A 47,592-nucleotide genomic window follows, 5' to 3' on the forward strand; every position below is an offset into this window, starting at 1 on the left:
ACATTCTAATCGCTCTTGTTTAATAGATTTACAACGATGAATTTGAAACCAAGATTTCCATATTTTAAATAACAGCTGTCGGGTAAAAGACTGGCGCGGTATCAATTGTGACCCGTTTCCAGCCTCTCCCCATAAGAACTGCTCGTGAGGTTTTCCCTCAAGCAGCTCACCCCATAAACTTCATCAAAAGGGTTATGAGACCTATCAAATGGCAGACACTTTCATCGGAAACTCTCTGCACTTTTCAGGGGAAGGACTTTCCAGTCCCAGTAAAGCCCCAGTACACCATAGAGATATTCGTTACTCCATCTCTGCCATCCGATGCTACGCTTTCGTCTTCGTTTCCTTCTCGTTAACAGTGTGCGAATTTTCATCTCCGTATAATCACGTACTTCACTGAAAGCTTGACTAGAGTTCCCAACCCGGAAGTAGTTCACCCATCCAGTCAGTACGGCATTGATTTGTTTTATTAAGTCTTGTGCTGACTTCGCTCCTGCGTTTTGAATGAGTTCGCGAATTTTTTGCTTTCACTGTCGTGCGAGCTTTCTTCTTCGGGTTCATGAAAACGAAGAATCCATTCTTATTTCGGTTCGGTATTCGTCTCAGGTCAAACCCTAAAAATCCGAAGGATTCTCCTTTTAGGACATTGACCATCTGAGTCTTCTCCAGATCCAGTTCAACTCCCAAAGGCTTTAACTGTTCCCACAGTCGTCGTAATGCCAGTTCAGCCCATCCACTTTTACTGGAGTGTCCGCTTACAGCGATAACTATATCGTCGGCAAAACGGTGATAGTTTACAGCTTCGTAATTGCCCTCAGCTGTTTTGCGTCGAATGGCATCAAATGTCCAATCCACTTCATTGAGGTAAATGTTCGCGGCTAGTGGAGAAAATGGTCCCCCTTGCGGGACACCGATCTTACCTGTTGCCTTAATTACCTGTTTTACAAGATGCATAACCTGTGGGTCTTGGACACGTTTCGCGATTTTCTCCAATAATATGTTGTGTCGAATTGTATCAAAGTAGCGTGACAAATCAACATCAATTATTATGGTCATACGGCGCAATATACTGCGTCGTACTTCCGCCAATGCCTGATGTGGAGAGCGTTTCGGCCGAAATCCATACGAGTTTGGACAGAAATCAGCTTCAAAAATTGCTTCTAATATGAGTTTTAGCGCTCCTTGTACTACACGATCTCGTATACATGGAATTTGCAGAGTTGGCGTTTTGCCGTTTGCCTTTGGGATTTCTACTTTTCGATTGGCTTGTGGTCGGTATATTCCAGCTTGCAATTCTTCTTGAATACCCGTTAAGAATGGGATAACTCCTTCTAGTTCTATATCAGCAAAACTTTTTCCATCAATGCCTGGAGCACCGTTGTTTTTCCTTGCTTGCTGATATGCTTCGTGAAGGGTTGTCATTTTAGTAATGTGGGTAAATAGCCCCCAAAACCGGTGCGTAGGTTCAGACTTCGCCTTTCGATAGATTCGTTGCCTTAGTTCCTGCAAAGTGATGGGTGTTTTTGTCATGGCACCCTTGCCTCCTTTAGTCATACGAAATGTTTACAGGTTCGGACCCTTTCCTCCCCGCGCGTTTTGCTGCACGCAGATTTCTGGTACTACGATCCGTTCCGCCACCCTGACACCTACCGTTCTCACTTCCCGGTCGCGGTTATAGAGACGGTCTCCTCGATGAGGTTTCTTCATCGGGTGTCTAGGGCTTCTCCAGTTTCCACATTATCTTTCTCTCCATGTCGCCGCTGATACCCCGCCGGTGAGAACTGCCGTTCCAGACTCATTTCGGTCAGTTCTTGTTGCTTTCGCACGTTATCGACCGTCTCAGCCACCGGAATTGCGTGTAACGAGGCTACATCTACGTTCACTGTACGTTACAACCTGGAGATTTGCCCACATGCCTTTTGCATGTGATGTCAGAGGGCTTCGCCATGTCGCTTTCACTTCATGGCGCCTCTCAGGCTAAGGGAGTGGAGTCTATTCTCCCGATTGGACTTTCACCAACTAGATAATGTGTCCTTATCTGGACAAGCCAATTTGCCAACGTAATGAATATAGGTCATAGATTTTCTCTTTTGGTACCCATTCCGTAGGAATGTTTGTCATATATACCGTGATACCTTGTAAAAGCTTCGTGCGCTCTGTATATGTAATCCCTTTTTTCTTTTCACGAATAGCTCGGTCACGTAAGCGTTTCTGTTTTTGCTCCTCGGTACATCTATAAACTACAATACGAGTAGGCAGTTTGTCTTTACTCCCTACATATACATCGTGTAATTCATAAACTTGGCCAGGTTTTAATTGTTTCATAATGTCTTCCAAATGAATTTGTATATATACTGGTTTCAATTGAGGAGGTTTTGTTTTAAATACGACTGTTTCGAACTCTTTTCTATATATTTTAGTCGGTAACTTAAGACGGGATAAATAATACCCCTGCTTGTCTTGAATAGACTTAAAGTCTTGTAGACGAAAATATCCTAAGTCACGGATATACAGCTCATTCTTTTGTATCATGTCTGTTCGAGTCGCACCATACGCCTGATCACTTCGTTTTCCTGGTTCAATTTTCACATCAGAAAACTCTCCACTCAACAAGTCATACTCTAGTTGAATTTTCACACCAGCTTTATGACTACATCCTCCGGCACCAGGATACATAGCTGCGAATCGATCTGGAACTTGAAAGGTTGTAGAATCAAGGATGCGAATGCGCTCAAAGTAGGAAGAAAGAGAATGAGAAATCTTAGATACGCCTCCAATCTTAGCCTGTAGAAGCGTAGTAAATACAGTACGAAAAAAGGCTACAGAAGCCGAGTTAAATCGCCGATTAAGTCCTTCCGGACTTAATAAAACTCCTGTTGAAGTTTCTAATTGACTACATAGTTGGGTAAGAGAGGTAGTAGCGACTTGTTGATTTAGCCATACACACAAAGATAAAAAATGATGCCCGTGGCACTTCCGTTTTCGTTTCATCCCGCCTGCTTCTATAGCTAATTGATTAAGTGTAGCGGGAGACATATATCGATATAACTCTTCGGCAAATAAAGACAACTCTTGCTTTTGATGCATATTCATAAAAAGCACATCACCCTTTCTCATTAATATAAGAAAATAGTAACGCGCTTTTAATTTCAAAAATAGCCCGAATCCTTAAATTGATGGATGTGGGGTGGTACCCTATTCCAGGCGATTCAATTGATGTTAAAAATAAATCACACTGGAATGAAGTAACTTTTAAACAATTTGGTAAAAGTTTAGGGAGAATGCATGCAATATCAAAAATTCACAAATTTGAAAGCATACACCGTCCTGCTTGGCGTAATGATAACCCTGATGTCTTTAATATTAGAGAAAACCTAATTCCGTGGATTGGAGAAAAATATGATAAGTTACTTAACAATCTCACATCCGATAACATAACGCCTGACAATTTCGGCCTTATCCATAATGACTATCATCAGGGAAACTTAATTATGGACAAGAAAGGATTTATAACCATTATTGATTTTGATGATTGTTCTTACAATTGGTTTGCACAGGATCTTGCAGTAGCTTTCTATCATGCTTATTGGCAGCACGACTCCTTCAAGGGATATAAAACAGAAAATAGCCTACATAAGGATACAATTAAACAAATCCCAACCTTCTTGAAATTAAGAGAGATTTATTTGTATCAAATATTTAATCAATCATGGGATACGAATCATTTAGAAGCATGGCAAGAGTACACCCTGCAAAATCTAGAAACAAAAATTAAAAATGAAACTCCCTATGCTGGTATTCATGATTTTTCTATTTATTTATAATGCCTTAACCATATTTCATTTTATCAAAACAAAACATGAAAACGAGTGATAAATCAAATAGATTTTACATTCGTTTTTTATTGATGTATCAGAGTTTATCATGCTTTTATTAAAAAAAGAAGCACGAATGCCTCTTGGTAGATCGTCAACTATTCTCTCTTCACCGTGAGATTATTCTGGTTGTGTATGAAGTAAGTTGGGTGGTTTCTGCGTGATTTGATTGAACTTCCTAGCGCTCCGGTGTCATAAAGTCACATTCCTTGCAAAGAGTAAATATGCTACCGGTATCATCCGTATGAGAGACCAAATTAACGAAACATCCAGCAATGAAAATTGCATACATTTCAGTATTAGGATTATCAGATGTTAAAATTGAAATAGAACAATGGGCAGCTAAGTCATAATATAAATACACACTTCATTCCATTTGGAGAGCAGTTAGCTTTTACTAGCTACTTTTATTTATAGGTTGGCTTTAATTATCTTTTTCCTTGTGTTCCTCATTAACCTGGATATATTCCCCAACAATTTAAAGGTGCATCCCCAATCAAATTTAATGATTGAGTATGCACCTTTAATATTTGCCTATCTATTATATGAATACATTTTTGTACGTATGCGTTTTAAATAGTGGTGTCTAATAATAAAGAAGTAAATCATTTGAATGCAAATAAAGCTTACTAATACTACAATTGAGCTTTGTAAAACAGACATTTCTCTGCTTACTGTTTGTCCTAATTGATGAAACGTTAGAAATGCAAAACTACTGTGAAGCATCGCCACTACTATCGGCAGGAAAAATAGTAACATCATTTGTCTTGTCACAATTTGCTTTAACTCTCTTTGACTTAAACCTAATTTTGAGATCATTTCATATTGCACTTGATCACGTTCTAAATCAGTAAATAGACGAAAATATAAAAAACTTAGCGTAAATACGAAAAATACAATGCCCACCATTACACTTGAAATAGAAAGTAATCCATTTTGTTGTTTCATTTCAATCCATCTTAAATACAGTGATGAAAACTTATAATAATCTTCTTGATTCGTACCAATGAACTTCTTAAGACTTGTGGAAATCGCACTTGTTTCAGACCAATCTTTAACGATAAAACCGTAAATAGTGTAATCTCGGAGTACGCCTTCTTCTTGAACCTGTATGACCTTATTATAAACAGCATCAGAAACAATAACAGGGTTATCAATCATGGCTAACTCTGGAATATACACTGTTTTTTGTACAGAAAGTGGAATCTCGAGTTCACCATGATTTATTTCAAAAAATTTCAGATGCTCTGTACTTTTCTCTTTCTTATTAAGTCGTATAGCAATGCTATCATTTTCATTTGTTAGTTTCTCTATTTCATATCCTAATTTTTTAGCGTATTCATTATACGCAGAAAGATTAATCAAAGCCAATCCGTCTAATGTCCTTTTAAATTCTGTTGCTACAAGGTTATATGAAAATCCAGATTCCTCTAATTGTTTCTTTATTTCTTCAATATGAGCTTTTTCTTCTATATTCCCCTTATCTGAACGATAGGTAAATGCATATGGAGTCTCATGCTTAGCCAATTCAGGATTTGCAATAGCCGTACAAACTCCAATTGCTGTAAAAGATACTGCAGATATAACTGATACAATAAAAAAGGTTCTCGCATTATCTTTCATGCGATACATTAATTCTGAAATAACAAGGAGATTGGTTGTTTTAAAGAATGTAGTTTCTCTATTTTTTAAAGCGGATAACACATATACACACAATTGAGTAAAGAAGAAATAGGTCCCACATACAATGAATACGACTCCTACTCCTACGAGTAAGAATAGTTGTTTTAAAGTCATGTAATCCACCGCAGCGATACTGTGGTGAACACAGGAGTAACCCGCTCCCAATAAAATAAGTACCAACAAGGATATACAAACAGACACTATTGGCTCAGTTTTTGGTTTTTCATCTGATTTTATGAGTTCTACAAGTTCATTCATTTTCACCATTTTTGATGTAAACAAAGAAATAAGTAGAAATAAAACCAAAAAGGACATTGCTGTTACTACCATTGCCTTGATTGGAAAGTAAAATGCTAACGTTTGCTCTATCCCTAATAAAGACCCACTAATTAATAAAAACAATTTAGAAAAAACCATTCCTAGTCCAATGCCTACTACGATTGAAGGGATTCCAATCAACATATTTTCGAAGAAAATTAATCGATGAAGCTGCTTATTAGACATTCCGTGTAACATTAATAATCCAAACTCTTTTTTTCTATTTTTTAAAAATGCACTAACAGAATAGAAAATAAATAAGAAAGAAAAAACAAAGATTAAGTAATAGGATAAATGAAATCCTATTTTTCCAAATACACTCATGATGGTACTTAGATGAGTCAGCTTACCTTGTAGGTTCGGATGAAAGACAAGTAGCCCATAAGTGAAAAAAATCAATACCGCAAATGTACTACTAAAAAAATGACCAAGATATATTCTTTTATTTCGTAAAACATTATTAAATGCGAGTTGTCGAAAAGTCATGTTTATTCCCCCCTAACATAGAAAGACTATCCATAATTTTTTTATAAAATAATGGACGATTATCTTTGCAAGTAACTTCATTGTACAACTGGCCATCTTTAATAAAAATTATGCGGTCACAGTAACTTGCAGCAACTGGATCGTGCGTTACTAACATCATTGTTGCCTTTTCTTCTTTGTTTAAGAGTGTTAATAGTTCCATCACATCTTGAGAGGCTTTAGAATCTAAGTTTCCTGTCGGCTCATCGGCAAGAACCAATTTAGGAGAGTGAATGAGTGCACGGGCAATCGCTGTTCGCTGTGCTTGCCCTCCTGATATTTCATATGTTCGCTTATTTAAAATTTCGTTGATTCCTAATTTTTCCGAAATAGATTCTACTCGTTTATTTATTCTTTTCACATTGATGCCATCTAATACGAGCGGAAGAACTATATTCTCTTTTACTGTTAAAGTATGCAGCAGATTAAAGGATTGAAAAACGAATCCTAATTGTTGTCTGCGAAATAAGGCCAAATCATCGGCGGAGAGTTGATACGGATTTTGATTATGAATACATACACTGCCTGATGTTGGCGAGTCAATAGTAGAAATCATATTCAATAATGTTGTTTTCCCACTTCCCGAAGGTCCCATTATCCCAACAAATTCCCCCACCGTAATTGTTAAGTCTATATTTGAAAGTGCTGTATGTGGAACCTTTCCTGTATATTCTTTACTAAGATCATTTACTTTTACTATTTTCATATGAGAAATTCCCTCCAAATGTACACACTACGAATGAGATTTGATACAAGATATCTGCCCAAATTATGATTTTTTTAATACGAGTCATGTACAATTCACAACTGATCTGTTTCGGCTTCTCCTATTGAAACTGGGATAATTGGTCAAAATTATTAAGTACCAAATTAAATTTCATATCGTAACACATGATTTTTATTCATGTTTCTGTTTTTCATTGTAGTAGTAAGGTTGTTTTTCTCATATTGAATTACCTTTCATTTGTCTTACACGCTTGCAATGTTTCTGAAAATACAGTTTATAAATTCAGTGAGCGTATTTTAGGAGGAGGTAGCAATAAGAATGCTACACGATTACTTTCCTTTACCGAACTAGGTTTCTATATAGTAATTCATAATATATTTTTACCATAATCAAGTTCTTCTTCATCTAAAAGTGGAACAAATACATTACTTAGAATGTCTATTACGTATATTCCTGAAAATAGATGTCCAAATCGGATACAACCTATCTCGTTAGACACCTATTTATACAGTTAATAAAAAAATGAAAGGACTCATTATTTTGCAAAAGAGAAGAATGTAAAAAAGGTGTGTATTGAAATACTACGTTTACATGTTACCAGTTTCATACTTTTACGGGATACTCCTTGCAAGTGAATAGGTAATAAAAACGCTTCGCTTGAACAGTGGGTTATTCATTTCGTAAACGTTTTTAACCTGAAATATTTTAGCTGCAAAGTATCGTTATCGTATGCTCTCTACAATTGCATCAGTATGAAAAACTAGACTAAATCCATATATTCTTGAAAGAGGTTGAAAATTATGTTCGTTTTAAACAAGTTCTTTACCAACTCACATTACAAAAAGATTGTACCTGTCGTATTACTTTCATGCGTGACACTGATAGGCTGTTCTAATAGTAATACGCAATCAGAATCACCTAAACAAACAAATCAAATCAATCAAGTTAAGCAAGTAAATACAGGTAATCATGCTTTTGCTAAACTTGAAAAAGAATATAACGCTAAGCTTGGTATTTACGCACTGGACACAAGTACGAATCAGACTGTTGCTTACCATGCAGATGATCGTTTTGCATTTGCCTCTACATCTAAATCATTAGCAGTGGGAGCTCTTTTACGTCAAAATTCAATAGAAGCTCTTGATGAAAGAATTACGTATACACGTGAAGACCTATCTAATTATAATCCAATTACTGAAAAGCATGTGGATACAGGAATGACGTTAAAAGAACTTGCAGATGCTTCTGTTCGATATAGTGACAGTACAGCACATAATTTAATTCTTAAAAAGTTAGGTGGTCCATCCGCATTTGAAAAAATCTTGAGGGAAATTGGTGATACTGTTACTAATTCCGAGCGATTTGAACCTGAATTAAATGAAGTAAATCCAGGAAAAACACATGATACAAGTACACCAGAAGCAATCGCTAAGACGCTTCAATCTTTTACATTAGGAACTGTACTACCATCTGAAAAACGTGAACTGTTAGTAGATTGGATGAAGAGAAATACGACTGGGGATAAATTAATTCGTGCGGGCGTACCAAAAGGATGGGAAGTAGCTGATAAAACAGGTGCAGGTTCTTATGGAACAAGAAATGATATCGCAATAATTTGGCCACCAAATAAAAAGCCAATTGTTCTTGCCATCCTTTCTAATCATGATAAAGAAGATGCAGAATACGATGATAAACTTATTGCAGATGCTACTAAAGTCGTGTTAGATACTCTAAAAGTTACGAATAAATAAAAATAGGTTATTAGTAATCCATTTTAGTCACGTGTATTCTCTGTTAACAGATTCATGCATGCTACTCAATTAAAAACAAAAACGCAGCTCCACTTGGAATTGCGTTTTTTCTATTTTACTAATTGATTTGGGATAACCGCCTGTGTCATCCAGTGCTGCTTGCTTTGCACCACATGCCCATCAACTTAAGTAAACAAATCCAAATTAGGAACTTTGATTTGTCTTGCAATCCCATCCAATGATACCTAACCTTTTATGAAAGTCATGTTCCTCAAAACGTAGATATCTCATTGTCTATCTCCACAATTCTGGACTTAATTCCTAGAGAATATATGTATGTTAGTTGTGCTCAAGAAAAAACATAGTATGTCGTCCCTACTTTATAAATCATTTAACATTCCCTTCATTTTCTTCCATGTTCTTCATCAACTCAAAGTCTTCCGCACTTTGAATATCCTCACCAATGACCATAATTATGAGGAGTCTAAACTTTGAAGAAAACAACAAAAATAGTGTAATTAAAAGCTACATACTATTTTTGTTGTTTTCTTTTTTAATCAGTAAAAATTTGTTAATTATTACAAGCATTTAATGTATTACACTTTTTTCGTCCTTTAATTTCCGCGGGCTGGGCACCAAGCCAATACGTTGGAAAAGCAGTCCCTTCAGTAACACCCCCATCACGATGCATGTAATAACGCTCATCATGGTTAGATTTAAAGTTTCCTTCAAGTGCAAGTTCCACCCACTCTGCACCAAAACGAAAAATTTCTGCAGCTACTCCACCAAGTGGGTGAAATTCATTCTCATAGACGCGTATCTCCTTTGGTGCCTCTACAAACTCATAAAGACTTAATGCTTCTTCCAAACGGGTAAGTTCATCAAATTCTCCTATTCCCATGAAGACTGGACAAGTAATCTTTGGCGCTAATTTCCACAAATTCATCTGGCTACTCAATTCGTTTTCAAAAGCAACTTCATCAGTGTAACCAGACATGTACATAAAATTTGCTTTGAAACTCGGCTGCGCTCTGTTAAAGATGGTATCAAATTCACCATATACACCTTCAAAAGTCGCTATAGCGTTTATACGATTATCACTCGCAGCAGCTCGCATCCCCCAATATCCGCTCATACTGATACCAAAAAATCCAATCCGCTTTGAATCCACCTCAGGCCGTTTTGATAGGAAATCGATATAACAACTAACGGCGCGTTCGTAATTAGTCAAATCAACTTTTAGACCTTCAGATACAGATTCACCTTGCCCCGGCCCTTCAATTGATAGAGCTACGATACCACGAGACGTATAATAACGTTGTGCAATCTGTATATAGTCTTCCTTAATCATATCCATACCTGGACCTAATATTACTGCTGGTGCATTCTGAACTTCACCTGAGGGCAAATGAAGTAGTGCATATATCTGTTTGCCTTCAAATTCTAGTACTATGCGTTGTACTGTTCCTCCTCCAAGTGATGAAATAGCTGCCACACATTCGTTACAACGTTCTCGAAATGCCAATTTTCGTGGATCGTCATTAAAATATGAGTATTGTGCACGTCCCCACATAACAGCCGCTCGCTGATATAGATCACGAGCAGTAACAGTGAATCCCTTTTGTTCATAATGTTTTGCACGTTCTTGAGCCTGAGAAGCAACTGTGGCCCATGCTTTTGGTATCATTGCTCCACTTTTTACTTGAGAAAAAACTTTATCAAAATCAGTGTGGTCGTGCCCTAACTGTTCCATAGTTGCCTTTGCTTCAGGATGCAAAGCATCAAACCCACCAAGTGCGAGGGCTATATCTAAAGCCCATCCTTGAGATTGTGAGCGTTGAGTCATAATAATCATCCCTTATAATTTAATTAAGCACTTAACTACTAAGTACTTAATTAAAATACTGAGGTATAATATGTACTTTTGTCAAGACTATAAATAAAGACGTTTTATTATTTTTTTGATGATTTAAAGTGCGCATATATAATATTGCTTAGAAAATGAATAGCCAAACTCTACTTAATTTGACTCTACTCTTATTCATATGTTAATGTTAACTTCATATAATTAAGTACTTAGTTAATGAGGAAATGGTGATGTTATGACAAATTCTTCAAATAAGTTAACTGCGATAGACGAACTTAGCCAGGCTATATATAGTCTGACTGCAGCCGATGGACGTTTAAGAGGGCGAGCTACTCGTACATTAGGGGCCGTTTCAATGGTCCATGCTCGAACCCTTAAAGTATTAGCTGAAGAAGGCGAATTGTCAGTCAAAGAATTAGCTGATCGAGCAGAAACTACTGCCGCTGGTATTACTCAATTAATCAATGGATTACAACAGGCCGGTTACGTTGAGCGTGTTCGTTCAAATAACGACCGGAGAGTTGTCAATATCCGACTTACGCCTAGTGGTTTAAATTGTCACTTAGAAAGAGAGAAAAAACTAAAACATATTCTTAATGCGAACCTTTCAAATTTTGATGAAGGTCAAATCGAGAAATCTTCTGAAATAATTAGATGTCTAGTCCATGTGCTTGACCAACTATAAGAGTATTTTAAAGCCTTTCTTGGGTTTTTAGAACTAACACATCGCTATTATGCTAAAATTTTATAGTAACCCCAGAACGAAATCTTATGTTAACTTGTAACAATAAAGCTCATTTTTTCGTTTTGAGGTATTTCAAAATATGAGCTGGATGGGCATGTACGGTGACCTCTATATAATTATTAGAAAAACATTAGTTTTTAATTGTATACACGCTAATTATGTTGATTTTCTGATGACTCCATCATAATGAATTTCCTCTTTTTATCAGTATTGGTAGGTAAAGAGGGAGCTAGTCACAAAAACAGGTTGTGGAGAAAGTCTTCTTCACAACCTGAGAGTAAGTTATATATCCAAATATGACCTGTTCTTTTAACTATTCAGTCTTTTATAATCTGTTATAGTCGATATAACTAGAGTCATAGTAAATCCACTGACCTGTTCCAATTCTGAGCCAGCCGTTCTTTTCTTCATATACGGTAACTTTATCGCCTTTACTTGTCTTTCTAACAATAGAATAGTTTGTACCTGCTCCGCTTCGAACATTTACCCCAATACCATTAATTTGAGCTGTTCCAATTACCTTTTCAACACTACCATTTTCAATTACTTGTAGCATATTTAGAATGAATGTTGCTGTTTCACCACGAGTTGTTGTTCCTTTAGGGTCGTATTGATTGTCACCCTTACCTCTTACAATACCCAGGCCATATAGTCTTTGTACGTCTTCTTTATAAATAATTTGGTCTTTGTCTGAGAATGGTAGGTTTACAACTGGTCCCCATATACCTTTATACTGTAAAGCCTTGTTTACAATAATTGCTGATTCTTCTCTTGTAATAGGTGTGTTTGGATCAAAATAACCATCTCCTCTACCTTGAATGATACCTGCACTTGCAGTACGTTTAATACCATCTCGTAAAGTTGAATTTGCATCATTTAGGTCTTTAAATGAAGCATCTCCAGCTGGCAGTTTTAGAGAGTTAGAGATTAATTGAGCAAATTCGGCTCTTGTTATCGCTCTATTGGGTGCGAAAACTCCGTTTCCTTCCCCTATCATAATACCCCTTCTATTTAACTCTCGAATAGCTTCTTCATACCAACCTCCTGTAATGTCATCTTTTGGTTGATAAAGATTATTATAATACCCCTCAACGCTATTTACGAATACATCCCATTGCCCATTATTAATCATGTTAGCAGGGCAGATTTTACCGCTCCATTTTTGATGTTTTACAATGTTATTTAACGGTACACCAGTTTCTTTCATTAAATAAGCTACAAGTTTCTTAGCGTTATCTACCGCTTTACTATAGTTTCCGTCACTGTTAACTGCAATTTCAATTGCAATAGATTCTCTATTACCTGGACCATCACCGTCTCCTGCGTGCCATCCGTTCTCGTTTAATGGTAGATGTTGATAAATCTCTTTATCGTCTACTGTAAAATGCCACGATGCAGCTCGATCTGTGTTCCCTACTGCTTGGTTATATAGGTATTGAGCGTGGTTTCTAGCACCTGCTCCTACACTTGTATTATCAGTCTCATGAATTGTAATATACTTTGGACTCATGTAGTTTTGAGGACGAATATTATCGTTACCTGCTGGAACAATCCATTCAGTGAATGGAACACCGTTTATTGTACTAGAGGTGCTAGGTGATATGGGAGACAGACTACGTTTTGTTCTGTTTGAATTGTTAGGAACAGTTAATGTACCTGTTTCTTCATGAATACCTTCTGAACGTTGAAGACTATCTACTTTCTTATTGTCGACAGTACCTCCACCACGTCCATCTACCTCTTCAAAACTAGCTTCAATACTTTTTAAAGCCTGTTCATCTGTTGTTTGAAGTTGGTCTGTGTTACCTTGCACTTGAAGGCTTGTAGATTGCTTATTGTTTACTGATTGTTGTTCCTCTGCAAACGATACCAATGGTGAAGATATTACCGTTAATCCTGCCGTGAATGCTACTACTTTTTTATTAAATTTAATATTCATTTTGAATTTGGTATATCTCACTATTTTAATAGATATACCTTCCTCCTTGTACTTCTTTTAGTCTAAATAATAGTGTGAATAATAGTTTAAATAATCATAGCCTGACCCTCAAAGATAATGGATTAATTTTCCACTTCATATGATAAACCGAAATCTTTAAGTCCTACTAGATATATCAGTATTTCAGAATTATAACACAGCACGATTGCAAAAATATAATTAAATAACATAAATAATTTTTAATGTATAAAACGATTCTGGTGCAAAAATTCCAAGACTCTTACAAGTAATATCCTAATCTTGAACATACTGATATGTATGACTCTAAAAAAGGTTTTTGATTAGTATAGAAAAGGAAAATCCGTTTAAATGGAGGCATTATCAGCCCGAATTAATCTTATTAACAGTGAGTTTGGTACCTAAGGGACAATTTGAGCTTCCGTAACCTGGTGGTATGCGACTTAAACAACAAAAGTACTTGAATGAAATAATAGAACAAGAGCATTGCCTAATTAAAAAGCAATGCTCTTGTTCTATGCTAGCGTTCAAATATTTTGACACATCTACAAATATTCATTCTGATTAAGGGTGGCACTATCAAATGAAACAATACCGTCATTCTCTTAAGCAATGTGACATAACACAAAGTATGTCTCGCAAAGGAAACTGTTATGACAATACCGTTATTGGAAATTTTTTCGGTATCATGAAATCGAAATTTCTGTATCAAAAAGAATTTGAAAGTATAACACATTTCAAACAAGAATTAGCAAAGTATATAGACTACTATAATCATAAAAGAATAAAGACAAAATTAAAGGGTATGAGCCCGGTACAATACCGGACCTAGAGGCTGCCTAATGAAACGACTTGTCTAACTTTCGGGGGGCACTTCAGGGTTTACCGTACCCATCAAACTAATTAAAATAGGTACACTAAAATGCTTAGATACCCTAATTTATTTACACAGGTTAGAAACATCAGGCTATTTTTAAAGACTTTAGGATTATTGAATAAACAGTAAGAAATGGATTAATCCAGTATTTTATTCTTCACTAATAAAAGGAGCAATTATTTTTTTTTCATAAGAAGATAGCACGATATTCGTTGAAGGCGTACCATATTGCATTGTATCATCAATAAATTGCTCTAAACTTTCTACAGAATATATTGCTATTTTGACAATATAGCTAATTTCCCCTGCTACTCTGTAACATTCAAGTACATCTGGATGGTTATAGCAAAAGTTAGCTAATGATTTACAATCCTTTGTCTTAAACAAAATAAGTGCAGAAATTGGGCGATTCAATTTTTTTAGAGAAACATGTGCATGATATCCTTCAATAATTTGCTGTTCCTCTAACTTCCGTACGCGCTCAGTTACTGATGGAGAAGATAAGTGAACGTATTCTGCTAAATCCTTCATTGAAATTTTTGCATTTGACTGTAATAATTCCACGATTTTTTTATCAATCTGATCCATAAATTATCCAACCTTTTTTTATAAACTAGAATAAATGAAATTCTTTATATAATAAAGCTAAACAATCAAATTTCCTTGTTCAACTTATGTATCAGCCTACTATCTTTATATAAAATTAGGATAGAAGGAGGCGATTTTCAATATGAAAAAGATTTGTTTATTATTAGCTGACGGATTTGAAGCAGTGGAAGCGAGTGTATTTACTGACGTACTAGGCTGGAATAAATGGGAGGGTGATGAGTCCACCGAGGTCGTAACAGTTGGTCTTCGAAATAAATTAACCTGCACCTGGAATTTTACTGTCATACCAGAAAAAACGGTTGATGAAATTCAATTAGACGAGTTTGATGCATTAGCTATTCCAGGGGGATTTGAAGAAGCTGGTTTTTATCAGGATGCATACAGTAATGAATTCTTACATGTTATTCAACATTTCCATGCCAAACAGAAGCCCATTGCCAGTATCTGTGTAGCATCTTTAGCACTCGGTAAAAGCGGAATCCTTACAAATAAAAAAGCCACCACTTACAGTCATCCAACAAGTAAACGAAAAGAGCAGTTAAAGAACTTTGGTGCAATCGTACAAAATGATTTAATTGTTCAGGATGGAAATATTATTACATCTTCAAATCCAGGTACAGCTTTTGATGTTGCCTTTTTATTACTTGAAATACTAACATCTAAACAGAACGCTACACATGTAAAGGATCTTATGGGATTTTAGGAATATCTCATCAATAAATGGGTAATTTGTAAATTTTTAAAGTTTATCATTAGTTATGTGGTAAACATCCATGCTCTAGTTCTATGTGTCGAACCAATGGGAAGTCTATCTTCAAATTCACTACATAAGCAATTATAATAGTATATAGTTTATATATTAGAATATCTAGTAGCAAAAGGAGACAGACAATTCATGTTAGACACGATTTATACACCACTTATTTTAGGTATAGTCTTTCTACTTTTATATTTTACAGGAAAAAGAGAAGATAGAATGATACTCTTCTTATCTTTCATTTTCCTGATCGATTTCGTAAGCCGTGCCATTGAAGAATCTAGTTTTAGAGGTACAAATGTAGATGCATTTTGGAAATTACTGCATATTATGCTGACATTTATCTTATGTGTACTTGTATTCCGTGATTTCCAAAAATCGTGGAAGAAGCGGAAAGAAGCGAAGAAGAAGATATAAAGCGTTGATGTATCTAAAAAGAGAAAGGTATTCCATCCAAAAATATGGAATACCTTTTTTCTGTTACGAATGTGTTTCTATTTTTTGGAACCATACACCGTAAGAAACCCCAGAAAATGCATAATATCTGCATGTATAATATTTTTAAACACTGTCAGCTGCTCCCCCGTAAAGGGGTACAGTTCCCTAAATGCAATTAATCTCGGGTATTTGTCTTTTTAAATTACCTCATGTAATTGCTGTATTTGTTTTTGTGAATAATGTTATTTTACTCCTCTATTCCCTTCTGTTCTAGCGTTCTCCCAAGTCGCATCATCCATGACTATAATAAAGTTATCGGGATCAACGTATAAAGTAACTTCGCAGACTTCTAAAATAGGAGAAAACCTTAACTTTTCTTGAAATAAGAACTCTAGGTACATTTTTGTTTCCACCGCATTGCCTGTATGAATGAATTTATTTTCTTTCACAATATCAACCATCATTTGCATCTATTGTAGTAACTTTTTTATTCGTAAATATAGCCAATTCACATTCTATTCCATAAACGTAGTTATTAATCAAGATTCATTCATAATGTCTCTTACTGCTATGAGTTTATGCTTCTTTTAATCTTTCAAATATAAAAATATTAGTTCCCCTCTTTGGTACAGATACGGAATGTTGTTACCTTTAGTGCCTGCTTCTCTTGATAGGGCATAAATAAGTAATCTTGTAATGTACCTTTAAAGACCTGAAACCCATTTGAGTATGCGATAAATGTTTTATCAAAATTTGACGACGTAAGTGTAGACATTAGGTTTTTCAGCTTATTTGTTCACTCCTGTTTTCCATTCAGATTTTGTAATGGTCCCGTCAAAGTTGTATGTAATCTCTAATTGGTCATAACCACTCTTATAGATATGCTTCGTACTCGTTCCGTTCGGCTCAGTAACATCTGTCCAAGGTAGGTTACTATCATCTATCTCACGAAAGTTCACACCCTCCTTCGCTATTTGTAACATATCCTTACTAGCCCATCTTGAAAGCTTTGGCTTAATTAGTTCTTTGTATGTTTCCTGCGCTTCTGAACTTCCTAGAGAAGTGAGATTCGCATATGCTTTCTTTTCTCGGGCTGCATATTGCTCCTCTTTGAGTGTTTCCTCTTCAGATTTCTCTGGCTCCGTATTTTGAATTGGCGTTTCTTCCTCTTTCTCAACAGGCTTTTCTTCAGCGCTATCTACTTCTCCATATGTTTCTTCAGCGCTATCTACTTCTCCATATGTTTCTTCAGGTGGATTCTCTATAGCATACAGCTTAGCCTTCAGCTTGTCGTAATCACTTACTAGGTCATCATACTTTTCGGCTAATTCCATTGACTTTTCTCGATAAAGTTCTACTTGTGACGATAATCTATCGTTTTTTTGGTTATAACAAGATGTTAACCCAAAAGAATAGGAAAACGACTGCCCCATACTTTGCAACTGTCTTTCCTTTAATAGATTGTACTTTCTCAGCAATTGTAGATTTCTCTGATTTCATAATTTGTAATCTTTCCCCCTAGTTACTCAATAATCTATTTATAATAATTTGGTTACATGTAAATTTTTACATGACTAGACATCGGATGTCCAGTTGACTATCCTAGACAATTAGTCCTTTTTTGTTTAAATAAATGATATTTCATTACATCATAGACAACAATATCTTCTTGCTCGTTGTTGCTATCCAGTTACTTATTCATGTGTTACCAATTCTTTATTGATTAGCAATTGCTTATAATTTCTTGGTATTACCCCGCGATAACTTTGTGCATTCAGAAAGAGATTTCTTTTCTCCATTTTCTCTAATTCAGATTGTAATTTATCAAGGTCAACTTGTTTTTCTTCTAATTTTTCATACACTTTATGCTGCATAACCTGAGCAATTTTTTGGAGCTGGTAATATGTATCATTCCAGATATTCGCCCACAGATAGAATTCTTCTCTTGTTTCATCCGTTAAATATGAACTATCCACTAAACAAGGAAGTAGTTCATCTTCACCAACTAAATGATACACGGCACAAGCTGGTTGCTCTCCTTTATCTGATACAAAAATAACAAGACGATCTGTTGTTTGTACATAATGAGAAAATGGTACACCTTCTAATACTACTGGTTCTTCATCAGAAATACGCTGAATGGATACATCAGGAAATGACTCCAGTATGGATTGATTTTGATACAGTTCATTGTAATATTTATGTACTAGGTAAACTATTTCCTGCATATGTTGACATGATGCCTGTAATGTACTCATAAATTCCTCCGTTTTCTGCATTACCATTATTCCTTATATAGATATATAAGTATACTTTGATATAAAAGGTATATCATTGTAAATTTATTCTGCCAATCAGCTTATCTAACCATTTGGTACTTATATAGCACCATCTATTATGTACTTCTGTTACAGTTAGAAAAAAGTAGATTCTTTTCATTTATTACGCCTTATGAAGCAAACTCAATTATTATATATATTATAAGATAGAAAAACAACAGAATTTTCATAAAGAACTCAAAAATTTTATTATTTAGGGAGAACAACATATTCGTAGAAGCAAAATAAATACATTGAGAGTAGCTTCCTTTTCTAAAAGTATGTACTAAAAAGGAAAAGAAAGACTAATATGTATTGGTCAATAAGACCTAAATATGTTTACAATCCCACTGTTTTAGAAATGCATCTTTGTAAATTGAGAGGTAAAGGAGAATACAAAATGACAGAAAATCGGGTTAAATTAAATGGAGGTTTTCATAACGATATTTTTCATAACAAAGAGCACAACAGCGTAGTCAGGATTTCCCCAAAAAGTAAAACGAAAGAGATGGTAATGCAAGAAATAGAGTGGATGGGTTTTCTACATGATAAAGGTGTACCTGTTCCAAAGGTTATACTCCCATTAGCATATGAAGGAGAACGAGTTAAGACAAATTTTGAATATATTCCAGGCGATTCAATTGATGTTAAAAATAAATCACACTGGAATGAAGTAACTTTTAAACAATTTGGTAAAAGTTTAGGGAGAATGCATGCAATATCAAAAATTCACAAATTTAAAAGCATACACCGTCCTGCTTGGCGTAATGATAACCCTGATGTCTTTAATATTAGAGAAAATCTAATTCCGTGGATTGGCGAAAAATATGATAAGTTACTTAACAGTCTCACATCCGATAACATAATGCCTGACAATTTCGGCCTTATCCATAATGACTATCATCAGGGGAACTTAATTATGAACAAGAAAGGATTTATAACCATTATTGATTTTGATGAGTGTTCTTACAATTGGTTTGCACAGGATCTTGCAGTAGCTTTCTATCATGCTTATTGGCAGCACGACTCCTACAATGGCAATACACATAATTTTTGTGATAGTTTTATGCGTAATTTCTTTAAGGGATATAAAATGGAAAATAGTCTACATAAGGTTACAATCAAACAAATCCCAATCTTCTTGAAATTAAGAGAGATTTATTTATATCAACTATTTAAACAATCATGGGATACGTATCATTTAGAAGCATGGCAAGAGTACACCATACAAAATCTAGAAACAAAAATTAATAATGAAACTCCCTATGCTGGTATTCATGATTTTTCTATTTATTTATAATGCCCTAATCATATTTCATTTTATCAAAACAGAACATGAAAACGAGTGTTGAACTCCCGCCACAAGTTTTTTCAGTAAAAGTATTAGCAAAAACCTTGTTAGGATTTCTCACTTCTCTTACATACTTACATTTTTATGGGTTTTTTTAGAAAATATTTGAAATATAATACAGTTGATTATATTATTATGTGTGTAAGATTTCTAGTTTTGAAAACTTTGAAGTTAATAGGGGGAAACAATAATGAAGTTAGGAAAATTAGCATTAATTGGTGTGTTAACTTTCAGCGGTTTTACTGCAATAGAAATGAGTAAGCCTACCTCACATGCAGCTGCAGCTTACTCAGATTCACTTAATGATGATTGGGGATTTAAAACCATTATGGATTTACAAAATTCAGATGAAAGTACATATCAACCTGATTGGAAGATTGGGAATTTAATGACTGGTGATACATTTTACTTAACACAGCACTTTGGTAGGGAACATTTTGGTGCACAAATGAAAATTTTTAAAGTGCACACAAATGGTACCCTAGAACGATTCCAAACAATAGAACCAGAGTTTATTCCTGGAACAGAAATTTGGCAAACCCCTATCACAGATAGCTATACAAGCGGTACTTATGTCGCTGCAATTAAATATCGTGGTGAATTCACGTATTCAAATCAATTTACAATCAATTAAGGATATAAACACATAAAAAAAGCACTTGAAAGAGGGCTTTTATAATTTCTCAATAACTGAAACTACTTAATGCAGTAAAATAATAATTGGATTGGCATCTAATTCTATATTAAGAAGATTCAAATCGCAAGAAGGCACCTTTGGTGCCTTTTCTTTATACAAATTTATAATGTATTATAGATGTTTTATAGTGCTTGAGCGTGATATTATTCAAGTTTTTTCGTAGAGAATGCGTAAATACAAACAAAACCAGTAATACATCTTTTCTGTGCCGTACTGGTTTTGTTTAAGATCATCTTAAATTGTAGCTAGTTCACCGAGATTGCAAATTCCGATTTCGGTGCCCCAGCGAATACGATTGTTCCGTTCTTCGGCAGTTTCACCTTGTTATTGCCACTCACGATGCTAAAGTTGATGCAAACTCCCTTCTCATCATACACCGCAAATGAACCATTTGATGGCAACGTCACGGTCATCCTTTTGTCTGTTGCCGCTTGTGGAATTGTAAACCATTTCGCATGCCCATTTGTATCCAACGTAACTTTGGATGATTGGCCTACATCAATTGGTTTTACATTAGATTCACTTACGTATAACAACCCAGCCATCTCCATATATTCATTTCCGCCTTCTGTATAGAAACGCGTTTCCGTCGTATCACGACCATTCATTACGGGAATTTGGATCTGATGCACCGCGGTGTTCGGACCTGTAATTTTTCTGCCATCCCAATAGCCTGCTGGGCCTTCCTTGCGAGTAATTTGTGTACTAAGAAGTTTCGGTTGAACGAGATATTGAATAGAACTAAATTTCTCGTTTACAAGATAGAACTTGACACCTTCCCTCTTTGCCCATGCAGCAGCGGTTTTCTTCGATAGCACGTTGTCTTCTAGTTTCTCAGCTAAATAGTGGGTCATCACACTTTGCCCTAAACCTGAATGAGATTTATATGCGCTCTCCTTCAAATAAGTTCTTCCATTCTTCTCGGTTACGAAGTTGAGCTTGGAGGTACCCTCCTCATTAATAAAACTTCCATCAGCAGTATATACATATTTTTCTTCTCGATTAGATGGTAAGAACAGTTCTCCGTTGTTCGTAATTTCAATTTTAAAATGAGTTTCGCTATTGCCATAAAATCCTGCTTTCTTTGCTACGCCTTGAGGCATTTTGACTTTGACCGGCTTGCCAAAGGATTTGTTCGGCTTGATGTCCTTAATAGTACCTTTTTCTTTAAGCCTGGTGAGTAGCAATTCAGTTGCCATTAGTTGATTTGTAGAGCTCCTACCACCAGATGACAATACAGCCGCTGCTATTTTCTGTTCTGGTAGCACGACTAATATAGCATGTTGCAGTGCCGTATCGCCGCCCTTAGCCAAAGCTTTAATCCCATATTCACTAAATGGGTATAGTTTCACACTATCCCAGCCAAGGCCATAGTTAAAAATATTCTCTCCATCCCCTGGCCATATTCCTTTTTTATATTCCTCTTGCTCCATTGCCTTGACTACCTTATCAGAGAGGATCCCTTTTCCCTGTCCCATAAATAATTGTGAGAATCGCACCATATCTTCTGCCGTAGAAGATATGCCTCCCGTACCAATTACATTCACCGATTCAATTGGAAGTTGACCTTGGTAAGCTGGGAAATATAGTCCAGCCCGATTCTCATCCCTCCATTTGTCCCGCGGCGTTTTCGTATGATTCATCTTTAAAGACCCTGTAAAACTTTGATGTAGAAATTCAGTAAAACTCATGCCACTAACTCTTTCCACCAAAATTTCGGCCAGCGTAAAACCATCGTTACAGTATACCGAGAAAGCGCCAGGGTCCGCCTTCAAGTTTTGATTTGACAGTTGCTGTAACAAGGTATCATGGGCATAGGTATCATTATCTTCAAATAAAAATGCATTACCTAACGTAGAACCTTGCAATCCAGAAGAGTGATTCAATAACATACGCGGTGTAATACGTTTATATCGACCGTCTTTCATCTTAAAATCAGGAACATAGCGGACAACAGGAGCATCCAAATCGACTTTCCCTTCATCGACCAATTTCATTACAGCCGCTGTTGCATACATTTTACTGACTGAACCAATCCCATATTGAGTATCTTTGGTTAGCGGCTTTTCCCCCTCCATATCATTCTTGCCAGCCTGACCCGACAAAATAAGTTTTCCATTATCAATTAGCGCATACTGCACGCTATTCGCTTCATAAGACTTTGTAAGTAGCTCAGCCTTCTCTGCTGCAATCTTCTTCAGTTCCTGACTAGCTACTTCTTCACCAGTTACAACTGTAGTCTCACTTTCAGAAAATGCTTTCGCTCCTGTTGGTAGAATCATAGTCACCGCTAATGCAGTGGCTAACACACCAGTTAGCTTATTTTTCATCACGGAATTACCTCCTTAGATAAGTGACCGTTTTCATCATTTGTTTGATCCACTATGAAAATATGATAAAACTTATCCGTTCTCCCCTTTGACCTACTTGCTAAATTCAGCAAGTAAAATATTTTTAAAAGGATCAGGACTATCAGCTTTAATACTGTTTAAATTGACGGCCAATGTATGCTTGCCTCCAAGTGTGCCCCCAGCAAAAGTTAAAAAACCAGGAATGGTTCCTCCATGCCCCCATATCGATACACCGTTTGAAAGCTTTATTTTGGAAATTCCAAGCCCGTAATCGCCAAGTTCATCTGTTCCTGTAGGGACGGTTGTAAGCATTTGCTTTAGTTGCTCTTCTTTCAGTAATTTGCCCCCAAGTAAATAAGAAAAGAATTTGTTTAAATCATCAGCTGTAGAAATCATATCTCCGGCCGAGCTCCCCATACTTGGGTTATAATAAGTAACATCTTTCGGCTCACTTGCTCCGTCTAATTGAATATATCCACGGGCATGCTTGGTTCCTGGAATGACGCTTGAATTTCCAGGTAAGAATGTATTCGATAATTCAAGTGGTTCAATAATTCGATTTTCAATCTCTTCCGCATAGCTGTTCCCAGTTACTTTTTCAATAAGAATTCCTAGTAATACATATCCTGTATTTGAATACGACCAGCTCTTTCCTGGAGCAAAATCTGGAGGCATGGATATTCCCATCTTTACTAATTCTTCAGCAGTATAGGATTTTTTTGTATCCATCATATTAAAATCATTTGACCTTGTGTAATTAGCGATACCACTTGTGTGATTCAATAATTGCCTGATAGTAGTCTGTTTATCATCATATCCATTTCCTTGAATGACATCAGGCAACCATTTTTCAATAGAATCGTCTAAATTCAAGCGATTTTCTCCTGCTAATTGAAGTACAACTGTTGCAGTGAACGTCTTTGTCACGCTGCCAATCCGGAAACGAAAATCTGTTTTCATTGGTTGCTTGGTACTCAGATCAGCTACACCAGCAGCATAACTCCATGTTTTTCCGCTCTTAGAAACTTTAGCAAGTATCCCTGGATATCCAAGTTGCAATGTACCCCGCATTGCCTCTTTGACGGAATTACGGTCTCTTTGAGTGCTTGTTTCTAACGAGTTAGATACATTTTGAGTGGACTCCGCTTTTACAATTGAGGTTGGAGTTGTATATAACAGAGAACCTCCAGTTATCAAAAGGGCTAAACCTGTACATGTAATTCGACAGTGCTTTTTCATCAAAATATTTCTCTCCCCTATTCATATTGTATATATGGTTTTTTACTGTTTTTAAACTAATCAATCATACAGCTTTCATCTTGACTAAAGACAAAAGGGCGATATTGAATTTGTAATCATTCTTATACCCACTATTTCACAAACGACTTTCTGACCTAAAAAATAACCTATCCTTTTTTCAGTTGTATGTTAACTTTTGTAATGTCTCTTTTCTTCCAAACAAGTCTTATTAATTAATTTGTTTTTTTATATAAATGTATGGTATTTGTTCCTCCTCTCAATCTTCTTTACATTTTAATCATACACAATGAAAATCTCTTTTTTCTTACCTCTTCCTTACAAATTCCTTACGTTCAAAATCACTTTTATAATTGATTATTTTTTATTTTAATAACATTTCATTTTGATTAATCTTTTTCAAATTGGATTCTTTTTAGTGCTCATTCACTAAGGATTTTCAAAGCATTGATAATCAAACTTTATTTCAACCAAACAGTAACATGTTTGCGGTATCCATGCTCAAATCATAATAAACATGATATATCCAGCAGCTTAAGTATTTTAATATAATATTAAAAAGTGGATATGCTTAAACGCATATCCACTTTCAACTACGTATATTTTTCACCTTAAACATACTTTTTTCCTGTTTATATACTTACCTTCGCTTCTCCAATATCCTGCTTTTTAATTAAATCTAAGTAAAAATGTGAGACAGTTGTGTTGTAATAAGGAGAAATAAAAATAAATGATAGATTAAATGTAAACATTCCGATAAATGTAGCTAATAAAAACCACCCAATAAATGATAACCAAAGAACAAATAATTTTAGCTTTTGTCCTTTCATTATTCTTTTACTTTCTCTCAATGCTTCACTTGCTGTATAATCAGGATTCTCTACTAATATGTAATACGACATGGAATAAGAAAAAAATTTAATAATACCTGGAACAATTAATAAGAGACTCCATAAAAAAAGAAAAATAGCTTGCAGCAGCCCCAATTTCATTGATTTAAACACATTCTTCTTTTTAAATCCCGAAAATACATCGTCTACCTTAGCATCTTCTTTTTTCCCTAAGTGTAAAGTAAAAACAGAATATCCATAATTGAAGATACCTTGTATGAGACTATAAATTAGGAAACAAACCCCACCTAAACCAATATAACTTATAATAAGTACAGCAAGTGCTGTTGGATCTACTTGTGGTTGCCCACCTATTGAATAAATAAATAATGCATCAGGGCCAATTAACCCGATAAACAGTACAAATATTAAATACATAAAAAAGGCGATTGCTGATGCACTTAAGGTTGGTACAAAATAGAATAAAGCTGATACTCCTATACCTACCCCCCATTTCCCATCTAACGAATTCAATGCTGCTTTCTTTAAATTTCCGATCATACTCGTGTCCCCTTCATTTTCTTATTTTCCTATACTGAAAAAATATTTATTCTACACAATCGGGGGTAATGCCTAAAATATGGTTTGTTAACATCATTATATAACATAATTATGAATTTTTGTTAAAAATTCTATATATTTAGACAAATAACCCTCCACTTTTTCACTTATTTTGTTCATGTAGTTTTACCTATTAAAGATACGTAAAAATCAACTGTACTAATTGAATCTAAAGTTTATTTAATGAATATGAAAAGACCACCTACAAAATTTCATAGGTGATCTTTTTTGTGATTTTGCACTTGTGCACTACTTTAAAAATATATCACAAATTCATCTTTTTTGTTAAAGATTTATTTCTACAAAACAATTCTAGGAGCATAAATTAATTCTTTCAGCATATGAATACTTCGAGTATTATATCATCACTTATTCTTAAATAAAGGTGCTATTTTATCGATCCGATTTGTCCAAATTCCACCTGTATAATCTTCAGGAATACGTTTTATATCTTCGAATGAGTCAAATCCACTTGAAAATCCAAATCCATTTCCACCTACAATGATAACGCGAGTATCTGCTTTATCCATTCTATTAAGAAAACGATTCGGCCATCCCCAAAGCCAAGGAGCTACTTTGTCTGGAATATGTAACTCTCCATGCTTCAGACTTGATGGCATGTAACCAGTCCACCCTAACGCAATATAAGTAAGAAGATCCTTTTTCATAGTTACTTTTGACATTGTTCGTAAACTAGGGATACGCTCCTCAATCGCAGCAATTGGTTTATCACCACCATATACAGTTAGTTGCTCAAGGCGTTTTGCTGGTAGTTTCTTAAGATAAGCAGCTAATTGGATTCCTTCATTTTCATCATCACTCTTAATATGAATAAGGAAAGAACGATCCGGAAAATGGTTAAGTACTTCATCAAGTGTTGGCATAACATTAGTCCCATTGCCACGGAATGGGAATGTTTTACCCCCATCAGCTGTATACCCGTAACCAATATCAAGTGCTTGTAATTCTTTTGTTGTAAAATCTCTTGTAACACCTTTACCATTAGTACGGCAATCAAGCGTCCAATCATGAAAAATAACAAAATTATTATCTTTAGTTGGTTGAACATCAAACTCTACTAGATCAGCTCCAGCTTTAAATGCAGCTTCCATAGATGGAATTGTATTTTCTAAATAAGAGTGTTCAGGTTTATTTATACGTTCTGCTGTACATGTATCACTCTCAATCTCTTCCATGCTAAATGTTTGGGAAAGTCCTCGGTGAGCAAGAAGTATAGGAGCCCCCTCGTCCCTTTTAGCAAAAAAAGAACTGTTATTTACATAAATAAATGCGAATAGGAAAAGAATTATCCAAGTCGTTTTACGTTTCATTAGCCTATTTATTTTATTCATTGTATTCTCCTCTTAACTACTCATTGAATTCATTTAAACAATGTTAGACTTTTTAAATACTGATAAATGTTACATCCTATCTTACTACATTGCAATGGATTTCATTGGAAATTACAGGTTAGTACTTGGGTATGTCTTATACATGAATTAAAAAAATTGTAGTGTTTTCTTCTCTTTCAATTAATGAAATTCAATTGATTTTTAATAAAACTATTTAATTTACGTATTTTTATTTGCTCTAACAGGGGTCTCGCCACATTGCTATCAAGCTAAGAAAAATAAATACCCCAAAATGATAATTTTAAAGACTTATTTGCGGAATACAGCTCGGATTTTCATTTTTGGGAGTATAGGTGGTTGGAATATGGCAGGATCCAATGACAATAAAGTTAATCAAATATCCCTATTTCAATCAACCAGCAAGTTGGTTGAAATAATAGTACGAGAAAAAGTGCTAAAGCGAGTGCGATTAGTTTTTTCATTTTCATTGCGGTAGTCATTCTATGTATGGCGTAAAATAGACATTTACGTTTGTCATGCTCCTATTATGGCAAAGCAATTTGTATTTTCCCTGTAGTCAACCTGTAGTTTGTCTGTAGCGGAGAAAATCAAAAAAGACCGGCAGGAATAACCCTGTCGATCAAAGTGATAAAGCTTGGTTGCTAACATTAGGGGTGCAGACGCCTCATAACAAAATGGCTGAGATAAAACAGATAGGCGAAATATAATACTACGAATACAGTTACTACCAAGGCAAGTATATTTACAACCTTAACAGTCCTATTTTTGAAAATCTTGAACAATAAAGCATAAATACCAATGCCGATTACCCCTCCAAGCGTATTGTCAAGTACATCAGTAATATCGCTTCTTCCTATTGCGAAAATGAATTGTATAGCTTCAAACGCCAATGTCAAAGCAACAATTGGAAGAACTTTCTTCATAAAAGGCCATTTACTTTTTAGTATACAAATATATATACCTAAAGGGATAAAAATAAGTATATTACCTCTTATTTCTCTAAAATCAATAGTTCCGCTGTCATCGAAAGACCCCTGAAATGGAATCAGATTGATTACTCGTATCCCGTCTGATATTTCAGAAGAAAAAAACGGTAATTTGAAGAGAATGACGCCTGTCAACAGCAGCATATATATTACAAACAATGCAATTGTAAGTTTATTTCGGTTTTCTGATTTCATTATTTTTCTCCTTGTGTTATTTATGCCTTTGGCAAATCCATCCAAAATAGAACGCCATCCGGAACGTTTTCCAAAGCATATTCAATGTTCATTACTTCCAACGTTTTCCGCACGATGGTCAAGCCTAAACCGTTGCGCCCACTTTTCCGCCCCCGCACTTTATCCATACGGTAGAATGGGTCAAATAACTTAGGCAAAACTGTAGCGTCTATCCTTGCATCAGTGTTTAGTATACAAAGGCGATATTGTTTAGCCGCAGGCTCGCTCCATATCCTAATTTCACCGCCTATAGGCGTATTCTGTACTGCGTTCAAAATGATATTGGAAAGTGCCTTTTGAAGCATTTTAGAATCGACAAGGCAGTTTTGTCCGTCAGGAATGTCCATAACAATGCACTGACCGTTTGCTTCAGCTAATATCTGAAAGTCAGGCAGTATGTCAGCCACTAATTGCCTAACTTTCAGTTTTTCAGGATCTTGAGAGATTTTCCCATCGCTCAGGTTGACAATCTCCAGTATCTCGGAAACCACATCGTCCTGCGCCTCCATCATCTTCACGCATTCGCGCAGGTATTTGGGATGATCTTTGTAATCACCTACATTTTCGAGCATACCCTCCAGTAAGATACTTGTTGCCGCGATAGGCGTTTTTAACTCATGTGAAGCCGCCGAAAAGAAATATCGCTGTGCTTCCTCCATTTCCCTTACCCGCAGGATTTCATTTTCTAACCGGGAAATGGTATCTTTCAATTTATCGTACATAAAGTAAATGTCACGCGACAAATCGCCTAATTCATCCCGGCGTATAGGCAGGCTTTGCGATACATCTTCAAGCCTTGTCATTTTCCCGGCGTCATCGGCCAGTCGCTTAATTGGGTTGGTTATCTGCCGTGCAAAAACATACGCGCACACAAGGCAGAGGGCGAGTATAATGGCAAACGCGACCAATGCCTGCACAATTATTTCATTGTAAAAGGCAGTTAATCCCGGTCTGGTCTGGTCTGGGCGACGACAGAATAACCGAGGGCTTTATCATTATGCACCACATAGTAAAAGTCACCATTGAAATTATCCGTGGTATCAGCACCCGGCGTAGCGTAAATCACGCCACGATTATCATCTATAATGCAAAACTCAAATGATTGGTTGTTATCACGAAACCTTTGCGCTGCTGCGGGAATATCGTTATAATCACTATTTTTTACTCTATTGACCAAAGGCTGATAGGACACTACTATTTGTTCCCTTTCAACTGCTCTGTACAGTGTTAAAAATTGACTTGAAAACAATGCGGCAGTTACTAAAACAATCAACAGCATAGCAACTATCGTATAGGCAAAAGTCTTAATAAATATCCCATTCTTTTTCATGAAGTTTCCTCCAATCGGTAGCCCACTCCGCGTACTGTTTTGATGATATTATCCGGTAGCTTCGCCCGTAGGTTTTTAATGTGAGTATGCACGGTGCTACCATCACCGTCAAAATCGTAGCCCCACACGCGGGACAAAATAACTTCATGAGATAGTGTTTTTCCGTTTTTTTGCACCAGTAGCATTAAGATTTCAAACTCTTTAAGGGTCAAAAGTAATTCTTCGTCGTCATAAAAAACCTTGAAATCTTCCGGCAAAAGAGTCAGCTTGCCATAGTGAATTTCCTTTGCTACCGCACCGCTGCGACGGAGCAGCGCCTCCACACGTTTCAGCAATAGCTGAATCTTGAACGGCTTAGTCACATAATCGTCCGCTTCCGCATCAAACGCTCTGATTTGATTCTCATCATCGGAAAGAGCAGTCATCATCAGAACTGGCGTATTATTCAGCTTACGGAACTCCCTTAAAAGCTCATGACCGTTCATTCCGGGCAGCAAGATGTCAAGAATGACAAGCTGATAGGGGTTATCATAAAACTTGGTATGCGCTTCATCCCCGTTAAAACAGGCATCCACCTTATATCCCGCTCCAGATAAAAAGACTTTTACTGCATTGCAAATATGCTCATCGTCCTCGACAAGCAGTATTCGTATATCCATAAATGTATACCTCCGAAAAAAGGATAACACAGCAATCTGTATTTTCCCTGTAGTTTTAAGATTTATTTCATTCGTCCATCAACAAGTTTTACGGTATTCTCTGGAATAGCCCATGTCCAGCCGAGCGATATTCACCTATAATCCTGCCTACTTACATAAAAGCTGTATCCGACGATCTGAAATGCCCCATTTCTCACTGGCTTCTTTCGCTGTCACCAAAACTCATTACCAAAAACAAAGTGCCGATGATTACTGGTTAATATCTTTTTGGTAATGGCTTAAGCGAACATATTACAATCAAATTTTATAGTTTTGACTACTTACCGTACAAAATTCCCGAAATGTTGGGGTTACGCCTTCAAATAATTCTTCAATTTCTTTTTCGTTTATTAGAACTTCTCCTATTTATTCGAATCTAAGAATTCATTTTACATCACTTTTAACTTTATTTTTCCGCTCGGTAAAAATTAACAAAATTATAATAAGAGATTTATTTTTGTTTTTAAATGACTTTATTATCAATATACAACACCCACCATTAAAATAAGGGTCAAAACCTTTGCCTATAAGGGGTACTGCCACATCTCTATCAAGCTAAGCTTATGCAAAGTCAATTTTAGACGAGATTGTTTCTTTTTGCTAAAGGGCAAGTGTAGTTGTTTGAAAAATTTGCATACGAAATAAACCTTAGCAGGTTTCACTTTTTTGAATTAAGCGGCCTGATTATCAGACAGGGTACAATTATAAACGACACATAATATATCAAAGACCGTTTTTTTCTCATATCGATGAGATTTCCGCCCATTTTGCTGTAGGAGATTGAACAGGCGAAGTAACACCTTTGATAGCTCTTGGGTGTTTTTTTGTATAGTTTGGAATAGAAGAAGAAAATAGTCTTTAATCATATATATGGCTTTATACTCACTAAGCTCCCGTTTTTTCTTCATGAGGAGCAATTGGCGCATCTGAAACATGATAGAAGAACAGAGTAGAATGGCAATCAACTGACCATATAAATGGCACTCCAATCGTTCTGGTTTTATCTTTTTACAATGATGAATTTGAAAGAATGACTTCCACGTTTTAAATAAAATTTCGATTTGCCAACGCAAAGAATACCAATCATGTACCTGTCCCATCGGGACAATATCTGTAGGGGTGTTTGTCATATATACATTGATACCACTGAGTCGTTTACTACGAGGAGAATACTTCATTCCTTTCTTTTTTTCTCTTACAGCTTGATCTTGTAATCGTTTTTGTTGCTGTTGTTTTGTTAATCGATGAACAATTACACGAGCTGGCACTTTATCGATCATTCCTACATAAGCATGTTTGTCCCGGTTGAAGTGAGTACATTAAAACCTCCATTTCTATCTGGATATACTCTGTACCTTTCTTGATTCTGCCATCTTGAAAATAATCAGGGCTGGGATTTTTTTGATAAATACGTGTATTTGATTTAATACGAGAGATATAGTAAGCCTTTTTATCTTGTATATGTTGAAGATCTTTCAAGTGAAAATAGCCTAAATCACGGATACATAAATCATTTGCTGTCACAGTTGGGACACACAGAGAACCATAGGTTCGATCATGTTGTTTCCCTGGACCTGTATGAATATGAAGGAACTGTCCACTTAATAAATCATACTCAAACTGAATCTTTACTCCCGCTGTATGGCTGCATCCTCCTGCACCTGGATAAACAGATGAAAATACATCGGGAAGTTGAAATGCAGTTGAATCTAGGATACGAATACGCTTGAAATTAGAAGTATAAGGAGAAGAGAGCAGCTTAGTTGAAGATAACTTTTGGTTGAGAAGTTCAGCTAACACTTGTTGTAGAAATCGCACGGCTGTGGCATTAAATCGTTGATTCAGTCCTTCAGGACTGATGAGAACCTCTGTTGATACTTCTAAACAGCTACATAACTGAGCTAAAGAGGTTTTAGCGACATTTTGACTAATCCATACACATAGAGCTACTAAGTCTTTTGCTTGGTACTTACTGGTTCGTTGTACAAAACCAACATCTCTAGCAAGATCTCTTAAGGAATCTGGAGATAAGAAGTTTTGAATTTCTTGAGCGAATAGTTGTAATTCATCAGATACAGAAATAGACATACAAAAACGCCACCCTTTCCTATAATGATACAGCAAGGATAGCGTATTTTTTGTTTTATGGATAATGAAAAAACTAGATTGAAAGGGATTTGTTTTGATCCCTAGTACACCAATTAATCAAAAATAAAATAATTCTTCAAATTTTTTATCTAGTGCTATACAGAGTACTAATGCTAACTTTGCAGTTGGACAAAACTGGCTCTTTTTATTAATAAACGTATTCCACCTAGAAATTTTATCAGTTCTGCCCCCTAATATTTTAATAATTTCGCTGTACTTCTATTTATATAATATCTTTTATTGTAAATCTTCGAACTCCAACAAAAGTAAATATAATAGCAAATAAGCAACTTAAGACATAAAAAGTACTAAACTGAAAGAAAGTCTGCAAGCCTTCTAGATGAATAGGGTCCATTGCTAGTCCTGGTTGCGCAAATGGCCATATATACCCGATATTTAAGTAATGAAATATCATTCCTATACATGTAAAACCAAAACTCATTCCAACTGGAACAGCAAAACTTTTTATAGCAGATGAGAGAAATAATTGTAGCGCAGCAATTGAAAATGTACCAATCCATCCATTGAATGACCAATTTAATAATGAAATCCAAGGAATAGGACTTGTAATACCTAGTAGCTTACCAATTAAGATATAAACAATTAAAAAAAATACTTGTGTCAATAAAGTTAACATAAAGATTACTAATAACTTTGCCATGTACACATATCGAAATGGAATTGGTAAAGAGATGATTTTTTTCCAATTTCCCTCGCTATGTTCAAAGCGGCATACAAATGCACAATAAATACTTACTACGACAGGAAATAAAAATAATCCATAAATTAATCCAACTTGTGTCCAAGCTTTCTCCCACTCATTTGTTGAGACTTTCATTAAGACATCGTAGTTTACTTGAAAATTTATGAGTCCAAGCGTAATACAAATAAGCGGAATGAATGTCATTACAATCCATATTTTTGAACGTTTTAATTTTAATAATTCACATCGAAATGAGCTTAATAACATATCTGCATCCTCCTAATGAATATCTTTTTGCGAAAAATGAGCAGTGCTAAGAATGATAAATAATAAACTAACAACTAAACTTAACAAAAGATTTATCATGACTTCTTGGTTTGGGAAAAATACTATTTTCCCATTGGAAAATGCCCAAGAAATTGGATTTGTCAGAGATGAATAGCTCCAAATTATCCATGTTTTCCAAGGAACCATCTGCCCGAAATATCCAAGAAATGAGCCGATTACACCTGCCGTTAAAGCAAATACTTGATTTTTCACTACCAATGATATCCAGAGTTGCAAAATAACCATTGGAATACATCCTATAATGGTAAAACAACCGTATTTCAGTAATAATATTACCGGAATTCCACTTTCAAAATTAAAAATTTTTCCTATTAATATAATTACAGAAATAGTAATTATCCCTGCGTATACAAGAAAAAAGAGACTAAAGATAATTTTGGTTATATATACTAGTTGCCTAGATGTGGGAATTGCACACAATAGCTTCCAGGTGTTGCCCTTATTTTCAAAATCAATTATTCGAGATGTAATTGTCGCAATCATTATAGGTAAAAATAATGCATTTATCATACTTACTCTTGAAAGAAGAGACTCCCAATTTAGAAATTCCTTTTTTTCTTGTGACACAATAGCAAATAACCAAAGTAATGCTAAAGACTGTATCAAAAATACCACTAAAAATAATTTCTTTCTTTTTAATTTCAATAATTCACTTCTTAAGGCAGCAATCACTATAAAACACCACCTTTTTCTGTTAAGCTTAGAAATATTTCTTCCAACGTATGCTTCTCTTCTTCAATTCGGTACACTGATATATTCTGCTGTACTAATAAATGATTTATGTGAGAAATAAGGTGATCTTCTTGTTGATGTGTAACAAGACAATCACCTTCAAGTCTAAGATGAATTTGATGCTGTTCTAAAATTTGATGAGCCTTTACTACATCATTTACACGTATTTTCATTGATGCCTGACTTTTTTTGCGTAACACTTCAATTTTGTCTTGAAAAATAAGATGTCCACTATTAATAATGCCCACTTGTGTTGCAATTTGATCCATCTCATTTAGCAAATGACTAGAAATAACAACTGTCATATCATATTGCTTTGGCAGTTGTTTGATGAGTTCACGAATTTCTTGAATCCCGGCAGGGTCTAATCCGTTTGTGGGTTCATCTAAAATTAATAATTTTGGATTTCCAAGTAGTGCCATCCCTATGCCGAGGCGTTGCTTCATTCCAAGTGAGTATTGTTTAACTAGTTTATCTTTTTGTTTCTCTAATCGAACAATACGTAATACCTCATCAATATTCTTTTTTGGTACTTGTAACATTTGCCGAATTACTTCTAGGTTTTCATGACCTGTTAAATGTCCATAATAAGATGGCGATTCAACAAGAGAGCCAACCTCTTTTAAAATATCAATTCGATTTGTTTTTAAATCTCGATTGAATACTTTAATATTACCTGTAGTTGGTTTTATTAATCCCAGTAACATTCTAATTGTCGTCGTTTTCCCAGCCCCATTTGGGCCTAGGAATCCATAAATTTCACCTTTACCAACTTGCATTTGTAATTGATTCACACTATTTACAGCTCCATATGTCTTTGTCAAATCTTCTGTTTCAACGATATATGTTCCCATATTGGCACCTCTTTTCTTGATTAAGCTATCATTTATTATGAAAGTTCTTGCTTAATCTTGAATTGAGCTGACCTTAAGTTTAGCTTAATTTTCTAACGGAAGCTGAAATGTAATTTTAGTACCTTTTCCTTTGGTGCTTTCTACTGCAATTTCTCCACCGTGAGCTACGATGATTTCCTTTACAATTGCCATTCCTAAACCTGAACCACTTTTCGGATCTGTATTTGTACCACGGAAGTATTGATCAAAAATATGTGGTAAATCATTTTTATTTATTCCGTCACCATTGTCTTCAATCGTAACTATGATGTATCCGGATGTTTGTTTTATACGAACTTGTATTACTGTTTTAACATCAGTATGAATGAGCGCATTATTCAATAAGTTTACTGTGACACGTTGAATTAATCCCTGATCTGCTTTTATAATTAGCTCTTCTTGAGGGCATTCAAATTCAATTAATCGATTCTCATATTGAGGCATATTCATAAATTCAATAATTGTTTCTCGGGTGAGATTCACAATATCTACTTTAGTTTTATGGATAGGTAACAACGCATTCTTCAATTGATATGTAAGTTTTAAATCATCAATCAATTTTTCAATATAAATTGATTTATTTTGAATTACTTCTGCATATTGGTACATTTCTTGTGCAGTAATTTTATACTCCCGATTTCCTATAACTTCACTATAGCCTTTAATAGAAGAAAGCGGTGTCTTTAAATCATGAGAGATGTTTATAATCCATTCTGCTCGCATCGTATCTAGTCTTTTTCTTTGAACGTTAATATCCTTTAGTTGATGTGATAACTGATTCAGATTTATATACACCTCTGCATAGATTCCCTTTTCTTTCGGTCCTTGTTTATATTGTCCTTGTTTTAATTTATTAATATGCTCAATTATCCTGACAACAGGTTTTGACATATACCTTGCCACAATGTAAGCAAATAATAAAATACAAACTACTGTTACTCCTATTAACATTAAAATCCCATATGGATAGAAGCTAGATAAATTATTGAAGTTCAAATAGACAGATTTTCGCAATGCTTGGTTTGACGGGAAAGCGACAATGTAACTTTCAACTTGTGTACCTTTATCTAACTTACCCACAAACGTTGTATAATTCCCAATATCGTACTTATAGCGTAAAATCAAATCACTCGGAGTATAGTGAGTTGGTGTATTTTTAGGCTTATACATTTGAAATACTTCATCACTATTATGATTTAATACTTGTAACCATGCTCCACGTTCTTGCAAAAATTTTTTCCCTTTATTTGTTATAGAAATACTTCCACTTTCTACTATGATTTCTTTTTGAAAAGCTAATACTGAACCCTCTGGATCGTCCATTCCCTCACGGTTATAAGTAAATACTAAATAACTAAAAGCAAAAAATTGAACGATTAGGATAAACATAATTAATCCTATTAATGAGGTAATATATAGTTTCGTAACCTTCCACTTCATCTTGCATCACCTTTTGTATTAAGTTTATATCCGAGTCCCCTTACTGTTACAAGGTAATGAGGTTTGGAAGGATTATCTTCTATTTTTTCTCTTAAATGTCTTATATGTACCATCATAATATTGTCATTACCCAGATACGTTTCGCCCCAGACAGCTTCATATAAGCGGGTCTTACTAAAAATTTGATTTGGGTTTTTTATTAAAAATAGTAATATATTAAATTCTTTTGCTGTTAAAGATAGTAATGTATCACCCTTTAATACTGTTCCTTGTGCATCATCTATTGTAATGTCTCCAAACTGATACATAATACGAGCCTTTTCTTGATATTGATTGCGCCGAAAAAATGCTTTCATCTTATATGCTACTTCTTTTGGACTAAAAGGCTTTGTAATGTAATCATCTCCACCTATACTTAATCCAAGTATTTTATCTAAATCTTCATTTTTCGCCGATAAGAAAAATATTGGAACGAATGTAAACTGTCGAATTTGCTGACAAACACTATATCCATCTAAATCTGGAAGCATAATATCTAATATGATAAGATCTGGCTGTACTTGCTTACACATGCGTATCCCTTCTTCTCCTGTTGTACACGTATAAATATGTTGAAATCCCTCTTTCTTTAAAACTGCTTCCAATAAATTCAAAATCTCTTTTTCATCATCTACTATAAGAATTTTTTTCGTATAAAAATCTGGAATATTATGTATCATCTATTACACCTCAATATCTTCCTTTATTATTTAAAATCAAATAGGGAACAGTATAACCTTAATTATTACTGTATCATTTTCATTCTACAGTAGAATAGCAATTTGAAAGTTTTCCCACCTATTTTATGGGAAGATTATCATTTTTTCTATATGGGTACGTTTATTTTTTAACTTTAAGTACATGTTTAATACAACATAATATTAATTGTGTTGTATTAATAGATATAATTTTGCTTTAACTTGATGGTGATGTGGTAAGAAAACGATTCGAATCGCTAAGTTTTTTAGGAGAAAACAGTTAATTATTTCTATAATTAAATTTATAATATATTTAAAGGAGGGACTCAATTTGAAGAAAACATTAATTGTTGGAGCATTATGCTTATCTCTCGCTTCTTTAACTGCATGTAGTAATGGTAATGAAGAAGCATCTTCTGAAGCGAGCAAAAATGAGATTGTAATACACATCCCTAAAGAAAAATCTAGAAATTTAGAACGATTTGAAACATTTTCTCAAAATGTAAAAGATAAGAAAAATGACGAGATACAAATTAAAAATTATTTAACCGACGAGGAGGCAAAAGTACCGAGTTTAGACACTGTAACTTATCAAAATGAGAAATTTACTTTTACTCACAAGTACAAAAACGATAATAGAAAGGATATATGCAATAAGTTCGTTACTCCTCAAGAAACACATGGTCTTGCATATATGCTAAGAGATTGCACCCAGTCAGAAAATGGTATTATACTTCAATATACAGCGAAGGATGGTGAGGGATCACACTCCATAAAAAATAAACCCGTTGAATTTATTGAAGTTGAGGGTGATAAAAAATACATATTCGTTAAGGACCTAGAAGTTGGAGACTTCTTGAATGCTATCAAATTCACTCACTTTGATACCCCGATAAATCCATCTAACATAAAAGAACCAAATTTTAAAATCAATGTTCATTATTTAAATGGAACTACCCAGACGTATCACTTGTGGATTGACAAAGAAAGATCAAAAGGATTACTTATGGACCCAGAACAAATAAACCATGGACATGAAATCGATAAAATATTTGTAGATAACATAATAAAAGCATTAAAGTGAAAAGAACATATCTTAATGCTCCTCGTTAAGGTACATTTTTCAGATGGCTACATGAACTCAATTACTACGTAAAAAAATTGACCGCTCTCACAGGCGGTTTTCTTATACGCTGCTATCCTTCCAACTCCGCCAGTCATCTCGTCCAATACATTATCCTTCAGGTACAGAAAACATTTTTTCGGTCTACAACTTTTTTAAAATTGTCTAATACCTTTTTCTATAGTCTAAAACATTTTTTTAATCAAACAGGTTTTTCCTTTTTTCTCCTTGTGTAAAAGCTAAGATTGTGTTCGTTAATCTTAGCTTTTAATTTGTAGATTTTTGATACTGATGTTTTTGCCCCCTCGAAAAGGGGGAATACGGGATTCAGCCCATCAATTTAAGATTTTGAAGTTCCCCTTTAACGAAAATTTTGTGTTTTTATAGTAACGAAGTTCATTTTTATCGTTTTGGGGTCAACCTGTTTTGTTAGGTTGATAGCGATGGGGTACTGCCACACATCCATCAACTTAAGGTATATGTTTATACAAAGGCGGATCTTTCCATGTAGTTTTTCATTATTTTTTATAGATATCCTAAAAGTAGGCATATCAAATAAACCCCGAAGGGTTACAATTTTTCCACTATAATTATGCTACCTGATGAATGGAAGTGGTATACTCATAGACAACACCCAAAATATCAAAGACTGTCTTTTTCTCGTATCGATGAGATTTTCGTCCGTTGTGCTGTAGGAGGTTAAACAGACGAAGGAGAACCTTTGATAATTCTTGGGTGTTTTTGTGTAATGCTTGGTAAAAAAGTGAAAAATAACCCTTAATTATGTACATCGCTTTATATTCACTTAGCTCTTTCTGTTTCTTACGTAATAGGAGTTCTCGCATTTTAAACATAGTAGAAGAACATAGTAGAATACTAATGAGTTGCCCATAAAGATGACATTCTAATCGCTCTTGTTTAATAGATTTACAACGATGAATTTGAAACCAAGATTTCCATATTTTAAATAACAGCTCAATTTGCCAACGTAATGAATATAAATCATAGATTTTCTCTTTTGGTACCCATTCCGTAGGAATGTTTGTCATATATACCGTAATACCTTGTAAAAGCTTCGTGCGCTCTGTATATGTAATTCCTTTTTTCTTTTCACGAATAGCTCGGTCATGTAGGCGTTTCTGTTTTTGCTCCTCGGTACACCTATAAACTACAATACGAGTAGGCAGTTTGTCTTTACTCCCTACATATACATCGTGTAATTCATACACTTGGCCAGGTTGTAATTGTTTCATAATGTCTTCCAAATGAATTTGTATATATACCGGTTTTAATTGAGAGGGTTTTGTTTTAAATACCACTGTTTCGAACTCTTTTCTATATATTTTAGTTGGTAACTTAAGACGAGATAAATAATACCCTTGCTTGTCTTGAATAGACTGAAAGTCTTGTAGACGAAAATATCCTAAGTCACGAATATACAGCTCATTCTTTTGTATCATGCCTGTTCGAGTCGCACCATATGCCTGATCACTTCGTTTTCCTGGTTCAATTTTCACATCAGAAAATTCTCCACTTAACAAGTCATACTCTAGTTGAATTTTCACACCAGCTTTATGACTACATCCTCCGGCACCAGGATAAGTGGATGCGAATCGATCTGGAACTTGAAAGGTTGTAGAATCAAGGATGCGAATGCGCTCAAAGTAGGAAGAAAGAGAATGAGAAATCTTAGATACGCCTCCAATTTTAGCTTGTAGAAGTGTAGTAAACACCGTTCGAAAGAAGGCTACAGAAGCCGAGTTAAATCGCCGATTAAGTCCTTCCGGACTTAATAAAACTCCTGTTGAAGTTTCTAATTGACTACATAGTTGAGTAAGAGAGGTAGTAGCGACTTGTTGATTAAGCCATACACACAAAGATAAGAAATGGTGCCCGTGGCACTTACGTTTTCGTTTCATCCCGCCTGCTTCTATGGCTAATTGATTAAGTGTAGCGGGAGACATATATCGATATAACTCTTCAGCGAATAAAGATAATTCTTGTTTTTGATTCATATTCATAAAAAGCACGTCACCCTTTCTCATTAACATAAGAAAATAGTAACGTGCTTTTAACTTCAAAAATAGTCTAAATCCTTAAGTTGATGGATGTGTGGCGGTACCCCTATTAGAGAATATGATTCTTTAGAAGAACTAGTACCGAATAAAATGTCACTTACGTTTCCAAATTTAAAACCTTTTCCCTTAATATCAAGATTAGTAAATGATGAGTTTCCACAATGGGATACGGAAGATTTTCCAAACAAAATGCAAGATAGAATTTTAGAACTTGAAAACACAAATGAGATTGACTACTACGAGGATATTTTTGAAGAAAATCATTACATACATAAATTAGGTGGCTATGCTTGTTTTGCCCAATCAGGCATCCAATGGCCCGCGGATTATGAATTTATTTTTCAAATAACAGACGATTCAAAAGCACATTTAAAGATTATTCATGGCGGCGGAATTTATTTTGCTAAAAATAGTAAAACAAATGATTGGATTGCACATTGTGATTTCTTATAGGAATAATATATAAAGTGACGTTTTCTTATGTGAAATCTTGCTTAGCGTATATTCTCGTTAAAATGTTGGCGGTATGCCTATAACTATACGCTTTAATAGATTAAAGGAAAAAATGAAGAAATATGTCAGATTACAGGTGTGAGCTAGACCACCTAGTCTCATTGGGTAAAAGAACTTGAATAAAGTTCTTTTTTTATTTTTAATTAATCCCATAGTGGCACCTCATACCCAGAATCGTTTCGCTACCCCTATAATGGTTCTATCATTGATAAAACTCTAGTTGATAAAAATCTTGAATTTAAATTATTAAATTAATTAATTTGATAACCTAATTCCACAGATTAACAAAGGATGAACAATCTTACAGGCCTGTAATACGGTCTACATAAAGCTGCGAAAATTCTATCTCTCATGTTGATAAAGCTGCAGAAATATAAAACAGAATATTCCATCTTATATTTATAAAACTTCAAGTTATTTACATATTTAGGGAAAAAAGTTATGTTTGTGGTGATATACAATAAATGGAGGGAAGGGATCTTATTATGTTTAAAAAAGTAGCTTTAGGTATTTTAACGTTAGCAATCACTACATTAGTAGGTTTAGGAATGGCAACAGAGGCATCTGCTGGTCCTGCAGCACCATTATCTTCATTAAACGCTGTACAAGTAGAGTCTGAGCAAGGTGGGCTAGAGACAATCAATACTAATAGCTTTAGTACAACAAGAAACCATGGGGGAAGTTACCTATATATTTACACAAAAGAAATTGGATATGGACAAAATCCAATTGCAAAAATGAATGGTTCAGCAGTAAAGAGTATTGGGTCAACTGTAATTGGGGGCAACCCAATTGTTGGTTGGTATTATAAATGGGATGCATCTGGGCATCAACAGGGGACATTTGAATATCAAAAAAACTCTATTAATTTCCCATTCAATACAATGCGTACTTCACTTTATATACAATAAATAACCAGGGATAAATTGTAGGAATAACTATTAAGATACGAGTTCTTATGAGGTTGTTTATTCTTTGAAATGAATACTGTTTTTATAATGATATTTTTCTTTTGTTTTATAACTATGTTATCCATTTTTAGAAGTTCATAGTTATGGTGGCTTTACGTATCTATATAAACATAATTTTGGAGAATGGATACATCTTACTATAGGGTTCTTTATAGTTTGGCAGAATCAAAAAAATTAAATAGGAAATAATCAAGGACTCTGAGATTTGATACAAACAAATTAAGAAATGATGTTCAATAAATAAGTTTGTTCCTTTGGTATGGAAACCTTTAATTTTTAAAAATACAGAATAAGAGGAGTATTAATATGAAAAAACAAAGTCTAGCTATAGCTACTATTCTATCATTAGGTTTAACGGTATTTGGTGGTACTACATCTACATTTGCGATGACTGAGCCAAACGATAATGTGACGTTTCAATCTACATCAAAATATATAGGAAATATACCGTCAAAGCCTAAGGACTGTAATAATGTAGATAAATATAAGCTGTGTACAAACAAAGAAGAAGCTGATGCTTGGGGAAAAAAACAATTTAGTAAGTGGAGCAAAGAAGAGAAATCAGCCATAAGAGATTATACAAAAAATGCAAGGCCGTATAATGAATTCTTAAGAACGCATGCGGGTAAATTAGATTCTGATCCTACAATGAAGAAAAAAATTGAATCCTTAGATAAAGCATTAAATAGAAAAGAGGCAAAAGTGAATGACAATATAAAAGTGTATCGGGGGGATGATGCATGGATTTTTGGAAAGGAGTATGATAATTCCATAATAAAAAATGGCAAGGTTGATAGGGAGAAATTCAAGGAAATACAAAAAAAATTCCAAGGAAAAACAATAACAGAATTTGGATATATAAGTACTTCTATACTTATTGATGCCGGATATGCCAAAACAAGACCAGTTATGACAGAATTTAAGGTAGGCTCTGGGACTCATGGTGCGTATATGAATTCAGATGACTTGACTGCGTATCCAGGGCAATACGAATTATTATTGCCAAGAAATACCGTCTATAAAATTGAAAAAATATATATAGCTATAGATAACAATACCCAAAAAGAACAAATAAAAGTAGAGGCTACAATTAAATAAATCTAATGAAGTTAAATTTTAAAAGATAAAGTGATTCAGAATAACTATATAGATCCGAATACGCAACGCATGTAAATAATCCAAATAAAAACCGTAAGGATTTCTAATCTTTACGGTTTCTATCATTTTAGCCAAGAAGACTCCTTCCTCAAGGAGCGTGAAGGGTTACAGCCCAGTGAGTAGGCGGGAGATGGATTGGCTTCGAACAAGGGATGGCAGGGATCCATCTTAATTGTTCGACATATATAAAATGTTACTTTGCTATCTATCGAATATATTTTAGATAAGTTTAATTTGATATTTTTGAAGCCAGCTATTTACTTGAAGTAGATAATCAATTAAACCTCTAGCTTCATTACCAGTAATGATTTTATCTGTACCTAGTGCAACCGAACGAACCCTTTCTACGTTAATAAGAGGTAGAATAGGAGAGGTATTATCATTTGGGTCAAAATGCTCAGAATGCCGATTGATTAATTGGTGACAAAATTCTTGGTCCTAAATTTCCTGAAAAAGCCCTTCGCTCAATGAAAGAACCAGGAACCGCAAACGAACATGATTCTCAACCGAATCACATGGATAAATATGATGATGGTAGCAATCTTGATTTTAAGACTGAAGAAAAAAGACAAAGTTATATCGTGCATACGAACAGCGGTATTCCAAATAAAGCATTTTTTCTCGTGTCTATGGAAATAGGAACAGATAATGCTGCAATCTTATGGTACACTGCATGGCCGCATCTACAGCCAAATTCTAGTTTTCATGATGCTTTTGAAGAAATTTTAAAAGTCGCGAAAGTACTTAGAACCGAAGGGAAAATGCCCCAAAACACAGAACAAGTTGTTAAAAAAGCATTTAGTGATGTAGGTATCGCAAAATCTTAAATTATTTAAATAAAGATGAAGAAATAATTTTTACAAAAAGGCACCTGACTTAGGTGCCTTTTTGTTTTGCAATTTTTAAGAAAGGCAAGCTGGAAGGAATTTTGCCTGCAAAAGGAAAGATTAGTGCTTATCAAGTCATAATACTTGCAAATGATGTTAGTAAAGAAGAATTAGAGAAAGTTATGCTGTCCTAGATTAAATAAAAAATAGAGTCTGAGGACCCTGTTCCTGAGGCTCTATTTTTTTAGTTTAAACGAAACCTTTAAGTGAAAAGAGAAATTAGTAGAGTTTATATAATGAAAAAATAAGATGAAATTTAGGCTTGTCTTCGAACTTCATAGCACGATCCCTCTTCCATTAAAGCACCCTATAATGGAAGAGGGATCATAGAAATCCGAATGCAAATTAGCTTATCCTCCTTCAACTAACCCCATCAACCCATAGAACAAAAAGGAAACAGTAAAATTAACTCTTTTTTCCCATAAGGAATATTGACTTTCTTCAGTAATCAGTATCATTTTGCTAATGTATAGAACTTACTTTATTAATTTTCACTGGAAGCCCTCTTCATTAATCCCTTTAATTTATTTTCTGTATCTGTTTCCTCTACTGGCGTATAGATACTGCACCGTAAATCCATATCACCTTGAACTTGAAGAGAAGTTAAATTAAACAACATTTTGCCTGCTTTAGCATGTCTGAATTCAATTATCATGTCTGGAGCCTTACTCACTTGGCTTTCTTGCCATAAACCCTGGAATTCTGAATGGGAATGACTCATTTCTTTAATAAACTGGCTGTACCATTCATCGTCTAAATAGCGTCCATAATAGGTACGGAAAATAGCAAGAAAACCTTTCACAAAATGTTCCCAATTGACGGCCAATGCTTTTAATTCTTTTCTAGTGAATACTAGATGAATTAAATTTCTTTGATCATTTGGTATTTGTTCAAAATCTAAAAAAACATAAGCAGCTGCAAGATTCCAACCCACAATATGGAAATGTCGATCCGTAATGATAGTCGGACAATATGTTAATTCATCTAGTATTCGTATTAAAGAAGGACTAAGCTTTGATTGATCCTTTTTTGGAATTGTAATTTCTGAATTTGATTCGAATGCCAGGTCATATAAGTAGTCTGTTTCATCATTATTTAATTGCAAAGCTTTAGAAATACAATCAAGTACGATTGTAGAAACCTTTATATCTCTTCCTTGCTCTAGCCATGTATACCAAGTGGTGCTGACACCTGCTAACTGTGCAACCTCCTCTCTTCGTAATCCAGGTGTTCTTCTCCGGGTTCCGGCAGGCAAACCAATAGACTCTGGACTAATTTGGGCGCGCTTAGTTTTTAAGAATGCCGACAGAGCTTCACGCCTAGTTTTATTATTCATTTTTAAAACTCCTTATCTTATCAATTTAACCTAGTAGTAGTTATACTAGGATAAATCCCCCCTTGTAATAGGATAAATTGACTGTAAAATACAAGTATATTATTGATTGGAGGGAATGCAAAGTGGAAAGAGTTGTGATTACTGGTATGGGAGTAGTTTCTCCTATAGGAAACGACATCAAAACATTTTGGAACAATCTAATTAAAGGGGAATCTGGTATAGTCAATATCGATACTTTCGATGTTACCAATCATAAAACAAAAATTGCGGGTATCGTCCAAGATTTTGATGCAGCTGAAGTTTTAGGAAAGAAAGAAGCAAGACGTTTAGATCGTTTTTCTCAATTTGCTTTGGATGCAGCTGAACAAGCTTGGTCAGATTCTAAGTTAGACCTCGATTGTATAGATGTAGAAAGGTTAGGCGTATACGTAGGTTCAGGTATCGGAGGGATTGAAACCTTGATTGAAAATGTTGATGCGCTTAGGCAGAAGGGACCAAGAAGAGTCAGCCCAACTTTAGTACCTGCCATAATGTCTAATGCTGCTGCAGCACAAATTAGTATCAAGTGGAATGCGATGGGGCCTTCTATGTCACCTGTTTCTGCTTGCGCAATTGGAAATACAGCTATCGGAGAAGCCTTTAGACTAATTCGTTCTGGGGAAGCTGACGTTATATTTGCGGGTGGAACAGAGTCAGCTATAACAGATTTATCAATAGCCAGCTTTGGTAACGCTACAGCATTATCAACAAGAAACGATAATCCCACTAAGGCTAGTCGTCCATTTGATGAAAATCGAGATGGATTTGTCATGTCAGAAGGAGCTGGAATTTTAATTTTAGAATCTTTATCTCACGCTTTACATAGAGAGGCAAAGATTTATGCAGAAGTCATTGGATATGGTGCAAGTTCCGATGCGCACCATATCGTAGCTACACATCCGGAAGGTAAAGGTGCTTATCTTGCAATGAGATCGGCTTTAAAAAATGCCAATATATCGCCTGAAGAAGTTGATGTTATTAGTGCCCATGCAACAAGTACAAAAGTGGGAGATACCTCTGAAACTATGGCTATTAAGCAGCTGTTTGGGAAACAAGCTTATCAGATCCCAGTAACAGCTAATAAATCTATGCTTGGACATATGTTAGGGGCAGCTGGTGGAGTTGAAGCAATTGCTTTAGCAATGAGCTTAAAGGAAGGGATAGTTCCTCCAACAATTAACTTAGAAAATCCTGATCCATTATGCGATCTGGATTATGTACCATCTGTTGCTCGCCAAGTGAAAATAAATATAGGTCTATCTAACTCATTTGGTTTCGGAGGTCATAATGCAGCTATTGTTTTAAAGAGATACGAGTGAATAAATTTTCGCCCGTAAATCTAACCGTTCCCTCTAGAAACGGTTAGATTTATTCAATTAAAAAAGGAAGAGAGAGTGAGAAAATGGATATTAGAGTAGCGACTGCATTAGACTACCCTAATTTAAGAAGTATATATTTAGAGTCACGGCGTGAAAGTTTTCATTGGTTAGATAGAAATGAAATGATTTTAGAAGATTTTGATAAACATACTGAAGGAGAATATATAATACTAGCAGAGGAAGATAATCATATCCTCGGATTTGCTTCATTATATTTACCTGAAAACTTTATACACAATTTATTTGTACATCCTGAGTTCTTTGGTAAGGGGGCTGGAAGACAGTTACTTCATGCTTCCATAGAAAAGATGAATACACCATTAAGATTAAAGTGTGTTTCTAAAAATCAAAAAGCACTAAAATTTTATGAGAATATGGGCTGGAAAAAAGTTATTGAAGAAGGTGAGCTAGAAGAAAAATATTGGGTAATGATATATGAATAAAATATATTTTATAAAAGGGTATTGTGCACAGGAGGTAAAATATGTGAAATAGACCTAGTAGGGGGAGTGTCAGGTTTGTTGTCATAGCCCGCAAAGTAAAAACACAGAGATTTTTTACTTCTGTGTCTCTTCAAGTGGCTGCTTATTAATTGCTCGAAAAAAAGCACCTTGTGATGTCCCTGTTCTTTTTACCAGAGGTCTCGTTGCAGACTAATCAAGCTAACAAAATACAACTACCCCCAGAACGAAATTTTGTGCTAATTTGTAATAAAAAGCTCATTTTTTCGTTAGGGGGTGGATTTGTTTGCTTAAGTTGGTGGGCATGTGGCAGACCCCCCAATAAATTTAATAGCGTATAATTTTCACGTTTTTTCGGTGAAACATATAATGTATTATTCGGTTTGGTGTAATGTATTCTTTACTTTTTGTAAAAAACATATTACTATTACGTTAATATAACTGTATAATAGAAGAGAGGAATGACATGCT

General features: G+C 34.9%; 33 protein-coding genes and 10 pseudogenes. 17 read left to right on the plus strand and 26 right to left on the minus strand.

The features are described from left to right. Positions 1-221 precede the first annotated feature (221 nt). Together ltrA and HFD78_RS27680 are read right to left on the minus strand one after the other, a co-directional pair. A pseudogene (ltrA, locus tag HFD78_RS27675) lies at positions 222-1,530 on the minus strand (group II intron reverse transcriptase/maturase). Between the two features lie 513 nt (positions 1,531-2,043). Beyond that, positions 2,044-3,093: pseudogene (locus HFD78_RS27680) on the minus strand (IS4 family transposase); the annotation flags it as partial. 104 nt (positions 3,094-3,197) lie between these two features. Here HFD78_RS27680 and HFD78_RS27685 point away from each other — a divergent pair. Further along, positions 3,198-3,824: pseudogene (locus HFD78_RS27685) on the plus strand (phosphotransferase enzyme family protein); the annotation flags it as partial. A gap of 585 nt (positions 3,825-4,409) precedes the next feature. Here the strand turns inward: HFD78_RS27685 and HFD78_RS27690 are convergent. Both HFD78_RS27690 and HFD78_RS27695 read right to left on the minus strand, forming a co-directional pair. Then, the gene (locus HFD78_RS27690) at positions 4,410-6,362 is read right to left on the minus strand and encodes an ABC transporter permease (RefSeq protein WP_000144205.1); all 1,953 of its coding nucleotides are present in this window, start codon (positions 6,360-6,362) and stop codon (positions 4,410-4,412) included. Then, positions 6,337-7,107: an ABC transporter ATP-binding protein gene (locus tag HFD78_RS27695; protein ID WP_000706744.1), complete on the minus strand. Its 771-nt coding sequence runs from the start codon at positions 7,105-7,107 to the stop codon at positions 6,337-6,339. Before HFD78_RS27695 ends, HFD78_RS27690 begins: the two co-directional genes overlap by 26 nt. 821 nt (positions 7,108-7,928) lie before the next feature. Here HFD78_RS27695 and blaIII point away from each other — a divergent pair. After that, positions 7,929-8,879, plus strand: a complete 951-nt coding sequence (gene blaIII / locus HFD78_RS27700) for a class A beta-lactamase BlaIII (RefSeq protein WP_000497842.1) — start codon at positions 7,929-7,931, stop codon at positions 8,877-8,879. A 571-nt stretch (positions 8,880-9,450) separates the two neighbouring features. Here the strand turns inward: blaIII and HFD78_RS27705 are convergent. Then, positions 9,451-10,725, minus strand: coding sequence for an alpha/beta hydrolase (locus HFD78_RS27705; protein ID WP_000194252.1), 1,275 nt, complete (start codon positions 10,723-10,725; stop codon positions 9,451-9,453). Positions 10,726-10,981: 256 nt separating this feature from the next. On the opposite strand from HFD78_RS27705, the gene HFD78_RS27710 reads away from it, so the two are divergent. Next, complete coding sequence (locus HFD78_RS27710; protein WP_000185334.1) at positions 10,982-11,431, plus strand: MarR family winged helix-turn-helix transcriptional regulator; 450 nt, start codon at positions 10,982-10,984, stop codon at positions 11,429-11,431. 385 nt (positions 11,432-11,816) lie between these two features. On the opposite strand, the gene HFD78_RS27715 is transcribed toward HFD78_RS27710, so the two are convergent. Continuing rightward, positions 11,817-13,430, minus strand: coding sequence for an S-layer homology domain-containing protein (locus HFD78_RS27715; RefSeq protein WP_074593999.1), 1,614 nt, complete (start codon positions 13,428-13,430; stop codon positions 11,817-11,819). Positions 13,431-13,776: 346 nt separating this feature from the next. On the opposite strand from HFD78_RS27715, the pseudogene HFD78_RS27720 reads away from it, so the two are divergent. Continuing rightward, positions 13,777-13,882, plus strand: a pseudogene (locus tag HFD78_RS27720) (IS6 family transposase); the annotation flags it as partial. A 134-nt stretch (positions 13,883-14,016) separates the two neighbouring features. After that, positions 14,017-14,280 (plus strand): annotated as a pseudogene (locus tag HFD78_RS27725) (IS3 family transposase); the annotation flags it as partial. Between the two features lie 195 nt (positions 14,281-14,475). On the opposite strand, the gene HFD78_RS27730 reads toward HFD78_RS27725, so the two are convergent. Beyond that, the gene (locus HFD78_RS27730) at positions 14,476-14,913 is read right to left on the minus strand and encodes an Lrp/AsnC family transcriptional regulator (protein WP_098330922.1); all 438 of its coding nucleotides are present in this window, start codon (positions 14,911-14,913) and stop codon (positions 14,476-14,478) included. Positions 14,914-15,055: 142 nt separating this feature from the next. Here HFD78_RS27730 and HFD78_RS27735 point away from each other — a divergent pair, with 142 nt between their 5' ends. Next, positions 15,056-15,637: a DJ-1/PfpI family protein gene (locus tag HFD78_RS27735; RefSeq protein ID WP_086391328.1), complete on the plus strand. Its 582-nt coding sequence runs from the start codon at positions 15,056-15,058 to the stop codon at positions 15,635-15,637. A gap of 192 nt (positions 15,638-15,829) precedes the next feature. Beyond that, positions 15,830-16,108 (plus strand): hypothetical protein, encoded by a 279-nt coding sequence (locus HFD78_RS27740; RefSeq protein WP_074593984.1) that lies wholly within the window; start codon positions 15,830-15,832, stop codon positions 16,106-16,108. A gap of 263 nt (positions 16,109-16,371) precedes the next feature. Here HFD78_RS27740 and HFD78_RS27745 read toward each other — a convergent pair whose 3' ends face one another. From HFD78_RS27745 to HFD78_RS27755, 3 genes are all read right to left on the minus strand, one after another. Continuing rightward, the gene (locus HFD78_RS27745) at positions 16,372-16,578 is read right to left on the minus strand and encodes a hypothetical protein (protein WP_135238658.1); all 207 of its coding nucleotides are present in this window, start codon (positions 16,576-16,578) and stop codon (positions 16,372-16,374) included. 339 nt (positions 16,579-16,917) lie between these two features. Next, positions 16,918-17,463 carry a hypothetical protein gene (locus HFD78_RS27750; protein WP_238797745.1) on the minus strand — a complete coding sequence of 182 codons (546 nt, stop codon included), beginning with the start codon at positions 17,461-17,463 and terminating at the stop codon, positions 16,918-16,920. A 360-nt stretch (positions 17,464-17,823) separates the two neighbouring features. Beyond that, complete coding sequence (locus HFD78_RS27755) at positions 17,824-18,387, minus strand: hypothetical protein (RefSeq protein WP_137070521.1); 564 nt, start codon at positions 18,385-18,387, stop codon at positions 17,824-17,826. Between the two features lie 460 nt (positions 18,388-18,847). On the opposite strand from HFD78_RS27755, the gene HFD78_RS27760 reads away from it, so the two are divergent. Both HFD78_RS27760 and HFD78_RS27765 read left to right on the plus strand, forming a co-directional pair. Next, entirely contained in the window at positions 18,848-19,747 is a 900-nt protein-coding gene (locus HFD78_RS27760; RefSeq protein WP_098794714.1) for a phosphotransferase enzyme family protein, read from the plus strand. Positions 19,748-19,988: 241 nt separating this feature from the next. After that, positions 19,989-20,432: a DUF5065 family protein gene (locus HFD78_RS27765; protein WP_097862964.1), complete on the plus strand. Its 444-nt coding sequence runs from the start codon at positions 19,989-19,991 to the stop codon at positions 20,430-20,432. A gap of 308 nt (positions 20,433-20,740) precedes the next feature. Here the strand turns inward: HFD78_RS27765 and HFD78_RS27770 are convergent, their stop codons facing one another. The 14 genes and pseudogenes from HFD78_RS27770 to HFD78_RS27835 all read right to left on the minus strand — a co-directional run bounded on the left by HFD78_RS27770 (position 20,741) and on the right by HFD78_RS27835 (position 37,158). Next, entirely contained in the window at positions 20,741-22,825 is a 2,085-nt protein-coding gene (locus HFD78_RS27770; protein ID WP_098204629.1) for a serine hydrolase domain-containing protein, read from the minus strand. Positions 22,826-22,918: 93 nt separating this feature from the next. Beyond that, on the minus strand, positions 22,919-24,085 hold the full coding sequence (locus HFD78_RS27775) for a serine hydrolase domain-containing protein (RefSeq protein ID WP_098204630.1): 1,167 nt from the start codon (positions 24,083-24,085) through the stop codon (positions 22,919-22,921). Positions 24,086-24,735: 650 nt separating this feature from the next. Further along, positions 24,736-25,494, minus strand: coding sequence for a DUF975 family protein (locus tag HFD78_RS27780; protein ID WP_098787499.1), 759 nt, complete (start codon positions 25,492-25,494; stop codon positions 24,736-24,738). 425 nt (positions 25,495-25,919) lie between these two features. After that, a complete protein-coding gene (locus HFD78_RS27785; protein WP_097814385.1) occupies positions 25,920-26,906 on the minus strand; it encodes a glycerophosphodiester phosphodiesterase family protein in 987 nt (328 codons plus the stop codon). Between the two features lie 668 nt (positions 26,907-27,574). Further along, the gene (locus HFD78_RS27790) at positions 27,575-28,108 is read right to left on the minus strand and encodes a VanZ family protein (RefSeq protein ID WP_000834367.1); all 534 of its coding nucleotides are present in this window, start codon (positions 28,106-28,108) and stop codon (positions 27,575-27,577) included. Positions 28,109-28,128: 20 nt separating this feature from the next. Continuing rightward, a pseudogene (locus HFD78_RS27795) lies at positions 28,129-29,477 on the minus strand (sensor histidine kinase). Beyond that, entirely contained in the window at positions 29,474-30,136 is a 663-nt protein-coding gene (locus tag HFD78_RS27800; protein ID WP_074593996.1) for a response regulator transcription factor, read from the minus strand. Before HFD78_RS27800 ends, HFD78_RS27795 begins: the two are co-directional and overlap by 4 nt. A gap of 710 nt (positions 30,137-30,846) precedes the next feature. Next, positions 30,847-32,263: pseudogene (locus HFD78_RS27805) on the minus strand (IS4 family transposase). Positions 32,264-32,380: 117 nt separating this feature from the next. Continuing rightward, positions 32,381-32,464 (minus strand): annotated as a pseudogene (locus tag HFD78_RS27810) (helix-turn-helix transcriptional regulator); the annotation flags it as partial. Positions 32,465-32,546: 82 nt separating this feature from the next. After that, entirely contained in the window at positions 32,547-33,293 is a 747-nt protein-coding gene (locus HFD78_RS27815) for an ABC transporter permease (RefSeq protein WP_000927301.1), read from the minus strand. Positions 33,294-33,305: 12 nt separating this feature from the next. After that, positions 33,306-34,046, minus strand: a complete 741-nt coding sequence (locus tag HFD78_RS27820; RefSeq protein WP_000559634.1) for an ABC transporter permease — start codon at positions 34,044-34,046, stop codon at positions 33,306-33,308. Beyond that, positions 34,046-34,960 carry an ABC transporter ATP-binding protein gene (locus tag HFD78_RS27825; protein WP_000537651.1) on the minus strand — a complete coding sequence of 305 codons (915 nt, stop codon included), beginning with the start codon at positions 34,958-34,960 and terminating at the stop codon, positions 34,046-34,048. The genes HFD78_RS27820 and HFD78_RS27825 overlap by 1 nt, the downstream gene beginning before the upstream one ends. Positions 34,961-35,044: 84 nt before the next feature. Continuing rightward, positions 35,045-36,439 (minus strand): sensor histidine kinase, encoded by a 1,395-nt coding sequence (locus HFD78_RS27830; protein WP_191968135.1) that lies wholly within the window; start codon positions 36,437-36,439, stop codon positions 35,045-35,047. After that, positions 36,436-37,158, minus strand: coding sequence for a response regulator transcription factor (locus HFD78_RS27835; RefSeq protein ID WP_000581653.1), 723 nt, complete (start codon positions 37,156-37,158; stop codon positions 36,436-36,438). The genes HFD78_RS27830 and HFD78_RS27835 overlap by 4 nt, the downstream gene beginning before the upstream one ends. Before the next feature lie 349 nt (positions 37,159-37,507). On the opposite strand from HFD78_RS27835, the gene HFD78_RS27840 reads away from it, so the two are divergent. Continuing rightward, positions 37,508-38,260 (plus strand): DUF4362 domain-containing protein, encoded by a 753-nt coding sequence (locus HFD78_RS27840; protein ID WP_000751879.1) that lies wholly within the window; start codon positions 37,508-37,510, stop codon positions 38,258-38,260. A gap of 629 nt (positions 38,261-38,889) precedes the next feature. Here HFD78_RS27840 and HFD78_RS27845 read toward each other — a convergent pair. Further along, positions 38,890-40,320, minus strand: a complete 1,431-nt coding sequence (locus tag HFD78_RS27845; protein ID WP_141526392.1) for an IS4 family transposase — start codon at positions 40,318-40,320, stop codon at positions 38,890-38,892. A gap of 102 nt (positions 40,321-40,422) precedes the next feature. Between HFD78_RS27845 and HFD78_RS27850 the strand changes: the two are divergent. The 5 genes and pseudogenes from HFD78_RS27850 to HFD78_RS29755 form a co-directional block, all read left to right on the plus strand. Next, positions 40,423-40,830: pseudogene (locus HFD78_RS27850) on the plus strand (DUF1963 domain-containing protein); the annotation flags it as partial. Positions 40,831-41,375: 545 nt separating this feature from the next. Beyond that, on the plus strand, positions 41,376-41,801 hold the full coding sequence (locus HFD78_RS27855; protein ID WP_000475215.1) for a DUF4879 domain-containing protein: 426 nt from the start codon (positions 41,376-41,378) through the stop codon (positions 41,799-41,801). 366 nt (positions 41,802-42,167) lie between these two features. After that, positions 42,168-42,959 (plus strand): ADP-ribosyltransferase, encoded by a 792-nt coding sequence (locus tag HFD78_RS27860; RefSeq protein ID WP_000744856.1) that lies wholly within the window; start codon positions 42,168-42,170, stop codon positions 42,957-42,959. A 476-nt stretch (positions 42,960-43,435) separates the two neighbouring features. Then, the gene (locus HFD78_RS27865; protein WP_325849662.1) at positions 43,436-43,846 is read left to right on the plus strand and encodes a M4 family metallopeptidase; all 411 of its coding nucleotides are present in this window, start codon (positions 43,436-43,438) and stop codon (positions 43,844-43,846) included. 89 nt (positions 43,847-43,935) lie between these two features. Beyond that, a pseudogene (locus HFD78_RS29755) lies at positions 43,936-44,040 on the plus strand (transcriptional regulator); the annotation flags it as partial. A 350-nt stretch (positions 44,041-44,390) separates the two neighbouring features. On the opposite strand, the gene HFD78_RS27870 reads toward HFD78_RS29755, so the two are convergent. Continuing rightward, positions 44,391-45,242, minus strand: a complete 852-nt coding sequence (locus HFD78_RS27870) for a helix-turn-helix transcriptional regulator (RefSeq protein ID WP_001060885.1) — start codon at positions 45,240-45,242, stop codon at positions 44,391-44,393. Between the two features lie 122 nt (positions 45,243-45,364). Between HFD78_RS27870 and fabF the strand changes: the two genes are divergently transcribed. Further along, positions 45,365-46,600: a beta-ketoacyl-ACP synthase II gene (gene fabF, locus HFD78_RS27875; protein WP_000442905.1), complete on the plus strand. Its 1,236-nt coding sequence runs from the start codon at positions 45,365-45,367 to the stop codon at positions 46,598-46,600. Between the two features lie 83 nt (positions 46,601-46,683). Next, entirely contained in the window at positions 46,684-47,103 is a 420-nt protein-coding gene (locus HFD78_RS27880; RefSeq protein ID WP_000354968.1) for a GNAT family N-acetyltransferase, read from the plus strand. Positions 47,104-47,592 lie beyond the last annotated feature (489 nt).

Source organism: Bacillus sp. EKM501B (assembly GCF_011800505.1).
GTDB classification, from domain to species: domain Bacteria; phylum Bacillota; class Bacilli; order Bacillales; family Bacillaceae_G; genus Bacillus_A; species Bacillus_A cereus.

Bases quoted from the DNA above. Each gene is read 5' to 3' on its own strand.
- HFD78_RS27835 (WP_000581653.1), bottom strand. From the start codon at position 37,158: ATGATACATAATATTCCAGATTTTTATACGAAAAAAATTCTTATAGTA.
- HFD78_RS27815 (WP_000927301.1), bottom strand. From the start codon at position 33,293: ATGTTATTAAGCTCATTTCGATGTGAATTATTAAAATTAAAACGTTCA.
- HFD78_RS27855 (WP_000475215.1), top strand. From the start codon at position 41,376: ATGTTTAAAAAAGTAGCTTTAGGTATTTTAACGTTAGCAATCACTACA.
- HFD78_RS27790 (WP_000834367.1), bottom strand. From the start codon at position 28,108: ATGAAATCAGAAAACCGAAATAAACTTACAATTGCATTGTTTGTAATA.
- HFD78_RS27830 (WP_191968135.1), bottom strand. From the start codon at position 36,439: ATGAAGTGGAAGGTTACGAAACTATATATTACCTCATTAATAGGATTA.
- HFD78_RS27715 (WP_074593999.1), bottom strand. From the start codon at position 13,430: ATGAATATTAAATTTAATAAAAAAGTAGTAGCATTCACGGCAGGATTA.
- HFD78_RS27705 (WP_000194252.1), bottom strand. From the start codon at position 10,725: ATGACTCAACGCTCACAATCTCAAGGATGGGCTTTAGATATAGCCCTC.
- HFD78_RS27730 (WP_098330922.1), bottom strand. From the start codon at position 14,913: ATGGATCAGATTGATAAAAAAATCGTGGAATTATTACAGTCAAATGCA.
- HFD78_RS27690 (WP_000144205.1), bottom strand. From the start codon at position 6,362: ATGACTTTTCGACAACTCGCATTTAATAATGTTTTACGAAATAAAAGA.
- HFD78_RS27760 (WP_098794714.1), top strand. From the start codon at position 18,848: ATGACAGAAAATCGGGTTAAATTAAATGGAGGTTTTCATAACGATATT.
- HFD78_RS27755 (WP_137070521.1), bottom strand. From the start codon at position 18,387: ATGAGTACATTACAGGCATCATGTCAACATATGCAGGAAATAGTTTAC.
- HFD78_RS27695 (WP_000706744.1), bottom strand. From the start codon at position 7,107: ATGAAAATAGTAAAAGTAAATGATCTTAGTAAAGAATATACAGGAAAG.
- HFD78_RS27775 (WP_098204630.1), bottom strand. From the start codon at position 24,085: ATGAAAAAGCACTGTCGAATTACATGTACAGGTTTAGCCCTTTTGATA.
- HFD78_RS27770 (WP_098204629.1), bottom strand. From the start codon at position 22,825: ATGAAAAATAAGCTAACTGGTGTGTTAGCCACTGCATTAGCGGTGACT.
- HFD78_RS27740 (WP_074593984.1), top strand. From the start codon at position 15,830: ATGTTAGACACGATTTATACACCACTTATTTTAGGTATAGTCTTTCTA.
- HFD78_RS27785 (WP_097814385.1), bottom strand. From the start codon at position 26,906: ATGAATAAAATAAATAGGCTAATGAAACGTAAAACGACTTGGATAATT.
- HFD78_RS27780 (WP_098787499.1), bottom strand. From the start codon at position 25,494: ATGATCGGAAATTTAAAGAAAGCAGCATTGAATTCGTTAGATGGGAAA.
- HFD78_RS27825 (WP_000537651.1), bottom strand. From the start codon at position 34,960: ATGGGAACATATATCGTTGAAACAGAAGATTTGACAAAGACATATGGA.
- HFD78_RS27870 (WP_001060885.1), bottom strand. From the start codon at position 45,242: ATGAATAATAAAACTAGGCGTGAAGCTCTGTCGGCATTCTTAAAAACT.
- HFD78_RS27765 (WP_097862964.1), top strand. From the start codon at position 19,989: ATGAAGTTAGGAAAATTAGCATTAATTGGTGTGTTAACTTTCAGCGGT.
- HFD78_RS27735 (WP_086391328.1), top strand. From the start codon at position 15,056: ATGAAAAAGATTTGTTTATTATTAGCTGACGGATTTGAAGCAGTGGAA.
- HFD78_RS27860 (WP_000744856.1), top strand. From the start codon at position 42,168: ATGAAAAAACAAAGTCTAGCTATAGCTACTATTCTATCATTAGGTTTA.
- HFD78_RS27845 (WP_141526392.1), bottom strand. From the start codon at position 40,320: ATGAATATGAATCAAAAACAAGAATTATCTTTATTCGCTGAAGAGTTA.
- HFD78_RS27800 (WP_074593996.1), bottom strand. From the start codon at position 30,136: ATGGATATACGAATACTGCTTGTCGAGGACGATGAGCATATTTGCAAT.
- blaIII (WP_000497842.1), top strand. From the start codon at position 7,929: ATGTTCGTTTTAAACAAGTTCTTTACCAACTCACATTACAAAAAGATT.
- HFD78_RS27710 (WP_000185334.1), top strand. From the start codon at position 10,982: ATGACAAATTCTTCAAATAAGTTAACTGCGATAGACGAACTTAGCCAG.
- HFD78_RS27750 (WP_238797745.1), bottom strand. From the start codon at position 17,463: ATGGAATTAGCCGAAAAGTATGATGACCTAGTAAGTGATTACGACAAG.
- HFD78_RS27880 (WP_000354968.1), top strand. From the start codon at position 46,684: ATGGATATTAGAGTAGCGACTGCATTAGACTACCCTAATTTAAGAAGT.